The organism is Microlunatus soli, from assembly GCF_900105385.1.
Lineage (GTDB): Bacteria > Actinomycetota > Actinomycetes > Propionibacteriales > Propionibacteriaceae > Microlunatus > Microlunatus soli.
The window spans coordinates 4,705,813-4,762,695 of the sequence record NZ_LT629772.1 but is presented as its reverse complement, the minus strand read 5'-3'; the positions used below and the strand labels follow the sequence as shown (position 1 = coordinate 4,762,695).

General features: G+C 68.4%; 53 protein-coding genes and 1 pseudogene (2 of these 54 cut by a window edge). 17 read left to right on the top strand and 37 right to left on the bottom strand.

What is annotated here, in order from left to right; translation table 11 throughout:
• The 3 genes from BLU38_RS21730 to rhaI form a co-directional block, all read right to left on the bottom strand.
• Nucleotides 1-838 carry the 5' portion of a rhamnulokinase gene (locus BLU38_RS21730; RefSeq protein WP_091527485.1) on the bottom strand. It extends 593 nt beyond the left edge of the window, so only the first 838 of its 1,431 coding nucleotides appear in the window; it begins with the start codon at nucleotides 836-838; the stop codon falls past the left edge of the window.
• Complete coding sequence (locus tag BLU38_RS21725; RefSeq protein ID WP_231919978.1) at nucleotides 835-2,868, bottom strand: bifunctional aldolase/short-chain dehydrogenase; 2,034 nt, start codon at nucleotides 2,866-2,868, stop codon at nucleotides 835-837. Before BLU38_RS21725 ends, BLU38_RS21730 begins: the two co-directional genes overlap by 4 nt.
• Before the next feature lie 98 nt (nucleotides 2,869-2,966).
• Entirely contained in the window at nucleotides 2,967-4,133 is a 1,167-nt protein-coding gene (gene rhaI / locus BLU38_RS21720) for an L-rhamnose isomerase (RefSeq protein ID WP_091532926.1), read from the bottom strand.
• 141 nt (nucleotides 4,134-4,274) lie between these two features.
• Between rhaI and BLU38_RS21715 the strand changes: the two genes are divergently transcribed.
• Entirely contained in the window at nucleotides 4,275-5,303 is a 1,029-nt protein-coding gene (locus BLU38_RS21715; RefSeq protein ID WP_091527483.1) for a LacI family DNA-binding transcriptional regulator, read from the top strand.
• Nucleotide 5,304: 1 nt separating this feature from the next.
• Here the strand turns inward: BLU38_RS21715 and BLU38_RS21710 are convergent, their stop codons facing one another.
• Nucleotides 5,305-6,456, bottom strand: coding sequence for a hypothetical protein (locus BLU38_RS21710; protein WP_091527482.1), 1,152 nt, complete (start codon nucleotides 6,454-6,456; stop codon nucleotides 5,305-5,307).
• A gap of 64 nt (nucleotides 6,457-6,520) precedes the next feature.
• Here BLU38_RS21710 and BLU38_RS21705 point away from each other — a divergent pair, with 64 nt between their 5' ends.
• Nucleotides 6,521-7,171, top strand: a complete 651-nt coding sequence (locus BLU38_RS21705) for a class I SAM-dependent methyltransferase (RefSeq protein ID WP_091527481.1) — start codon at nucleotides 6,521-6,523, stop codon at nucleotides 7,169-7,171.
• Between the two features lie 30 nt (nucleotides 7,172-7,201).
• On the opposite strand, the gene BLU38_RS21700 is transcribed toward BLU38_RS21705, so the two are convergent.
• From BLU38_RS21700 to BLU38_RS21690, 3 genes are all read right to left on the bottom strand, one after another.
• Nucleotides 7,202-9,037, bottom strand: coding sequence for an AMP-dependent synthetase/ligase (locus BLU38_RS21700; RefSeq protein ID WP_091527480.1), 1,836 nt, complete (start codon nucleotides 9,035-9,037; stop codon nucleotides 7,202-7,204).
• A 151-nt stretch (nucleotides 9,038-9,188) separates the two neighbouring features.
• Entirely contained in the window at nucleotides 9,189-10,763 is a 1,575-nt protein-coding gene (locus BLU38_RS21695) for a multicopper oxidase family protein (protein WP_091527479.1), read from the bottom strand.
• A complete protein-coding gene (locus BLU38_RS21690; protein WP_157683607.1) occupies nucleotides 10,760-11,245 on the bottom strand; it encodes a hypothetical protein in 486 nt (161 codons plus the stop codon). The genes BLU38_RS21695 and BLU38_RS21690 overlap by 4 nt, the downstream gene beginning before the upstream one ends.
• A 138-nt stretch (nucleotides 11,246-11,383) precedes the next feature.
• On the opposite strand from BLU38_RS21690, the gene BLU38_RS21685 reads away from it, so the two are divergent.
• The 5 genes from BLU38_RS21685 (at nucleotide 11,384) to BLU38_RS21665 (ending at nucleotide 17,038) form a co-directional block, all read left to right on the top strand.
• Nucleotides 11,384-11,746, top strand: coding sequence for a PadR family transcriptional regulator (locus BLU38_RS21685; protein WP_091527477.1), 363 nt, complete (start codon nucleotides 11,384-11,386; stop codon nucleotides 11,744-11,746).
• 2 nt (nucleotides 11,747-11,748) lie between these two features.
• A complete protein-coding gene (locus tag BLU38_RS21680) occupies nucleotides 11,749-12,435 on the top strand; it encodes a permease prefix domain 1-containing protein (protein ID WP_091527476.1) in 687 nt (228 codons plus the stop codon).
• A 41-nt stretch (nucleotides 12,436-12,476) separates the two neighbouring features.
• Nucleotides 12,477-13,040, top strand: a complete 564-nt coding sequence (locus BLU38_RS21675; protein WP_091527475.1) for a MarR family winged helix-turn-helix transcriptional regulator — start codon at nucleotides 12,477-12,479, stop codon at nucleotides 13,038-13,040.
• A 140-nt stretch (nucleotides 13,041-13,180) separates the two neighbouring features.
• Nucleotides 13,181-16,003, top strand: a complete 2,823-nt coding sequence (locus BLU38_RS21670; protein ID WP_197680260.1) for an FAD-binding and (Fe-S)-binding domain-containing protein — start codon at nucleotides 13,181-13,183, stop codon at nucleotides 16,001-16,003.
• Nucleotides 16,004-16,054: 51 nt separating this feature from the next.
• Nucleotides 16,055-17,038, top strand: a complete 984-nt coding sequence (locus BLU38_RS21665; protein ID WP_091527473.1) for a lipid kinase — start codon at nucleotides 16,055-16,057, stop codon at nucleotides 17,036-17,038.
• Here the strand turns inward: BLU38_RS21665 and BLU38_RS21660 are convergent, their stop codons facing one another.
• Both BLU38_RS21660 and BLU38_RS21655 read right to left on the bottom strand, forming a co-directional pair.
• Nucleotides 17,039-18,040 carry a TerC family protein gene (locus tag BLU38_RS21660; protein ID WP_091527472.1) on the bottom strand — a complete coding sequence of 334 codons (1,002 nt, stop codon included), beginning with the start codon at nucleotides 18,038-18,040 and terminating at the stop codon, nucleotides 17,039-17,041. It lies immediately after the preceding gene.
• 158 nt (nucleotides 18,041-18,198) lie between these two features.
• Nucleotides 18,199-19,026 (bottom strand): helix-turn-helix domain-containing protein, encoded by an 828-nt coding sequence (locus BLU38_RS21655; protein WP_091527471.1) that lies wholly within the window; start codon nucleotides 19,024-19,026, stop codon nucleotides 18,199-18,201.
• Between the two features lie 133 nt (nucleotides 19,027-19,159).
• On the opposite strand from BLU38_RS21655, the gene BLU38_RS21650 reads away from it, so the two are divergent.
• Nucleotides 19,160-19,561, top strand: coding sequence for a nuclear transport factor 2 family protein (locus tag BLU38_RS21650; protein WP_091532925.1), 402 nt, complete (start codon nucleotides 19,160-19,162; stop codon nucleotides 19,559-19,561).
• 104 nt (nucleotides 19,562-19,665) lie between these two features.
• Nucleotides 19,666-20,106, top strand: a complete 441-nt coding sequence (locus tag BLU38_RS21645; protein ID WP_091527470.1) for a YdeI/OmpD-associated family protein — start codon at nucleotides 19,666-19,668, stop codon at nucleotides 20,104-20,106.
• A 9-nt stretch (nucleotides 20,107-20,115) separates the two neighbouring features.
• Here the strand turns inward: BLU38_RS21645 and BLU38_RS21640 are convergent, their stop codons facing one another.
• From BLU38_RS21640 to BLU38_RS21610, 7 genes and pseudogenes are all read right to left on the bottom strand, one after another.
• Nucleotides 20,116-22,980 (bottom strand): DEAD/DEAH box helicase, encoded by a 2,865-nt coding sequence (locus BLU38_RS21640; protein ID WP_407939715.1) that lies wholly within the window; start codon nucleotides 22,978-22,980, stop codon nucleotides 20,116-20,118.
• Between the two features lie 182 nt (nucleotides 22,981-23,162).
• Nucleotides 23,163-24,095, bottom strand: coding sequence for a diacylglycerol/lipid kinase family protein (locus BLU38_RS21635; RefSeq protein ID WP_157683606.1), 933 nt, complete (start codon nucleotides 24,093-24,095; stop codon nucleotides 23,163-23,165).
• Nucleotides 24,082-25,014, bottom strand: a complete 933-nt coding sequence (tatC, locus tag BLU38_RS21630) for a twin-arginine translocase subunit TatC (protein ID WP_157683605.1) — start codon at nucleotides 25,012-25,014, stop codon at nucleotides 24,082-24,084. Before tatC ends, BLU38_RS21635 begins: the two co-directional genes overlap by 14 nt.
• 313 nt (nucleotides 25,015-25,327) lie before the next feature.
• Nucleotides 25,328-25,489, bottom strand: a pseudogene (gene tatA / locus BLU38_RS31845) (twin-arginine translocase TatA/TatE family subunit); the annotation flags it as partial.
• A gap of 84 nt (nucleotides 25,490-25,573) precedes the next feature.
• A complete protein-coding gene (locus tag BLU38_RS21620) occupies nucleotides 25,574-25,816 on the bottom strand; it encodes a hypothetical protein (protein WP_091527465.1) in 243 nt (80 codons plus the stop codon).
• Between the two features lie 89 nt (nucleotides 25,817-25,905).
• Nucleotides 25,906-26,877: a helix-turn-helix transcriptional regulator gene (locus tag BLU38_RS21615; RefSeq protein ID WP_091527464.1), complete on the bottom strand. Its 972-nt coding sequence runs from the start codon at nucleotides 26,875-26,877 to the stop codon at nucleotides 25,906-25,908.
• On the bottom strand, nucleotides 26,874-27,908 hold the full coding sequence (locus BLU38_RS21610; RefSeq protein WP_091527463.1) for a helix-turn-helix transcriptional regulator: 1,035 nt from the start codon (nucleotides 27,906-27,908) through the stop codon (nucleotides 26,874-26,876). The genes BLU38_RS21615 and BLU38_RS21610 overlap by 4 nt, the downstream gene beginning before the upstream one ends.
• 140 nt (nucleotides 27,909-28,048) lie before the next feature.
• Between BLU38_RS21610 and gluQRS the strand changes: the two genes are divergently transcribed.
• The 3 genes from gluQRS to BLU38_RS21595 all read left to right on the top strand — a co-directional run bounded on the left by gluQRS (nucleotide 28,049) and on the right by BLU38_RS21595 (nucleotide 30,804).
• The gene (gene gluQRS, locus BLU38_RS21605; RefSeq protein ID WP_091527462.1) at nucleotides 28,049-28,945 is read left to right on the top strand and encodes a tRNA glutamyl-Q(34) synthetase GluQRS; all 897 of its coding nucleotides are present in this window, start codon (nucleotides 28,049-28,051) and stop codon (nucleotides 28,943-28,945) included.
• An 81-nt stretch (nucleotides 28,946-29,026) separates the two neighbouring features.
• Nucleotides 29,027-30,169, top strand: a complete 1,143-nt coding sequence (locus BLU38_RS21600) for a DUF3866 family protein (RefSeq protein WP_091527461.1) — start codon at nucleotides 29,027-29,029, stop codon at nucleotides 30,167-30,169.
• 38 nt (nucleotides 30,170-30,207) lie between these two features.
• A complete protein-coding gene (locus tag BLU38_RS21595; protein WP_091527460.1) occupies nucleotides 30,208-30,804 on the top strand; it encodes a GNAT family N-acetyltransferase in 597 nt (198 codons plus the stop codon).
• 12 nt (nucleotides 30,805-30,816) lie between these two features.
• Here the strand turns inward: BLU38_RS21595 and BLU38_RS21590 are convergent, their stop codons facing one another.
• Nucleotides 30,817-31,596: a winged helix-turn-helix transcriptional regulator gene (locus BLU38_RS21590; protein ID WP_231919977.1), complete on the bottom strand. Its 780-nt coding sequence runs from the start codon at nucleotides 31,594-31,596 to the stop codon at nucleotides 30,817-30,819.
• Here BLU38_RS21590 and BLU38_RS21585 point away from each other — a divergent pair.
• Nucleotides 31,541-31,957: a DUF1761 domain-containing protein gene (locus BLU38_RS21585; RefSeq protein ID WP_231919976.1), complete on the top strand. Its 417-nt coding sequence runs from the start codon at nucleotides 31,541-31,543 to the stop codon at nucleotides 31,955-31,957. The genes BLU38_RS21590 and BLU38_RS21585 overlap by 56 nt on opposite strands.
• Before the next feature lie 90 nt (nucleotides 31,958-32,047).
• Here BLU38_RS21585 and BLU38_RS21580 read toward each other — a convergent pair whose 3' ends face one another.
• A complete protein-coding gene (locus tag BLU38_RS21580; RefSeq protein ID WP_091527457.1) occupies nucleotides 32,048-32,644 on the bottom strand; it encodes an ArsR/SmtB family transcription factor in 597 nt (198 codons plus the stop codon).
• Between the two features lie 58 nt (nucleotides 32,645-32,702).
• Here BLU38_RS21580 and BLU38_RS21575 point away from each other — a divergent pair, with 58 nt between their 5' ends.
• Nucleotides 32,703-33,287, top strand: a complete 585-nt coding sequence (locus BLU38_RS21575) for a dienelactone hydrolase family protein (RefSeq protein ID WP_091527456.1) — start codon at nucleotides 32,703-32,705, stop codon at nucleotides 33,285-33,287.
• 19 nt (nucleotides 33,288-33,306) lie between these two features.
• On the opposite strand, the gene BLU38_RS21570 is transcribed toward BLU38_RS21575, so the two are convergent.
• The 7 genes from BLU38_RS21570 to BLU38_RS21540 all read right to left on the bottom strand — a co-directional run bounded on the left by BLU38_RS21570 (nucleotide 33,307) and on the right by BLU38_RS21540 (nucleotide 40,150).
• Nucleotides 33,307-34,368: an FKBP-type peptidyl-prolyl cis-trans isomerase gene (locus BLU38_RS21570; RefSeq protein WP_231919974.1), complete on the bottom strand. Its 1,062-nt coding sequence runs from the start codon at nucleotides 34,366-34,368 to the stop codon at nucleotides 33,307-33,309.
• Nucleotides 34,369-34,556: 188 nt separating this feature from the next.
• Nucleotides 34,557-35,927, bottom strand: coding sequence for a Pup--protein ligase (pafA, locus tag BLU38_RS21565; RefSeq protein WP_091527454.1), 1,371 nt, complete (start codon nucleotides 35,925-35,927; stop codon nucleotides 34,557-34,559).
• Nucleotides 35,928-35,940: 13 nt separating this feature from the next.
• Nucleotides 35,941-36,696 (bottom strand): pseudouridine synthase, encoded by a 756-nt coding sequence (locus BLU38_RS21560; RefSeq protein ID WP_091527453.1) that lies wholly within the window; start codon nucleotides 36,694-36,696, stop codon nucleotides 35,941-35,943.
• Complete coding sequence (gene scpB, locus BLU38_RS32195) at nucleotides 36,693-37,754, bottom strand: SMC-Scp complex subunit ScpB (protein ID WP_331715048.1); 1,062 nt, start codon at nucleotides 37,752-37,754, stop codon at nucleotides 36,693-36,695. The genes BLU38_RS21560 and scpB overlap by 4 nt, the downstream gene beginning before the upstream one ends.
• A complete protein-coding gene (locus BLU38_RS21550; protein WP_231919973.1) occupies nucleotides 37,747-38,727 on the bottom strand; it encodes a segregation and condensation protein A in 981 nt (326 codons plus the stop codon). Before BLU38_RS21550 ends, scpB begins: the two co-directional genes overlap by 8 nt.
• Complete coding sequence (locus BLU38_RS32405) at nucleotides 38,724-39,302, bottom strand: hypothetical protein (protein WP_091527451.1); 579 nt, start codon at nucleotides 39,300-39,302, stop codon at nucleotides 38,724-38,726. Before BLU38_RS32405 ends, BLU38_RS21550 begins: the two co-directional genes overlap by 4 nt.
• Complete coding sequence (locus tag BLU38_RS21540) at nucleotides 39,287-40,150, bottom strand: ParA family protein (RefSeq protein ID WP_407939714.1); 864 nt, start codon at nucleotides 40,148-40,150, stop codon at nucleotides 39,287-39,289. Before BLU38_RS21540 ends, BLU38_RS32405 begins: the two co-directional genes overlap by 16 nt.
• A 784-nt stretch (nucleotides 40,151-40,934) precedes the next feature.
• Between BLU38_RS21540 and BLU38_RS21535 the strand changes: the two genes are divergently transcribed.
• From BLU38_RS21535 to BLU38_RS21525, 3 genes are read left to right on the top strand one after another with little or no spacing between them, the layout of a single operon-like run.
• Nucleotides 40,935-41,555 (top strand): dihydrofolate reductase family protein, encoded by a 621-nt coding sequence (locus BLU38_RS21535; protein WP_091527450.1) that lies wholly within the window; start codon nucleotides 40,935-40,937, stop codon nucleotides 41,553-41,555.
• A gap of 50 nt (nucleotides 41,556-41,605) precedes the next feature.
• On the top strand, nucleotides 41,606-42,115 hold the full coding sequence (locus BLU38_RS21530; protein WP_091532921.1) for an RNA polymerase sigma factor: 510 nt from the start codon (nucleotides 41,606-41,608) through the stop codon (nucleotides 42,113-42,115).
• Nucleotides 42,115-42,726, top strand: coding sequence for a methylated-DNA--[protein]-cysteine S-methyltransferase (locus BLU38_RS21525; protein WP_091527449.1), 612 nt, complete (start codon nucleotides 42,115-42,117; stop codon nucleotides 42,724-42,726). Before BLU38_RS21530 ends, BLU38_RS21525 begins: the two co-directional genes overlap by 1 nt.
• On the opposite strand, the gene BLU38_RS21520 is transcribed toward BLU38_RS21525, so the two are convergent.
• The 12 genes from BLU38_RS21520 to BLU38_RS21465 all read right to left on the bottom strand — a co-directional run.
• On the bottom strand, nucleotides 42,727-43,647 hold the full coding sequence (locus tag BLU38_RS21520; protein WP_269458131.1) for a site-specific tyrosine recombinase XerD: 921 nt from the start codon (nucleotides 43,645-43,647) through the stop codon (nucleotides 42,727-42,729). It lies immediately after the preceding gene.
• Nucleotides 43,648-43,682: 35 nt separating this feature from the next.
• Nucleotides 43,683-44,798: an alanine dehydrogenase gene (gene ald / locus BLU38_RS21515; RefSeq protein ID WP_091527448.1), complete on the bottom strand. Its 1,116-nt coding sequence runs from the start codon at nucleotides 44,796-44,798 to the stop codon at nucleotides 43,683-43,685.
• A 204-nt stretch (nucleotides 44,799-45,002) separates the two neighbouring features.
• The gene (locus tag BLU38_RS21510) at nucleotides 45,003-45,689 is read right to left on the bottom strand and encodes an NUDIX domain-containing protein (RefSeq protein ID WP_407939620.1); all 687 of its coding nucleotides are present in this window, start codon (nucleotides 45,687-45,689) and stop codon (nucleotides 45,003-45,005) included.
• Nucleotides 45,686-47,410 (bottom strand): CTP synthase, encoded by a 1,725-nt coding sequence (locus tag BLU38_RS21505; RefSeq protein ID WP_231919972.1) that lies wholly within the window; start codon nucleotides 47,408-47,410, stop codon nucleotides 45,686-45,688. Before BLU38_RS21505 ends, BLU38_RS21510 begins: the two co-directional genes overlap by 4 nt.
• Before the next feature lie 129 nt (nucleotides 47,411-47,539).
• Nucleotides 47,540-49,165, bottom strand: coding sequence for a DUF2029 domain-containing protein (locus BLU38_RS21500; protein WP_157683604.1), 1,626 nt, complete (start codon nucleotides 49,163-49,165; stop codon nucleotides 47,540-47,542).
• Nucleotides 49,166-49,189: 24 nt separating this feature from the next.
• Entirely contained in the window at nucleotides 49,190-50,797 is a 1,608-nt protein-coding gene (murJ, locus tag BLU38_RS21495) for a murein biosynthesis integral membrane protein MurJ (RefSeq protein WP_091527445.1), read from the bottom strand.
• Complete coding sequence (locus BLU38_RS21490) at nucleotides 50,790-51,644, bottom strand: hypothetical protein (RefSeq protein WP_197679808.1); 855 nt, start codon at nucleotides 51,642-51,644, stop codon at nucleotides 50,790-50,792. The genes murJ and BLU38_RS21490 overlap by 8 nt, the downstream gene beginning before the upstream one ends.
• On the bottom strand, nucleotides 51,641-52,558 hold the full coding sequence (locus BLU38_RS21485; RefSeq protein ID WP_091527444.1) for a copper transporter: 918 nt from the start codon (nucleotides 52,556-52,558) through the stop codon (nucleotides 51,641-51,643). Before BLU38_RS21485 ends, BLU38_RS21490 begins: the two co-directional genes overlap by 4 nt.
• Entirely contained in the window at nucleotides 52,555-53,760 is a 1,206-nt protein-coding gene (gene steA, locus BLU38_RS21480) for a putative cytokinetic ring protein SteA (protein ID WP_091527443.1), read from the bottom strand. The genes BLU38_RS21485 and steA overlap by 4 nt, the downstream gene beginning before the upstream one ends.
• Before the next feature lie 95 nt (nucleotides 53,761-53,855).
• Nucleotides 53,856-55,568, bottom strand: a complete 1,713-nt coding sequence (recN, locus tag BLU38_RS21475) for a DNA repair protein RecN (protein WP_091527442.1) — start codon at nucleotides 55,566-55,568, stop codon at nucleotides 53,856-53,858.
• A 6-nt stretch (nucleotides 55,569-55,574) separates the two neighbouring features.
• Nucleotides 55,575-56,525 (bottom strand): NAD kinase, encoded by a 951-nt coding sequence (locus tag BLU38_RS21470; protein ID WP_231919971.1) that lies wholly within the window; start codon nucleotides 56,523-56,525, stop codon nucleotides 55,575-55,577.
• A gap of 37 nt (nucleotides 56,526-56,562) precedes the next feature.
• Nucleotides 56,563-56,883: the 3' portion of a TlyA family RNA methyltransferase gene (locus tag BLU38_RS21465; protein WP_091527441.1), read on the bottom strand. It continues 462 nt past the right edge of the window; the window shows 321 of its 783 coding nt (coding positions 463-783); its start codon lies off the right edge, out of view; the stop codon is at nucleotides 56,563-56,565.

Sequence of the window (56,883 nt, the reverse complement as noted above, 5' to 3'; positions counted from 1 at the left end):
GGCTGTCCTCGGTCAGGATCGGCTCCGGGGTCTCGATCCCGACCAGCGACCAGGTGCCGGAGGAGATGTAGCCGAAGTTCGGCTCGGTGGCGGGGACGGCCGCCACGGCCGAGGCCGTGTCATGGGAGCCGACCGAGGTGAGGACGGTCTCCGCCGGCAGCCCGGTCTGCTTGATCACCTCTGCCGACAGCGGACCCCGGATCGTCCCGGCGGCCTGCACCGCGGGCAGCATTCCCGGGTCGACACCGGCGACCTTCAACAGCTCGGCCGACCAGTCACGGGCGGTCGCGTCCAGCAGCGCGGTGCTGGACGCGTTGGTGACGTCGGTCCCCTGCTCACCGGTCAGCCAGTAGGCCAGCAGGTCGGGCAACATCAGGATCGTCGCGGCGCGTTCCCAGGCCGGGCAGGATTGTTCGGCGACCAGTTGATAGATCGTGTTGAACGGCAGGAACTGCAGCCCGGTGATCGCGTACAGCGCCGCCGGATCGATCCGATCGTGAACGGTGTCCACCGCGGCTTCGGTCCGCGGGTCCCGATAGCAGTGCGGATCCTCGATCAGCTCACCGGCAGCGTCCAGCAGCCCGTAGTCCACCGCCCAGGTGTCGATCCCGATGCTGATCACCCGCGGATAGCACTCGGCCAACCGGCCGAGTCCGGTGATCACCTCGGCGTACAGGCCACGGATGTCCCAGCGCAGACCGTCCGCGGTCTCGCTGGGACCGTTGCCGAAGCGATGCACCACATCGGTGTGGATCGTGCCGTCGTCGATCCAGCCGGCAATCACCCGACCGCCGGATGCACCGATGTCGACGGCGCCGAACACAGGCCCCGGACTCATCGCAGGAAGGCTGCCGCCACCCCGGCGTCGACCGGGATGTGCAGGCCGGTCGTGTGATCGAGTTCGGCCGAGGTGATCACCGCGACCGCGTTGGCGCAGTGTTCGGGAAGCACCTCGCGCTTGAGCAGGGTGCGCTGGGCGTAGAACTTGCCCAGGTCCTCCTCCGGTACGCCGTACACCTTGGCCCGTTGGGCTCCCCAGCCGCCGGCGAAGATGCCGGAACCGCGGACCACACCGTCGGGGTTGATGCCGTTGACCCGGATCCCGTACTCCCCCAGCTCGGCGGCCAACAGCCGGACCTGGTGGGCCTGGTCGGCCTTCACCGCGCTGTAGGCGATGTTGTTCGGCCCGGCGAACACCGAGTTCTTGCTGGAGATGTAGACGATGTCGCCACCAAGGTTCTGGTCGATCATGATCTTCGCAGCCGCCTGGGAGACCAGGAAGGATCCCTTCGCCATCACGTTGTGCTGCAGGTCCCAGTCCTGCTCGCTGGTCTCCAGCAGCGGCTTGGAGATCGAGAGTCCGGCATTGTTCACCACAAGATCAACGCCGCCGAAGGCGAGCACCGCCTGCTCCACCGCAGCGCGTACCTGCTCGGGGTCGGTCACGTCGGCGGCGACGCCGATCGCAACATCGGTGTTGCCCAGTTCTGCGGCTGCTTCGGTCGCCTTGGCCCGATCGAGATCGGCGATCACGACGCAGGCGCCTTCGGCCGCCAGTCGGGTCGCGATCGCCTTGCCGATCCCACTGGCAGCACCGGTGACCAGCGCGATCCGACCGGCGTGGCTGCGCGGCTTGGGCATCCGCTGCAGCTTGGCCTCCTCCAACGCCCAGTACTCGATCCGGAACTTCTCCCGGTCGTCGATCGGGGTGTAGGTCGACACCGACTCCGCGCCACGCATCACGTTGATCGCGTTGACGTAGAACTCACCGGCCACCCGCGCGGTCTGCTTGTTCGCCCCGTAGGAGAACATCCCGACGCCGGGGATCAGGATGATCGCCGGATCGGCACCCCGCATCGCCGGCGAATCCGCAGCGGCGTACTTCTGGTAGTAGCCGGCGTAGTCGGCGCGGTATTGCTCGTGCAACTCGTGCAGTCGGTCGATGCTGTCCTCGACCGATGTGTCGGCCGGCAGGTCGAGCACCAGCGGTTTGATCTTGGTCCGCAGGAAGTGGTCCGGACAGGAGGTGCCGAGCCCGGCCAGTCGCGGATGTTCGGCGTGGGCCAGGAAATCCAACACCGCCGGGTCGTCGGTGAAGTTACCGACCGTCGGCTTGTCCCGGGAGGCGATCGCCCGGATGTGTGGCGCCAGTGCAGCGGCCTTGGCGCGTCGCTCCTCCTCCGGAAGTGCACCATAGCCGGAAAGTTCGGCACCGAACGGATCCGGTTTGCCGTGCGCTGCCAGATACTCCGTTGCGGTCCTGATGATCTTCAGCGAGTTGGCTTCGCATTCCTCGCTGGTCGTGCCCCAGGCGGTGATGCCGTGGCCGCCGAGGATGCAGCCGATGGCCTGCGGATTGGACTGCTTGACCTTGGCGATGTCCAGCCCCAGTTGGAACCCCGGTCGACGCCAGGGCACCCAGACGACCGATCCGCCGAAGATCTCCGCGGTCAAGTTCCGCCCGTCCGCAGCGGTCGCGATCGCGATCCCGGCGTCGGGGTGCAGATGATCGACGTGCGGCGCGTCCACCAGTCCGTGCATCGCGGTGTCGATCGACGGGGCCGCACCACCCTTGCCATGCAGGCAGAAGTCGAAGGCCGCGACCATCTCGTCCTCGCGGTCCAGCCCCGGGTAGACGTCGGGCAGCGCCCGCATCCGGTCCAGTCGCAACACCGCCAGTCCGGGTTCGGTCAACGTACCGAGGTCACCCCCGGATCCCTTCACCCACAGCAGTTCGACATCCTCGCCGGTCACCGGATCGGTCTCTGCGCCCTTGGCCGAGGTGTTCCCTCCGGCGTAGTTGGTGTTGGCCTTGTCGGCCCCCAACCGATTGGACCGCGCCAGCAACTGCTCAACCGTTTTGTTCACGAACCTCATCCTTCCCAACATCACCACGTCGCACTAGCTGCGTCACTTCGCACCACGTACACCTAGTGCGAAGTGACGTAGCTGGTGCGGGTAGGGCTTCAGGCGCCCCAGCCGGCCTGGGTGCCGCCGACCCGGTCGGCGGCGATCTGCTCGGCGTAGCCGCTCGTGGCATACGCCGCCATCGGGTCGGCCGGCAGCCCGCGGCCGGATCGCCAATCAGCGAGATCGCCGCGGACGTCGGTGTAGAAGGCGTCCATCAGGATCTGGTTGGCGGCCAGCACGTCACCAGCATTCTGAGCCTGGCTCAGCGCTTCATGATCAACGAGCAACGCCCGTGCGGTCATCTCGGAAACGTTCAGCACCGAACGGATCTGGCCGGGGATCTTGGCCTCGATGTTGTGGCACTGGTCGAGCATGAAGGCGACCTCGGAGTCCGGTCCGTAGCCGCCACCCTGGATCACCTCGTAGATGATCCGGAAGAGCTGGAACGGATCGGCCGCCCCGACGATCAGGTCGTCGTCGGCGTAGAACCGGGAGTTGAAGTCGAAGGAGCCGAGCTTGCCCAGTCGGAGCAGCTGGGCGACGATGAATTCGATGTTGGTGCCCGGGGCATGGTGGCCGGTGTCCAGACACACCTTCGCCTGCTCGCCGAGCGCGACGCAATGAGCGTACGAGGTGCCCCAGTCGGGCACATCGGTGTGGTAGAACGCCGGCTCGAAGAACTTGTACTCCAAGATCAACCGCTGTTTCGGCCCGAGCTTGTCGTACGTCGCCTGCAGACCTTCGGCGAGCCACTCCTGGCGGCTGCGGATGTCGGCCTGGCCGGGATAGTTGGTGCCGTCGGCCAACCAGATCTTCAGGTCCCGCGACCCGGTCACGTTCATGATCTCGATGCACTCGTGCAGATGCGCGACGGCCTTCTCCCGGATCTTGCGATCATGGTGGGTCAGGCTGCCCAGCATGTAGTCGTCGTCCTGGAACGTGTTGGAGTTGATCGTCCCGAGCGCCACACCATGATCGGCAGCGAACCGGCCGAGCTTGTCGTAGTCGTCGACCTTGTCCCACGGGATGTGCAGCGCGACCGTCGGCGCCAGCCCGGTGAATTCGTGGACCTTCGCAGCGTCGGCGATCTTCTCCTCCGGGTCGCGCGGCACACCGGCCTGGCCGAACACCTTGAAGCGGGTCCCGGAATTCCCGAACGCCCAGGACGGCAACTCGATCGCCTGATGTTCCAGCTGTGGGGCGATCTCGTCGAAGCTCGGCATGATCGTTTTCTCCTCTTCGAGCACGTGTCGGTGACAGCACACGGATGATCAGATCTTGAATCGTTTCATCCTGTGAGGACATTACTGCCCCGGCCAGCCCGGCGTCAACCAGTGGCACCAGTGGTAGGGCAAGATGGGCGCATGGTGGAACGCACGACCGCAGTCAGTATCCGTGACGTCGCCGTGCGCGCGGGGGTGGCGCTGGGAACTGTGTCCAATGTGCTCAATCGCCCACAGAAGGTCGCCGAACCCACCCGGAAGCGGGTGCTGGACGCGATCGACGAGCTCGGCTTCGTCCGCAACGACGCGGCTCGGCAGTTGCGCGCAGGTCTCAGCCGGACCCTCGGGCTGGTGGTCCTGGATGTCGCCAACCCGTTCTTCACCGAGGTTGCTCGCGGTGTCGAGGACCGCGCCGCCGAGGACAGCCTGTCGGTGCTGCTCGGCAACTCCGACGAGAGCGAGGACCGGGAGTCGGCGCATCTCGATCTGTTCGAGCAGCAACGCGTCCGCGGCCTGTTGATCTCCCCGCTCGGTGATCTCTCGGCCCGGTTGGGTCGACTGCGTCGACGCGGTACGCCGATCGTGCTGGTGGACCGGCCGGCCGGGGCGAACCCGTACTCCTCGGTCTCGGTCGACGACGTCGCCGGCGGGCGGATGGCGGTGGAGCATCTGCTGCAGGCCGGCCGTCGTCGGATCGCCTTCGTCGGCGGCCCGACCACCATCCGACAGGTGGCCGACCGGCTGGCCGGTGCCCAGCAGGCGGTCGCGGCAGGTGCCGCGAGTCTGGAGGTCATCGGGGCCGACGGCCTGACCGTCGAGACCGGCCGGCTGGTCGGCCAGGAATTGATCGGCCGCGCCGCGGCCGACCGACCGGACGCGATCTTCGCGGCCAATGACATGGTGGCGATCGGGCTGATGCAGTCGCTGCAGATGCTCGACCATCGGCTGATCCCCGGCGAGATCGCGTTGATCGGTTACGACGACATCGACTTCGCTGCCGCCACCGTGGTGCCGCTGTCCTCGATCCGGCAGCCGTCGGAGCTGATCGGCCGGACCGCCGTCGAGCTGCTGTTGGCCGAGTTGGAGGCCATCGAATCCGGTGCCGAGGTCGATCACGAGCAGGTCGTGTTCCAACCGGAGTTGGTGATCCGGCAGTCGACTGCCGGCTGACTCACCAGCTGACGCCTTCGATCATCACCTCGCCGGGGCTGATCTCCACCAGGTAGCCGTCCTGACCTCCGAGATAGAACGGCGCATCGAGGTTGTCCAGGATCATGGGTCTGACCGTGTCGACGTCGGACCCCAACAGGAACGGGAGGAGATCGACCACGTTCTGGTCGGCGGCGCTCTCGCGGGGAACGCTGCTGAGGTAGTTGTAGGAATCGTCCGCCGCTCGGTAGAAAGACAGAGTGCCCGAGCCGTGCGAGCAGGTCAGGGCAGCGGAGTCGGCCTTGCAGGAGAACCTCAGCCCCTTCAGGTGCTTGATCAGATCCCGGGTCCTGGGCTCGAAGGTGGGCCCTGCGAAGCTCACCGACGTGCCGTCGCGGGTCCCGATCACCTGATAGGCCTTGACGGGCTCGATGTAGGTGACGGTGACCTCACCCCAGCGGGTTGAGACGTCGACGGTCTTGTCGGTCTTCTTGGACTTGGGCATGGCCTTGATGATCTTGCGCTCGTCGTCGCCGCGCAGGCCCGCACGATGGAGTTGCCCGATCCGCCGTTCGAACAGCTCCACATCGTCGCGGGAGTCCGCATTGCCGTAGAAGCGGAAGGCCTTGAACCGGCCATCGTCGACCATCCAGCGCAGCATCGAGAACGACGTCCCCGGCTTGCCGCCGCAGTGGTTGATCACCGGCGCGTCGCTGACCCGGACGCAGGCCAGCCCGGTCTGCTGCAGCCCTCGGCCCAGCTCGTCATCGGCCGGTCGTGACGGGGTCGACGAGCTCGGGCGCGTCGACGGTCGGGCCGAGGAGGGGTGCTGCGGCGCCGGTGCCGGCTTCTCCTCCGGCTGCCGGGTGCGTTGGACCAGCACCGCAACCGTCGCGATGACAGCCAACACGGCGACCGCCGCAATCGTGATCAGGACGATCTTCGACCGGGGACCGCCGCCGTTCGACCGTCCGGGATCGAAGGTCGGCGGCTGGTTCGCGGTGGCGGGTCGTTGCGGCTCCGGAGACGGGAAGTCGGGTGCCGCCGGCTGACCGTACGACGGCGGCTGCCGGTAGGTCGGGGGCGCGAAATCCGGTCCGACGAAGTCGGGACGCTCCGATCCGTCGGCCGCGCCGCCGAAGCCGTCCTGTCCGGAGTTTCCCGCTGAATTCACTGGAGCACTGTAGACCGACGGTGGTCCCCGCCGTCGCCCATCGGGCCGTGAGTAGCGTGAGTCCATGAGCGCAGACCCGACCGGCTGGTTCGAGACGTTGTACGCCGACGCGGCCCGCGGCGAGGCGACCGTGCCGTGGGACCGGGGCACGCCCAACCCGTTGTTGGTCGAATGGCTGGCCAACCATCCGTTGGAGGCCGACGGCAAACGGGCGATCGTGGTCGGATCCGGCTTCGGCGACGATGCCGAACTGATCGCGGCGCGCGGGTTCGCCACCACCGCCTTCGACATCGCGCCGACCGCGGTCGAGCTGGCCCGCAAGCGCTACCCGGAATCGGTGGTCGACTACCGACGGGCCGACCTGCTCGAGTTACCCACCGACTGGCTGCAGGGGTTCGATCTGGTGATCGAGTCGATCACCGTCCAGTCGCTGCCGCCGGAGCTGCATCGGCGGGCGGCGGCAGCGGTCGCCTCGCTGTGCGGCGTCGGCGGCCTGGTGGTGGTGATCACCGCTGCCCGCACCACCGAGGTCGTGCCGGACGGCCCGCCCTGGCCGCTGACCGCCGATGAGCTCGGCCACTACGCGGTCGACGGCGTGCAGCGCGCCGTGGTCGAGACCGTCCCGGTCGGTGCCGGTGAGATCCGCTGGCGGGCAGAGTTCCGGCGGCCCGATCCGGCCAACGACAAGGACCGCACCGAGGCACACTGGCTCTGATCACGCCCCGGGATCAGTCGTCGTACCGGATCAGTCGTCGTACAGCGAGTCCAGCAGCTCGGCGTAGCGGGTCTCGACGGCGCGGCGCTTGACCTTCAGGCTCGGTGTCACCTCGCCGTCCTCGACCGACAACTCCGCCGGCAGGATCTCGAAGCGCTTGATCGTCTCCCAGCGTGCCAGTTGGCCGTTGGCCCGCTCGACGTAGCCCTCGATCAGGGTGCGCACCTGGGGCAGCCGGGACAGCTCGTCCAGCGGCGTGTCGGCAAGATCGTTCTCACCGGCCCAGCGCTTCAAGGCGTCCGGGTCCAGGGTGATCAGTGCGCTGATGTACTTGCGATGTTCGCCGTGCACGACGACCTGGCTGACGTAGGGACAGACCGCCTTGACCGCTCCCTCGACCTTCTGCGGTGCGACGTACTTGCCGCCGGAGGTCTTGATCAGGTCCTTCTTCCGGTCGGTGATCACCAGGCAACCGGAGTCGTCGACATGGCCGATGTCACCGGTCATCAACCAACCGTCGACCAGCGTCTCGGCAGTGGCGTCCGGCAGCTTGTGGTAGCCGCGCATCACCCCTGGCCCGGAGATCATGATCTCGCCGTCCTCGGCGATCTTGACCTCGGTTCCGACCGCCGGCGGACCGACCGTGCCGAAGTGTGGATTGCGCGGGTCGTCGACGAAGGTGGCCGCGCTGGTCTCGGTCATCCCGTAGCCCTCGATGACCAGCATTCCGGCGTCGTAGAACCATTCCTGGACCTCGTCGGCGAGGCCGGCAGACCCGGAGACGAAGAACCGGATCCGGCCGCCCATCCGTTCCTTGATCTTGGAGAAGACCAGCCGATCGGCGAGCTTGGCCTGCAGTTTCAGCAGCCCGGTCGGCTGTTTGCCGGCCAACCGGACCGGAGCGGTCCGACGTCCGACGCCGAAGGCCCAGCCGAAGATCTTGGCCTTCAGACCACTGTTGGCCTGCAGCATGATCGTGGCCCGCACCTTCTCGAAGATCCGCGGCGCCCCGGCCATGAAGGTGGGCCGGACCTGGCCGAGACCGTCGACGATCTTGTCGATCCGGCCGTCGACGGCGGTGGTGAAACCGATCTTGAACTGCACGACGCTGAGCAGCTTGCCGAACGAATGCGCCAGCGGCAGCCACAGATACTGCAGATCGTCGGAGCCGGCGAAGCCGAGCTCGTTCATCGCCGCACCTTCGTAGGTCCAGCTGTCGTGGACCAGCCGAACCCCCTTCGGCTTGCCGGTGGTGCCGGAGGTGTAGATCAGGGTGGCCAGGCTCTCCGGCCCGACCTTCGCCATCGCGACATCGACCACGTCCGGGCGTTCGGCCAGCAGCTCGGCACCCTGTGCGAGCAGCTGTTGCCAGCCGATCACCCGATCGTGTTCGATCCGGCCGTCGATCTGGATGATCTTGGTGACCTCGGGCAGCGCGTCGAGTTGATCAAGGATCTTCCGGGTCTGGCCGTCGTCCTCGGTGAAGATCATCTTCGAACCGGAGTCGCTGAGGATGAACGCGACCTCGGCGGCCTGGGTGTTGGGGTAGACCGTGGTCGTGGCACCGGCCGCGCAGACCACCGCGAGGTCGGCCAGCACCCATTCGATCCGGGTGCCGGAGGCGATGCCCACCCGGTCCTCCGGCTCCAGGCCGAGAGAGATCAGCCCTGCGGCCAGCTTGAACGCGTAGTCCTTGGCCTGGTCCCAGCTGAGCGACACCCATCGGTCCCCCTCGGGATACCGATAGGCCTCGCGCGGCCCGGAAGCGGCCACCTGGGCCAGGAACATCTCCCCGACCGTGCCCGGGCGCGCCTGGACCCGTTCCAGGCTGCCGGCGCTGTAGGGGGACCCGTTGCTGGACGACATTGACGCTCGCTCCCGTGATTCGGACTGATCGCGTGACGGCAGGCACCGTACGCCGATCCCTGGCCTCAACAATAATCGTCGGTTCCGCCGCACTGGCGCAGTACGGTCCAGGACAGGCCCCACATCACGGTCCGGCGGTCGCCTCTGAGGCTCAGACCACCTTGAAGGCCGACATCATCCCCATGTCCTCGTGCTCCAGGTTGTGGCAGTGCATCAGGTAGTGCCCGCGATGGTTCTCGAACCGGATCGCCACGTCGGCGTATTCGGTGGGGCGCAGGTCCAGGGTGTCCTTCCAGCCGGCATCGGTCGGCCCCGGCGGGTGGCCGTTGCGGCTGAGCACCTGGAACGGCGACAGGTGGACGTGCACCGGGTGATGCAGATCGGTGGCGAAGCGCCAGACCTCGGTCCGTCCGAGCCGGGGGTCGGCATCCATCCGCTGCGGGTCGAAGAACTTGCCGTTGATCGCCCACATCGTCATCCCGTGGGTCCGTTTGCGCGCGAACCGCCACTCCCGGTGCACCGCGCCGGCGATGTTCAGCGGCTCGATCTCGGCCAGCTTGGCCGGCACGGTCGAGTCGTCGGCGGCCTGCCGAGCCACCGTGAACCGCATCACCTGCGCCGTCCGGCCCGATCCCAGCGCGTTGCGCAACTCGACCCGGGTGCCCACCGGATAGCCGGAGAAGTCGACGATCGTGTCGTACCGTTCGGCGGCCGCAATCGTCAGGTCGCCATGTTTGACCGGTGCCGCCAGCAGGCCCGCATCCGATCCCACCTGGGTGAACGCCGTACCGCCCGGGGGCGGCGGATCCAACTGCAACTGGTAGCGCCGGGCGTTGGAGGCGTTCAGGATCCGGAAGCGGTAGCGCGCGGCCTCGACCTCCAGCTCGGGCCAGGGAGCGCCGTTGACCAGGATGACGTCGCCGAGCACACCGGACGCGTAGTCCTCGGTGACGCCGGGCTTGTCGACCAGCTGTGGATCCGCCGCCGGGTAGAGCAGGCTGCCGTCCTCGGCGAACGACCGATCGGTGAGCATCAGCGGGATGTCCCGCTCGTCATGCGGCAGCCCGAGCCCGTCCTCGACGTCGTCGTTGATCAGGTGGAAGCCGGCCAACCCACGCCAGACCTGGGCTCCGGTGAAGTCCATCCGATGATCGTGATACCACAGCGTCGCAGCTTGTTGATCATGGTCGTAGTGATAGTCGCGGAACCCGTGCGAGACGTCGCCGTTCATCGCCATCGGGGCGTGCCCGCCACCCATCGACCCGCCACCGTGCTCGAACCTGTCGGCGTCGCGGACCGGCAGCACCAGGTCCACCGGGTAGCCGTCGTCCTCGGCCGCGGTGTTGCCGCCGTGCAGGTGGACCACCGTCGGCACCGGCAGCCGGTTGCGGTGCCGGACCACGACCCGTTCACCGCGACGGGCCCTGATCGTCGGCCCCGGAAAGCTGCCGTCGTAGCCCATGATCGTGGTTCGGGTGCCGGGCAGGATCTCGACGTCGGCAGTGCGTTGGATGATCTCGTAGCGCGTCACGCCGTTCCGGCGAGCGACCGGCTCCTTGATCGCCGGGATCGGTAGCGGCACCTGGTACGGCGCCGGCAGCCGGCCGGTGCTGGGCAACAGTCGCGCGGTCTGGTCGGCCGGACTGTCGGCGCAGCCGGCGAGCCCGCCGACCGCGGCACCGGCGAGCCCGATCCCGGCCGCGGTCAACAGCGTCCGGCGTCTCATCCGATCACCCGCTCCGGGTCCCGGTCGACCTCGTCCGGTGTCTTGATCGGTGGCCGCCGGCGGGCCCGGGAACGACCCGACGCGGGCGTCCAGACCCAGATCGCCAGCAGGATGCCGGCCGCGATGATCGTCACTCCGAGCGGGACGTGGATGCCGAGCTGATGGGCGTACCCCATGCCGACCTGGATCTCGATCAGGAAGCCGGTGACGCCGACCGTGATCGGGACCCAGACCCGCCCACCGACGATGGTGTAGAAGACAGCCGCGCAGGCGGCGAAGAAGGACACGACGATCACGCCGCTGCCCACGGCGGCGTGCATGTCGAGCATGGTGAAGCGGCCCTGCAGATACTGGCCGATGCTGACCGGTTGGGTGAACAGCAGCAGCGCGGTCAGCGTCAGCAGGATCCGCAACAGCCACCGACTCACGCCGAACACGGCGGACGACCGCGGCCCGGTCGTCGGTGTCGATACTGAGGTCATGATCAGACCGTATACGTAGACTGTCTACCTATACATCGGGTTATGCCCTGATCTCAGGTTGGGGTCAGCACCGATCGCACACCGATCAATACCCAGGCAGCCAACCCATCGGCCCCGCAACCGCGTACAGTCGGACGCATGGCAGCTGACAATGTCAAGGGACACCTGGACTCGTTGCTGCTCGCCGTCCTGGAGGACGGCCCGTTGCACGGCTACGCCGTCATCGAGGCACTCCAGCGGCGCAGCGCCGGCGAGCTGGACCTGCCGACCGGCACCGTCTATCCGGCATTACGGCGACTGGAGAACGCCGGCTGGCTGCGCGGCAGCTGGAGCACGGTCGGCGGACGACGGCGACGGACCTACACCCTGACCAGCGCCGGCCGCCGGGCACTGAGCGACCGCCGGTCGGAATGGATGCGCTTCTCCGGGACGATCCAGCGGGTGCTCGGCGGATCGGGACGTGCGCAGTCGGCCATCGGTCGACCGGCGACCTCGGGATGACCATGACGACCACGACACCGGACAGCATCGACCATCTGATCCGCCGGTTGCGACGCGAACTGCCGCGCGGCCGGCGCAGCAGGGAGCTGATCGCCGAGGTCCGCGACGGCCTGACCGACGCGATCGACGCCCATCGAGCCGACGGCCTCGACCGGGCGTCCGCCGAACGTCGAGCGCTCGACGAATTCGGCGACGCCGGCACCGTCGCCGAGCTCTGCCGGGACGAGATCAGCGCCGACTGCACCATCCGGTCGGCGATCCTGGTGGCGATCGCCTATCCGGTGATCCTGGGCTGTTGGACCCTGTTCGGCCACTTCTTCGGGCCGGGCGCGCACACCGCGACCGGACGCTCGGCGATCGAGGCGTTCAGCCTGGTCGGGGTGCTGACCGCCGGCGGAGCGACCGCCGCCGCCTGGCTGACCAGTCATCGTTCTCGCATCGGCCGGCGGCCTCGCCGAGGGATCGCGCTCGGCTTCGGCGCGATGACGGCCCTGTCGATCGGCCTGACCTACCTGCTCGCAACGCTCACCCACGCCGACCCGCACGCGGCGACGACCGAGGCCACGGCCCGAACGATCGTCCAGTTGGTCAGCCTGGCCGTCTCCTGGGTGATGATGGCGGCTGCGGTGAACGCGGTCCGGCACACCCTGACCCCAACGCGACCTCAGTTTTCCAACCGCATTCCCTAACACAAATTTGTTGTGCCCCACAGTCGACATAGATTTACCGGATGGACGACACGCGGTGGCTCAGCGAGGCCGAACAGCGGATCTGGCGCACCTATCTGATGGGCGGTGCCGAGCTGTTGGAGCGGATGGACGTCGCGCTCCGCCCGTTCGACGTGTCCCTGAACGAGTACAGCATCCTGGTCTGCCTGTCGGAGAGTCCCGATCACCGGCTGCGGATGTCGGAACTGGCCGACGCGGTGCATCAGTCGCGGTCCCGGCTCACCCACACGGTCACCCGGATGGAGGCCGCCGGCCGGGTGACCCGGACCAGCTGTGGGGCCGACCGCCGCGGTGTCTGGGCCCTGCTGACCGACGCCGGAGCGGCACTGCTGGAACGGGCAGCGCCGGCCCATGTCGCATCGGTCCGGCGACATTTCGTCGATGCCGCCGGCCCGGAGGACTTCGCCGCGCTCGGTCGGGCTTTCGACGCCGTCCTGGACACTCCGCGTGACGACGGCCGACTGGCGCCGCGCCAACTGCTTCGGGTGGCGCCGTGTCCGACCGACGGTCCCACCGACAGCTCGGAGCAGGAGTTGGACGACTTCGGCACCGCCGCCACCGGCTGATCCGCCGACCCGGTCCGGTGGCTGTGGGCTTAGGCTGAGCGCCGATGACTGAGCTGCGCACGACCGAGCCGCGAACGGGGCAGCGTTCCTCGGCACTGACCGCCCCGGAGCCCAACGGGATCGGCTCTGCCGCCGCCGAGATGCTCGCCGCAGCGCAGCGCCGCGGACTCGACGATGCCGTGCACGCCGACACCCTGACCCGGGCGCTGTATTCCAGCGACGCGTCGCTGTATCGGATCGTGCCCCAGCTGGTCGCCCGGCCGCGGACCGCCGACGAACTGGTCGAGATCGGCCTGTTGGCCGCCGAGCACGGGGTGCCGATCACCAGCCGCGGTGCCGGCACGTCCATCGCCGGCAACGCCGTCGGCGCCGGCATCATCCTGAACACCTCGCGCCATCTGAACAAGATCATCGACATCGACCCCGAAGCCCGGACCGCAACGGTCGAGCCGGGCATCGTGCACGCCGCGCTGCAACGCGAGGCCACCAAGGTCGGACTGCGGTTCGGCCCGGATCCGTCCTCGCACACCCGGTGCACCGTCGGCGGCATGATCGGCAACAACGCCTGCGGCTCCCGAGCGCTGGGCTACGGCCGGACCTCGGACAATCTGGCCGAGCTGGAGGTCGCCACCCTGGACGGCGGCCGGCACACGCTGCGGCCGGACAGCTCCCCCGCAGACTCGCCGCTGTTCGGATCGCTGGAGCGGCTCGTTCATGATCGACTGGCGACGATCCGCACCGAGTTCGGCACCTTCGGCCGTCAGGTCTCCGGTTATGCGATGGAAAATCTGCTGCCCGAACGCGGCTTCGACATCCTGAAGTTCTTCGCCGGCACCGAAGGCACGCTGGGCATGATCACCCGCGCCACCGTCCGGTTGGTGGCCGACGCCCCGAGCAAGATCATGATCGCGCTCGGCTATCCGAGCATGCCCGAGGCGGCCGACGCCGTACCGGCCATCCTGCCCTACCGACCGACAGCCGCCGAAGGCCTGGATTCCCGGATCGTCGACGTGGTACGCCGCCAGCAGGGCGAGGGCTCGGTACCGGCACTGCCGCGCGGAGCCGGCTGGATGCTGGTCGAGCTGACCGGTGAGGACGACCAGGAGGTCCGGTCCCGGGCGCAGCGGGTGCTGGCCGACTCCGGTTGCCTGGACGGCTTCCTGGTCGATGATCCCGCCCAGGCCGCGCGGCTGTGGAAGATCCGTGAGGACGGCGCCGGACTGGCCGCGGTCAGCCTGTCCCGGCCGGCGCACGCCGGCTGGGAGGATACGGCGGTGCCGCCGGAGCACCTCGGTTCCTATCTGCGTCGGTTCGACGAGCTGATGGGCGAACACGGGGTGGAGGGGTTGCCGTACGGGCACTTCGGCGACGGGTGTGTGCACATCCGGATCGACTTCCCGTTGTGGGAGGACGACGGCGCCGCCCGCTATCGGCGCTTCGTGGAAGAGGCCGCCGACCTGGTCGCCGGCTACGGCGGCTCGATGTCCGGCGAGCACGGCGACGGCCGGCACCGTTCGGCGCTGTTGCCGAAGATGTACTCACCGCGGGCGATCGAACTGTTCGGCGCGGTGAAGCAGATCTTCGATCCGAAGAACCTGCTCAACCCCGGTGTGCTGGTCGACCCGGCGCCACTGGACGCCGATCTGCGGATCCCTCAGGTCAGGACCCGGCCGTTGGCGATGTTGGAACCGCACTTCACCGGCGAGGTGCACCGCTGCACCGGTGTCGGCAAGTGCGTGGCCAGCAACCCGGCCGGCAGCGGAACGGGCGGCGTGATGTGTCCCTCCTTCCAGGCCACCGGCGAGGAGAAGGACTCCACCCGGGGCCGGTCCCGGGTGTTGGAGGAGATGATCAACGGCACGTTGATCGACGGCGGCTGGTCGTCGCCACAGGTGCACGACGCGCTCGATCTGTGCCTGTCCTGCAAGGGATGCCGCCGGGACTGCCCGACCGGCATCGACATGGCCGCGTACAAGGCCGAGGTGCTGGACCGGACCTACGACGGCCGGCTGCGGCCGCGGGCGCACTACGCGCTGGGCTGGCTGCCGCGCTGGGGACGGTTGATCACCCGGATCCCGGGCCTGGCCCGGCTGGCCAACCTGTCCCTCGGGCTGCCCGGTGTCGGCCGCTTGCTGAAGATCATCGCCGGCATCGATCCGCGCCGTTCGTTGCCGTCCTTCGAGACCGCCGCCCGGCAGATCAGGTCTCGGGCTGCGGTTGCCGGGCCCGCCAGATCCCTGCAGGGCTTGGGAAGTGTCACCAAGCACGGCCCGGTGATCATCTGGACCGACTCACTGTCCTCGCAGTTCGCCGGTGGACCGATCGCGTCCGCTATCACGGTGCTGCGATCGGCCGGCTACCAGCCGTACCTGTTGGGTCGGGACGCCTGCTGTGGGCTGACCTGGATCACCACCGGTCAGTTGGACGGCGCCCGTCGGCAGTTGCGGCACGCGCTGGACGTGTTGGCACCGTACGCCGAGGCCGGGATTCCGATCGTCGGTCTGGAGCCGTCCTGCCTGGCGGTCTGGCGCAGCGACGCCCCCGAGTTGTTGCCCGATGATCATCGGGTGCCGACAGTGGCGGCCCAGGTCTCCACCCTGGCCGAACTGCTGACCGGCACCGAGGGCTGGCAGCCGCCGGACCTGACCGACGTCGAGCTGGTCGTCCAGCCGCACTGCCACCACAGCTCGGTGATCGGCTGGCAGACCGATGCCGCCCTGCTCGCCCGGACCGGGGCGAAGATCACCACTGTCGGCGGGTGTTGCGGTCTGGCAGGCAACTTCGGTATGGAGCAAGGACATTACGAGGTGAGCCTGAAGGTCGCCGAACACGACCTGCTGCCCGCGGTCCGGCAGGCGGGCCCGGACGCGATCGTGCTGGCCGACGGCTTCTCCTGCCGCACCCAGCTGGCCGAGCTCAGCGACCGGTCGGCGATCAGCCTGGCCGACCTGCTGGCCCGGTAGCCCCGCTCTCCGCCGCGCGGCGGCCCGACAGCAGCCGACTACCCTTGGCACGTGGATCGTACGGGGGCGTCGAACGAAGCGAGCCGGCGGCCGAGCGCGGCGGCCCTGGTGGTCAACACCCGATCCCGTACCGGCGAACGCGATTTCCGGACCGCCCGGCAACTGCTGCTGGATCGCGGACTGCCGTTGACATCGACCTTCGGGATCGACGACCCGGCGAGGATCCCCGAGGTCGTTCAGGAGTTGGTCCGCTCCGGCACCGATCTGGTCGTCCTCGGCGGCGGCGACGGGACGATCAGTGCCGTTGTCGATCACCTGGCCGACCAGCTGCCCGTGCTCGGCATCCTGCCGCTCGGCACCGCCAACGACTTCGCCCGCACCCTGGGGATCCCGACGACGGTCGCTGCCGCCTGCGAGGTGATCGCCCAGCATCACGTCGTCGACGTCGACCTCGGAGTGATGGGCACCAACTATTTCGCCAATGTCGCCTCGGTCGGCCTGTCGGTGACGACGACCGAGGTGCTCACCGATCGGCTCAAGCGACGAGCGGGCCGGCTGGCCTACCCGATCGCCGTCCTCGGCGCGGTCCGGCGGCAGCGCCCGTTCTCGGCCATGTTCACCTTCCCGGACGGCAGCCGGGACCCGATCGAGCTCGACCAGCTGGTCCAGATCGCGGTCGGCAACGGGCGGCACTACGGCGGCGGCAACGTCGTCGCGCCGGACGCCGGCCTGGATGATCATGCGCTCGACGTCTACGCCATCCGCGCCGAACGGCGCCGCGACCTGACCGCCGTACTCCGCAGCTTCCGCAGCGGCGCCTTCGTGCATCGGGACAACGTCACCCATCTGGTGACCCGCTCGGTGACAGTGACGACAGAGCCACCGTTGCCGGTCAACGTCGATGGTGAGCTGGTTGCTCGGACCCCGCAGGAGTTCCACGTTGCGCGCAACGCCCTCCGGGTGCTGGTGCCGGTCGACTCAACCGCCGCGCGACTGGACGCCGGTCAGGATCCGCCGATGCCGAGGATCCGCTGATCACCCGGCGTTGTCGTCGCCCGGGACTGCCGTCGACTGCACCTGCCCCCGGGTACGGGCCAGGCTGGCGACGGTCGCGACCAGGATCGCCGCGGCGATCACCACCAACGACAGCCAGGTCGGGATCTCCGGCGCCCACGCCACCGGTTGACCGCCGTTGACGAACGGCAGCTCGTTCACGTGCAACGCGTGCAAGATCAACTTCACACCGATGAAGCCGAGGATGAACGCCAATCCCTGCGCCAGATAGACCAATCGCTCCAGGACGCCACCCAGCAGGAAGTACAGCTGCCGCAGCCCCATCAGCGCGAAGGCGTTGGCGGTGAAGACGATGTAGGCCTGGTCGGTCAGCCCGTAGATGGCCGGGATCGAGTCGACGGCGAAGATCAGATCGATGAATCCGACAGCGACGACGGTGATGAACAGCGGCGTCACCATCCGGCGACCGTCGACCCGGGTGAGCAGCCGGTCGGCGTGGAAACCGTCGGTGACCGGCAGCACCCGGCGTGCCCACCGGGTGATCAGGTTGTCCCCCGGATCCTTCTCGTCGGTGTGCCGCAACTGCCGCCAGGCAAGGATGAGCAGCAGCGCACCGAAGATGTAGAAGACCCAGGACAGATTGGCGATCAAGGTCGCGCCGACCGCGATGAAGATGCCCCGCATGATCAACGCGATCACGATGCCGATCAACAACACCTTCTGCTGGTAGGCACGCGGCACCGCGAATCCGCTCATCAGCAGCAGGAAGACGAACAGGTTGTCGACCGACAATGCCTTCTCGGTCAGATAGCCGGCGAAGTACTCGCCGCCGTACTCGGGACCGTTGACGATCGAGATGCCGACACCGAACAGCAACGCCAGACCGATGTAGACACCCGACCAGATCGCCGATTCGCGGATCGTCGGCTCATGCGGAGTACGGACGTGGGTGAGGAATTCGAAGACGAAGAAGGCCGCTGTCACGCCGATGGTGACCAGCCAGACCCAGATCGGGACAACCACAAGACCTCCGGGGGCATCGTGAGGTGATCAGGTCTCCCCCAGCCCGACCATTGGGCCCGAGCGTGCCGGGTCACGTGGGTGACCGGATTGACGACACGACGTATCGGGATACTCCCCTGCCCGATCAGGGTAACCGAGGATCGCCGGGATCGGCGAACTCAGTGATCAGTGGCGATCCGCGTCGCCAGCATCGCCAACTGTTCTCGGGTGGCGTCGTCGGCCGGGAAGAAGGTCTCGATGGCGAGCTCGTCCAGCGTCACATCCCGCGGCGCTCCGAAGACGGTGACGGTGTACAGGAACGCGAGCTCACCGTTGTCGGTCAGCATCCGCAAGCCGACGACGAGGTCGTCGTCGGGGCTGCCGTGCTCACCCGGACCGGGCTCCGGTTCCGGATAGGCCGACAGTTCGGCGTACAGCTCGCTGAGGCCCGGGTCGCCGGTGCGGTCGAACTGGCGACGGACCCGGTTCAGCGCGTGCCGCCGCCACTGTCGCGGATTGGCCAGCCGCGGCAGCAGGCCGTCGGGGTGCAGCGTCGAACGCAGCATGTTCACCGGCTCGCGGAGCCGTTCGGGGAGGTCGGCGAGAAAATACTGCATCATCGGGTTCGCGGCGACCAGGTCCCAGTGCACGTCGACCGCTGCGGCAGGGCTCGGCAGATGACCGGTCAGCACCGCGTCGATCGCGGACCGTGCCGAACCGAGGTCCTGCAGCCCACTCTCCCGATGCGGCGGGGCGAGGCCGGCGGCCAGATGCAGCGCATTGCGTTCCCGCAGCGGAACGTCCAGCTCGTCGCAGAGCCGTTCGATCATCATCGGGCTCGGGCGCGACCGGCCGGTCTCGACGAAGCTCAGATGTCGGGTCGACACCTCGGCCGCGATCGCGACATCGAGTTGCGAACGGCGGCGCCGGATCCGCCAGTCGCGGAGCAGATCACCGATCACTGACGAGGCCGGGACCGTTGGGGCAGCCGAGGTCGGAGCGGACATGCAGCCAGCCTCTCGCGAACCGGTGCGGCAGAACAATGACCTGGGAGGTAATCGACTCCGGACGTCGACCGAGCGACGCTGGATCGAGACCGCCACCCGGTGGTCGGCCGATCCGACAGCAGAGGAAACAACCATGTCCACCACCACCGAGCACACAACCGAGAGCACGATCGAGCAGTACCTGCAGTTCTGGAGTGCCGCGACCGAGGTCGACCAGCGCGCCATCGCTGCCGAGGTCTTCGCCGACGACGTCGAGTATCACGCGTTGCCGGGGATCTTCCACGGCGTCGACCAGCTGATCGGCTTCCGTGCCGAGTTCACCGAGCACGTCGGGCCGGTCTCGTACCGGGGCCGGGGCGCCGCCGATCATCATCATGATCGGGCCCGGGTGCCGTGGGAGATCGTGCTGGCCGACGGCACCTCGTTCGCCACCGGCACCGACATCCTGGACCTCACCGACGACGGAAGGATCGCAGCGGTCTCGGCCTTCGTCGACCAGCCACCGGAAGGGTTCGACCAGCACGCCGAGCACTGAGCTGCCGGCGGAGCTGCGGTGAATCGTGACCTCGACTGCGCCGTAGTGTTGGCCCATCCGATCTCGGCGGCCACACCGAGACGGCCCCACCTCGGAGGTGCATCATGCCCACGTTCCGGACCGTGCTCGCGGCGACCGGCGGCAACAACGTCGGGATCGTCGTCCCGGACGACGTCGTGCAGAGCTTCGATCACGGCAGGCGGGTGCCGGTGGTCGTCACCGTCGACGGCGACTACAGCTACCGCAACACCATCTCCTCGATGGGCGGCCGCTTCCTGATCTCGTTCAATGCCGAGACCCGGAAGGCGACCGGACGCGGCGCCGGCGACGAGATCGAGGTGCGTCTCGAACTGGACGATGCACCACGCACCGTCGAGACTCCTGCCGCGCTGGCGGCCGCCCTCGCCGACGACACGGCGGCCGCCGACGCCTGGGCGAAGTTGTCGGTCAGCAAACAACGGCAGCACGCGGAGTCGATCTCCGGTGCCAAGACCGACCAGACCCGCGACCGCCGACTGCAGAAGGTGCTGGAGTCGCTGCGCTGAACCGTCGGCTCAGCGGTCATCGGCGACGTACGGATCAGGGCTGCCGTCCGGCTCGTCGGGGGTGAAGTCGATCACTCCGCGACGCATCGCGGTGACCACCGTGCGGGCGGTCTCCCGCAGTGGGGTCGGTCCGGCGGCGTCGGCGATCTGGCCGGCGAAGTCGATCACCTGCCGGACCCAGCGCACGAAGTCGCCGGCGGTCAGGTCGTTGTCGTCCAGCACGGCGGACAGCGGCCGGTCCGCGGCCCAGGCGTAGGCGGCGCGGGCGAAGCCGATGTCGGGCTCCGGGCCGCGTTCCAACCGGACGTCCCGCTCGGCGAAGGACACCTCGCGCCAGATCCGACGCAGTGCCACCATCGCGTCCTCGCTCTGCCGATCCGGCATCTGCGGACGGAACCGACCATGATCAGTACGCCGTGCCTCGTAGATCAACGTCGACAGCACCGCCGCCAACTGCGGCACGGTGAGACCGTCGAAGACACCGGCACGGATGCATTCGGCGGCCACAAGATCAAGTTCGGCATAGATCCTGGCCAGCATCCGGCCGGCGTCGGTGACCCGGTCGTCGGCCGCGCCGTCGCCGAGGTAGCCGAAGGCGGTGAGGATCTGGCAGATCTTGTCGAACTGGACCGCGATGGTCGACGTCCGCCGATCCATCTGCCGATCTGCTTGATCATTTTCGCGCTGCAGCCGGAAGGCGGCCGCCGCGATCCTGGCGTGGGTCTCCCGTTCGGGGCAGTTGTGGCAGGGATGATTCTCCAGCCGCTCCCGCAACACCGCGACCCGGGCGGTCGCCTCCGGGTCCATCGCCGACGGCTTGTACCGACCAAGATCAAGATCGAGGGTGTGCAGCTTGGCCTCCAGGGCCGCCCGCAGGTTGCGGACGGTCGCCTTGTCCTTCGGGTGGTAGTGCTTGGGCACCTTGATCCGGCCGACCACCGGCGGCGGGGTCGGGAAGTCGACGATGCCGAGGCGGCGGACCTGCCCCTCCTCGGTCTCCACCTGAGGTTGGGGTGCCTGCCGGTGACCCTGGACGCCGGGATCGATCACCACCGCCCAGCCCGTGGACCGTCCGGACGGGATCCGGATGATGTCGCCCCGGCTGAGGTCCTGCAGGGCGGCGATCGCCTCGGACTGCCGGTTGAGCTTGCGATCCCGGGCAGCCTCGGACTCGATCCGGGTGATCTCCTCCCGCATCCCGGCGTACTCGATGAAGTCGCCGCGGTCACAGGCCGCCTCGCCGAACAACCGGTCGATCTCGGTCTTGTTCCGGGCCACCTTGCGGGCCAGTCCGACCACCGAGCGGTCGGACTGGTACTGCGCGAACGACTGTTCCAGCAGCGTACGGGCTCGGTCCCGGCCGACCGCCCCGACCAGGTTGACCGCCATGTTGTAGGTCGGCGCGAAGGATGAGTTCAACGGATAGGTACGCCGTGACGCCAGCCCGGCGACCGCGCGCGGGTCCAGGCCCGGCTGCCAGAGCACCACCGCGTGCCCCTCGACGTCGATGCCGCGGCGGCCGGCGCGACCGGTGAGCTGGGTGTACTCCCCCGGCGTGATGTCGGCATGGGTTTCGCCGTTGAACTTGACCAGCTTCTCCAGCACCACGCTGCGGGCCGGCATGTTGATGCCCAGCGCCAGGGTCTCGGTGGCGAACACCACCTTGACCAGACCCTTCACGAAGGCTTCCTCGACGCATTCCTTGAATGCCGGCAGCAGCCCGGCATGGTGCGCCGCGATCCCGCGGATCAGCCCCTCGATGAAATTGTCGTAGCCGAGCGCCCGTTTGTCGGACCGGCTCAGGCCGGCGGTGTGTCGTTCGGCGATCGCGATCAGTTCGGCCTGCTCGTCGAGGTCGGTCAACCGCAGATGGGAGCCGAGCAGTTGGCGGACCGCGGCGTCGCAGCCGGCCCGGGAGAAGATGAATACGATCGCGGGCAGCAGCCCGTCGCGTTCCAGGGCGTCGACGACGTCGTAGCGGCTGGGCACCGAGAGCGAGCGGGGCCGGCGGCGGTCACCTTTCTCACCGGGGCCGTCCCAGTTCTTGCGGTGTGCGGCGCCACCGTAGCGACCGCTGCCGTAGGAGACCGACCGCTTGCCCTTGCCACTGCGTCCCCGGGGCCGCCGGGAGTCGTCGCGGACGGCGCGGGCCTCGTCCTTGGCGATCCGGGTCAACGCCGGATTGACCTCGGCCTTCTTGCCGCCGCGCTGTTTGCCGTCGGCGGCCGTGATCGCCGTCGGCGCCACCCCCTGGAACAGGTCGTGCAGCTTGCGGCCGACCAGCACGTGCTGGAACAGCGGCACCGGCCGCCGTTCGGAGACCACCACGGCCATGTCGCCGCGGACCTCGGCCAGCCAGTCGCCGAATTCCTCGGCGTTGCTGACCGTCGCCGACAGCGCGACCACCTGGACCGACTCGGCCAGCCCGATGATCACCTCTTCCCAGACCGCACCGCGGAACCGGTCGGCGAGATAGTGCACCTCGTCCATCACCACGTAACCGAGACCGTTCAGGGTCTTGGACCCGGCGTAGATCATGTTCCGCAGCACCTCGGTGGTCATCACCACGACCGGGGCTTCGGAGTTGATCGAGGAGTCGCCGGTCAGCAGACCGACATTGTCGGCGCCGTGCCGGCGGACCAGGTCGGCGTACTTCTGGTTGGACAGGGCCTTGATCGGCGTGGTGTAGAAGGCCTTGCGGCCCTGCTGCAGGGCGAGATAGACCGCGTATTCGCCGACGATGGTCTTGCCGGCCCCGGTCGGTGCGGCGACCAGCACCCCGGATCCGTCCTCCACGTGGTGGCAGGCCTCACGCTGGTAGTCGTCGAAGTCGAAGCCGTAGGCACTGGCGAAGCCGGCGAGCGAAGCGCTCAGTTGGGTGGCGCGGAACTGCGCGTACGCCTCGGATGGGCTGCTCGACCGGGCGGGGGAATCGGAGGGGGACGAATCACCCCGTTGCTCTGCGGACATCGCCGCCCACGGTACTCGGCGCCCATCCACGCTGACCCGTCAGTTTCTCCCCGACACGCCCGGCGTGTCGGGGAGAAACTGACGGGTCAGCGGGTTGGGATCGGGGGTAGGCAGACGCGGAGCGCGGCGGGGACCTGGCTGACCGTCAGCGGGGCGGCGCCGATCATCTCGCCGTCGCCGAACCCGACCAGGCCGGGGCCGTCGATGGTGATGTCCCGCACCCGGAGCAGCTCGACGCAGGGGTCGGAGACGAACTTCCCGGTGTACAGCGACGGCATCAGCCGCAACAGCGTCGGGCGGCCCACCGGATGGATGATGGTCACCTCGAGCAGCCCGTCGGACGGGTCGGCGTCGGGACAGATCCTGATCCCGCCGCCGTAGCTGCGGGTGTTGCCGACGGCGACCAGCATCGCGTCCAGGTCACGCCGTACGCCGTCGATGGTGAGCTGGTACTGCAACGGCTGGAAGGTCCGCAGCACGGCCATCAGGGCCAGCGGATAGCGGGCCGACCCCTTCGGCCAGTTCATGTCGTTGGCCCGCCGATTGACCAGCGCGTCGAAGCCGGTGGCGACGATGGTCCCGATGAACGCCTCACCGACCCGGGCCAGGTCGATCTGTCGCTCGTGGCCGGCCAGGATCACGTCCAGTGCCTTCAGCGGGTCCTCGCCGATGTCCAACCCGCGGCACAGGTCGTTGCCGGTGCCGGCCGGGATCAGGCCCAGCGTCGGTGCCGACGGCCCGGACAGCTGGGCGCGGGCCGCCTCGTTGACGCCCAGATGCAGGATCCCGTCGCCGCCCATCACCGCGACCACGTCGGCGGCGGAGTTGGCCGCCTTGTGGATCAGTTCCCGCGCCTCACCGAAGTCCCGGCTGAGCCAGATGTCCAGAGTGTGGCCGGCGTCGCGGATCCGTCCCGCGATCTCGGGCAGAACTTCCTGGGCACGGCCCTTACCCGCCGACGGGTTGACCACCAGCGCGACCCTGCCGGCCGCCCGTCGGCCAGGCTCAGGAGCGGTCATCGTCCTTGGCCGGGCCGGACGCGTCATCCGGCTTGGTCGTTGCCGGGCCGAGGCCGAGCAGATCGGCCACGGTCTGCTGGGTGGACGGCTCGGTGGCGTCCAGGTCGCGCCCCTCGAGCGCAGCCAGTGCCCGGTCGTTGGCGATGCCGCTGTTGGCGTCGACCCCACCGTCGACCCCACGCCTGGCCAGCGCGCGATCGTGGATGTGAGCGATGATCTCGGCGGCGATGTACAGGATCGTCATCGGAGCGGCCAGCATCAGCATCGAGATCGGGTCGGTCTGCGGCGTTGCCACCGCGCCGAACACGAAACAGGCGAAGATGATGAACGGCCGGGCCTTGGACAACTGCTTGGCCTTGACCACGCCGAGGAAGTTCAGACCGAGCACGAACACCGGCAGTTCGAATCCGGCACCGAACACGATCATGACGCGGATCAGGAAGGTCAGGAAGCCCTGCACGTCGAGCAGGTTGGTGATGGTGCCGGCGTCGGGGTTGAAGCCGATCATCACCGCGATCCCCTTCGGGATCACGAAGTAGGCCAGAGCCACACCGAACAGGAACAGCGGGATCGCCGCGCTCAGGAAGATCAGCGTCCACTTCTTCTCCTTGGCCATCAGGCCAGGGACGATGAACGCCCAGATCTGGTAGATCCAGATCGGTGAGGTGCCGATGATCGCCGCGATCAAGCAGGTCTTCAGCACCAGGGTGAACGAACTGCCGACGCCCTCGACGATGGTCTGCAATTTGATGTCGGGATGCTGTTCCTGGACGACCGCCTGGGCGATCTTGAACGGGTGCATGATCAGGTCGAACAACTGGGCGTTGAAGATGAACGCCACGATCAGTCCGACCGCGATCGCCAACACGATGATGACCAGGCGATATCGCAGTTCGCGCAGATGCTCGAACAGCGTCATGTTGCCGTCCTCCGGCATCGGAGGCGGCTTCAACCAGGCGAGGCTGAACCGGATCGGCCGGCCCCGGATGCTGAGTGCCACTACAGGGTTCGCGAGTGCTGGGCGCTACGCCTCAGGCGTCGCGGCGGGCCTCGGTCGGCTGGGTCGCGCTGCCGTAGGACTGTGTCGACTGCGTCGAGCTGCCACCGGACTGCTGCGCGCTCTGCTGTTGCGGCTCCTGCGGAGCCTGTTGCTGCTGCGCTCCGCCGACTGCCGGCGGATTCTGCTGCTGAGACTGCTGGTTCTGCGGCTCGACCACCTCGGCGTCGACGACGTCCTCGGACTTGTCGCCGCCGAGATTCTTGGTCTCTTCCTTGAACTCCCGGATCGCGCGACCGGTGCTCTTACCGAGCCCGGCCAGCCGGGCGCCGCCGAACAGCACCAGCACGATCACCAGAATGATGATCATCTCGGTGGGGCCGATCGGGAATGCCATCGGAGTCATGAAAGTCCTCATTTCGATCCAGTGCGGCTGCGGTTGGCCCTCCGCATCGGTGCCGAGGCCGCAACAGTGGCCATCCTACGTCGTCGAACGGCGCCGTCTGCGCCGAGCAGGTTGCAATCTGGTCTGCTTCACAGAATCCAAAGCTCCCTCGGGCACCTCGATTCCGGACGTGATCTCGAGGAACTGCTCGGCGCGGGCTCCCAGCACCTTCGCCTCGGCATAGACATCGGAGGCCTTGTGCGCCAGCCAGATCGCGTAGCTGACCACCATGATGAGGCCAACCACGGCGATGCCGCCGAACACGAATACCCAGATCACGACGCCACCCTAACCTCGTACCGATCCGGCACGCCATCGACTCAGTGTGCCGTCGACTCAGTGGGCCGTCGACTCAGTGGGCCGTCGACTCAGTGGGCCAGGGCGGCGTACTGGTCGAGTGCCTCGGTGGCGGCATCGGCGGCCGAGTCGCCGGCTCCCGCCGGCGACAGCACCCGTACGGCGCCGCCGAGCCGGAGCAGCAGGCTGCGCAGCCAGGCCGGATCGCTGATCCTCGTCGTCACCGTCAGCCCGCCGTCGGCCGCCTCGGCGACCTGCTCCATCGGGTAGTACTCCGCCACCCAGGCGGCACTGTGATCCAACGCCAGGGTGACCAGCGGAGCGTCCTTCAGGGCGTCGAACCAACCGCCGGACAGGTCCCGCAGCACCACGTCATGGTCGGCGACGTCGACATCGGTCATCCGTGCCTCGGCGATCCGGTCCAGCCGGAACGACCGCATCCCGTTCGCCGAGTAGCACCAGGCGTCCAGGTAGCCGTAGCCGTCCAGCACGAACACCCGCAGCGGATCGACGAAGCGATGCGTGGTTTCGGCGCGGGAAGCCACGTCGTAGGTCAGTTCCAGCCGCTTGCCTCGCCGGAACGCCTCGTTGACGGTGTCCTGCACCTCGTCGGCGCCGCCGGTGACCCGGACCTCGGCCCGGTCCGGAATCGAGCCGGCCACCGCCTGCAGCTTGTCCAACACCCGGTCGATCGCTGCCCGATCGCCCTGGGCAGCGACCCCGCGCAGCGTCCGCAGGGCCAGGATCAGGGCCAGTGCCTCATCGGCGGACAGCCGCAGCGGCCGGGTCAGATAGTCGGCGTTGGACAGGTGGATGACGCCCTCGCCGTCGACCGCGTCCATGTCGATGTCGATCAGGTCGCCCGGGCTCAGCCCCGGCAGCCCACACATCCACAGCACGCCCAGATCGTCGCGGATCCGCTGCGAGGTGACCCCGAACGCCTCCGCGACGTCGGCGATGGGGATACCGTCGTGTTCCCGCAGGTACGGGATCAGGCTGAGCAGCCGGCGGACCTGGGACTGCGAGGTCTGTGCACTGGTCATGACTGCTGCTCCTGCCGGGGTGCGACGCCGACCACCGGTTCGCGGTAGCGCCGCGGTGTGGAACGGGTACCGGAGACCGCACTCAGCCGCTCGATCACCGCGGCGCGCAGCTCGGCCGGCTCGAGCACCACCACGTCGGCCGCGTAACCGGCCAGTTCCTCACCGATGAACGCCGGGTCGGCGTACCCGACCTCGACCACCTCGAAACCGTTCGGCCACCGGATCTCCAGCGTTGCCAGCCGGTCGGCATCCAACGGACGGCCCCGACGACGGACTCCCGGTGCCTTGCCCGGTCGGACCGCGACCAGGGCCGTCGCATGGGCCTCCTCGGGCGCCAGCGAGCGGGCCAGCCGGCGCAGGTCGAGATCGGCCGGGACCTCGTAGGCGCCGTCACGGGATACCCGCCGCGGCAGCGTGATGATCCGGGACAGCTTGAACATCCGGACCGCGTTGCGATCGGTGTCGTGACCGACCACGTACCAGCGACCCTTGTTTGAGGTCAGGCCCCAGGGCTCCAGGGTCCGGGTGCCGCGGCCGCGGTAGTCGAAGGTCACCCGGGCCCGGTCCAGGACCGCGCTCCAGAGTGGTTCGAACGCCGGCTCATTGGCGGTGACATTGGGCTCCAGGGCGGAAAGTTGCGAGGTGTCCGGCTCGATACCGGCGGCACGGAGTTTGGCCAGCGCGCTGCGGGTGGACTCCGCGACCGACGTATGCCGCCAGGACCGGGCCGCCACACCGACCACCGCCGCCTCCTCGGCGTCCAGTTCGATCGGCGGCAGTTCGAAGTCGGTACGCTCGATCCGGTAGCCCGGCTCGTCGTCGAACATCGCATCGAAGGAGCCGACCTGGAGCGGGATCCCGAGCCGACGCAGCTCCTCCTTGTCCCGCTCGAAGGTGCGCTCGAACGCCTGGTCGGTCAGGTCGTGATAACCCTCGACGATCTCCCGGATCCGGCTTTTGGGCAGGTAGTTCCGCGTGACCAGCAGGCAGATCGTCAGGTTGAGGATCCGCTCGGTCTTCCGCGGTGCCATCAGGGCTCCTCAGGTGGCGGCCGGGTGAGAATTCGCACGCTATCATCACACAGGAGTTCGATTATCGCGACACTCGGAGTCGGCCCGTCGACCGCGACGCGGGCACCCTTCCGGCGACACACACCGGTACGCTCGCCGGTGTGACCCGCGGCCGGTATGCACCCAGCCCGACCGGAGATCTGCATCTGGGCAATCTGCGGACCGCGGTGCTTGCCTGGCTCTTCGCCCACTCCGATCCGGATGGCGAACTGCTGTATCGGATCGAGGATCTGGACGCCTCCCGGGTGCGGCCCGGGCTGGCCGACCGACAACGTGCCGACCTGGAGTCCCTCGGACTCACCTTCGATCCGCCGACCGTCGTCCAGTCCGACCGTTTCACCGCATACGACGAGGCGTTGCGCCGGCTGACCGACCGTACGTTCCCCTGCTTCTGTACCCGCCGGGAGATCGCCGAGGCCGCATCGGCACCCCATGCGACCGCGGGACGCTATCCCGGCACCTGCCGATCCCTGACCGCCACCGAGCAGGCAGTACGCGGCCGCGACCGAACGCCGGCGATCCGATTGCGGGCCGAGTCGGCCCCGGTCACCGTCACCGACCTGCTGCACGGCGAGGTCACCGCCGTGCCCGACGACATCGTGCTGCGCCGCAACGACGGCGTCGCGGCCTACAACCTGGCGGTGGTCGTCGACGACGCCGGGAGCGGGGTCGACCAGGTGGTCCGCGGCGACGACCTGTTGGAATCCGCGGTCAACCAGAGCTATCTCGCCGACCTGCTCGGGTTTCCTGCCCCGACCTACGCCCACGTGCCGCTGGCCCTGAACGCCGACGGTCGCCGACTGGCCAAACGGGACGGCGCGGTCACGCTGGCCGACCTCGCTGTCCGGGGCGTCGACCCGGGCGACGTGCTGACCATGATCGCGGTCTCCCTCGAGCTCGCCGTACCCGGCGAATCGGTCACCCTCGCCGACCTGCGGCAACGCTTCGATCCAGCTGCCCTCCCCCACCGGCCTTGGATCGTGTCCCCCGGCTCCTGAGCCGGCCGGAAGGACGCGATCGCAACCGCGCAGATCCTGTCCTTCGACAAGCTCAGGACTCTTCGCACTAGGCTCGGCCGGGTGATCATCTGGGCTGAAGGAACAGTGGCCACGGTCGGCGACCGCTGGTCCGGTGCGCTGGAGGTCACCGTCGACGCCGACGACGGTCGGAGCTTCCGGTCGCTGGCCTATCTCGATCTGGTGGCCGAACCGCGAGTGGGTGATCGGGCGGTGATCAACATCGCCGCCGTCGAACAGCGCCTCGGCACCGGCGGCTATGCGTTGGTGGTCGCTGTGCTTGATCAACACGGCCGCTTGACCGGACAGCCACCCGCGCCGCGCGGCCACCTGGTCAAGGCGCGGTACACCCCCACCCAGGCGATGATCAACGGCGTCGACGAGCAGGGTGCGCCGTACCATGATCAACTCGACGCCGCCGATGATCTTGACGGGCTGCCGGTGATCGTCGCCGACCTGCATTCGGCACTGACGCCGATCATCGCCGCGCTGCGCTACGACCGGGCCCGAAACGCAGGCCATGATCAACTTCCGCGGGTCGCCTATCTGATGACCGACCAGGCAGCCCTTCCGTTGGCCTTCTCCAAGACCGTCGCCGCGTTGCGGGAGGCCGGCTGGCTGGCCGCGACGATCACCTGCGGGCAGGCCTACGGTGGTGACTTCGAGGCGGTCAACGTGCACTCGGGTCTGCTGGCCGCGAAGATCGCGGCCGCGGCCGATGTGGTGCTGATCACTCAAGGGCCCGGCAATCTCGGCACCGGCACCCGATGGGGCTTCTCCGGCACCGGTGTCGGAGAAGCGATCAATGCTGCGGAGGTGCTCGGCGGCCGGCCGATCGGTTCACTGCGGATCTCCAGCGCCGACCCGCGGCCGCGACACCGCGGGGTCTCCCACCACAGTCTGACCGCCTACGGCAAGGTAGCGCTGCGGCCGGCCGACATCGCCGTGCCCGACTTCTCCGACGTCTCGGCGTTGTCCGGCATTCGCGACCTCTCCACGCTGCCCCGGCTGGCACCGCGGATCGATGAGGCGGTAGCCGGCCTGGGCCAGGTCCATCGGCTGCACCGGGTCCCCCTGGACGGCCTGGACCAGGCTCTCGCCGAGACGCCGGTGCGGCTGTCCAGCATGGGCCGCGACCTGGACGCCGACCCGGCCTACTTCCTGGCCGCCGCGGCGGCGGGCCGGCTGGCCGCCGACCGGTTCTGACGCGGACGGAGCCCCTCGAATCGTTGTACGTTGCCGACATGTCCGACTACACGATCAAGGCACTGACGCCGGAGACGTTCGACGACTTCGCCGCGCTCGTCGAGCGCAACAAGGGCATGTTCGCCAGCTGCTGGTGTACGCACTTCCATCCCGACTGCGCGGAGAAGCGGCAGAGCGCAGAGGGGAATCGGGCGCTCAAGCAACGTCTGGTGGCCGAGGGAATCGCCCACGCCGCCCTGGTCTACGACGGCGACCAGGCGGTCGCCTGGGCAGAGTACGGAACGCCCGATGAGCTGCCCAACATCCATCACCGCAAGGAGTATCTCGCCACCACCGATCAACTTCCCGACTACCGGATCACCTGCATCCTGGTCGAGCGTGATCATCGCGGTCAGGGACTGGCTGCGGCCGCGCTGCGCGGCGCCGTCGAGCTGATCGCCGACGCCGGCGGCGGCCGGGTCGAAGGCTATCCGCACGACACCGGCGGGGTCCGGAAGAAGAACTCCTCCTTCCTCTACAACGCGACCCGGACGATGTACGAGCGCGAGGGCTTCAGCTACGACCGACCCAAGGGTCAGGGCAACTGCGTGATGGTCCGCGAGGTCGCCGGCCGAGGTGCTCGAGATTCGCGGTGAGAACTTCGCCGATCACCCACCCGTTCCTCGCGCGAAGATCGTACGGAGGATGTCGGGCTCGCCGGTGAATTCGCCGCTGTCCACGGCCTGATCGATCGTCATGCCGCCAGCAGCGAGAGCGACAACCACGTCCGAGCTGGCGGTGAGGACCGACTCCGGCTGGTCGCCGGGTCGGATGTGGGCGCTCGGGCCGTCTGCATCGACGCGCAGCACCATCAGGGATCCGTCGGTCTCGATGCCCAGCTCCACCGGTGGGTTCGCCGTCGTCCCCCGCAGCAGGGCGGGCAGCGCGAGCGTCAGCCAGCGTGGCTGAAAGGTGTCGTCGCCGCGGCCGGACGCGAGCAGCGGCGTACCCCACCGCCCGAGCGCCTCCATCGGCTCGCGCAGCTCGGCACCCCAAGACGTGAGACCGTAGACGACACCCGCCCGGTCCAGCTGTCGCTCGACGATCCCGTTGTCTTCCAGCGTCCGCAGTCGTGACGCCAGCAGATTCGTCGCAATCCCCGCCAGCGAGCCCTTCAGGTCGGTGTAGCGCATCGGACCGGGAAGCAGCTCTCGCACGATCAGCAGCGACCACCGCTCGCCCACGACGTCCAAGGCGCGAGCCAGTGCGCAGAACTGCCGGTAGCTGCGTTGACCCTTCGGAGCCAGCTTGACCGGGGTCTGGTTGACGTCTTCCATCATGCTTGATTGTATCAACCACGGTGATTCGGTCGTCGAGCAGAGGAGATCTTCCGTGGCAGGCACCAGCTGGTTGGCCGTCGTGGCCGCGATCGTGGTCGGGATGGCCATCGCCTGGGTCTGGTACAGCGATTGGGGGCTCGTCGGTCCGACCTGGCGGAAGCTGACCGGCGTGACCAAGGAGGACTCGGCGCGAGTCGGCAAACGGCCGTTCGTGGTCCTGGTGGCATCGATCATCGTGACGGCGCTGACAGTCGCCGCCGCCTGCTCGGTCACCTCCGCCCACGTCGGGAGCGACGCGCTCTGGATCGATCTGACCGTCGGGTTCACGCTGTGGCTCGGCTTGTCGCTGTCCACCCTGGCCCAACACAACGGATTCGAGCAGAAGCCGACTCGACTGACCCTGATCAACGGCGCCTACCAACTCGCGCTGTTCCTGGGCATGGCCTTGGTCATCGGACTGGTGCCGTAACCCCGACGCCCGCCGAGTTACTCGAGGTTCGCGTTGGAAATCTCGACGATCTGCCACCCTTTGCTCGAGCAACTCCTCGGAGCGCCGTGCTCAGTCCTTCTTGTCGGGGAGGACCGGGTAGTCGGGGATCGGGTAGAGGCCGACGGTCAGGCCGTACCCGACGTCGCCGGAACGCGGTAGTCGTTCGAAGTCGCTGACCAGGTCGGCGACCCGGGTCCAGAATTCTGCGGCCCGTTCTTGGGGGATCCGGACGTGTCGGGTCAGCGACCGCAGCTGCCCACCCCGGTAGGCGGCCGAGGATTCGGTGGCGGCGGCCTCGAAGTCGTTGATGTCGGCCGGCTGGTCGGGACCGCCGACCCGGCGGCCGAGACCGATGTAGAACATCCGGGCGGTCCGGCCGTAGTAGCGCTCCTCGATCGCCCGCACCCGGCGGGTTCGGACCACCCGGAGCAGGCCGGCGTCGGCCAGCACGCCGACATGGTGGGCAACGGTGCTCTTCGGGCGGCGTACCGCGGTCGCCAGCTCGGTGACCGTGGCCGCCCGCTCATGCAGCAGCCCGAGGATCGTGGTCCGCAGTTCGTCACCGATCGCCCGGACCTGATCGGCGGTGGTCAGCTCGAGCCGGTCGGCCAGCTCGTAGTCGGGCACCTGATCGGATGGCCCGGAGTCGGGAACGTTGACGGTCATAGCCGGATCAGACTAACATCGCAGAACGTTCGAAATATTTGGATCATTGGGGGCGGTCATGGCCGACATCGTTCTGTTTCATCACGCTCAGGGTTTGACGGCGGGGGTGGTTGCCTTCGCCGACACGCTCCGGTCCGCCGGACACACGGTGCATACCCCCGACCTGTACCAGGGGCAGACCTTCGCCGATCTGGACAGCGGTATCGGCTACGCGCGGGAGACCGGCTTCGACGTGATCGGCGAACGTGGCCTCGCTGCCGCCGATGCCGTCGGCGGCGAGTTGGTGTACGCGGGATTCTCGCTCGGCGGGATGCCGGCACAGGAACTGGCCCAGACCCGTCCCGGTGCCCGCGCGGCGTTGCTGTTCCACAGCTGTGTCCCGGTCACCGAGTTCGGCGACCGCTGGCCGGAGGACGTTCCGGTCCAGGTGCACGGGATGGAAGCCGATCCCCTGTTTGCCGAGCCCGGCGGTGATCTTGATGCCGCGCGGGCACTGGTGGCGTCGACGCAGCAGGCGGAGTTGTTCCTCTACCCCGGCGACCGGCACCTGTTTGCCGACTCCTCGCTGGCGGCCTACGACCAGCAGGCCACTCGGCTGCTGACCGACCGGTCGCTGCAGTTCCTGGCCGCGCTCGATCGCTGAGCTCGCTGAAGGGCCGAGATCACTGACCTGCTTGGGAGAACAGGATGTCGACCACCATCACCACGGTGTCGTCGGGACCGATCCCCTGGGTCCTGTCCTCGTACTTGTAGGCGGTCTTCGGCGGGAACACCATCACCACCCGACTGCCGACGGTCTGCCCGACCATCGCCTTCTGCATCGCCTTGTTACGTTCCGGCACGAAGGCGCCGGTACTCGGATCCTGCTGCGGGGCGAACGGCTTGGCCCAGCTGTCGTCGACGACCTTGCCGTTCTTCCACAACACGGTCACCGAACGGGTGGTGACATTGTCGGTGGAGGCGACCTTGGCGCCGGTGCCGGTGATCAGCGGCTCGACCGTGGTCTTGGTCGGCGGATCGCTCTTCGGGATCGTGACGGTCGGTTTGTCGTCCTTCATCGCCACCGTCGGCAGACCGCTCTTCGGCTTGTTCTCCTTGCCTTCGGCGCTCTTCAGCGTGGTCGCCTCGATGTCGACCACGAAGATCAGGCTGTCGCCGACGTTGATCCCGGCCTGCGGGTTGCCGCCCGATGAGTCGTACCCGTCCGGTCCGGTCATCGCGATCAGCACCCGATCACCGACATGCTTGCCGACCAGGCCGGTCTTGAAGCCGGCGATCACACCGTTCATCGGGAACGACACCGGCTTGCCGTTGGCGAACGAGCTGTCGAACGTCTTGCCGGTCCGGCCATCGACGCCGACGTAGTTCACCGTCACCGACCCGGACTCCAGGACCTCTTCGCCGGAACCCTTCTTCAGCACCTTGGACTGGGTCTTGTTGATCGCCCACGGGTGCTTGAAGGAGATCGTCGGCTTGTCGCCGTAGTCGCCCTTGACGGTGATCCCGTCGAGGTTGCTCGACGGCTTGACCGACGCCGACGGGCTGGCGCTGGGCGAGGCTTTGGTTGCGGAGCTGGTCGGCTTGGCCGACGCGCTGGGACTGCCCTTCGGTGCGGGATCGTCCTTGCCACAGGCCCCCAAGACCGTCAGGCTCGCGGCGACCGCGGCGGTGACCAACAGTTTTGCCAGCTGACGCGGTCGGGTCGGGGTTGTCAGCGTTCTCACGCGCTTAGGCCTCACTTCGTAGTTCCTCGGGATCCGGACCAGACCCTACCTGCTCCCCGAGCCCACCTTCACAGCCCTTCGACAAGCTCAGGGCTCCACTCCCCTCCTGCACGAGCGAGCACGCCCGAAGCAACCACGCCCGGGGGCCCAAGGGGGTCGTCCCCCGTGCTCATGACACGCCCCCGTGCTCATGACTTGTGCATGCTGGCGATCAGCCGATCGACGCGTTCGTCGGAGGATGCGAACGGGTCCTTGCAGAGAACGGTCCGCTGCGCCTGATCGTTCAGTTTCAGGTGCACCCAATCGACGGTGTAGTCGTTGCGCCCCTCCTGGGCGCGTCGGATGAAGTCGCCGCGCAGCTTGGCCCGGGTGGTCTGCGGCGGCACCGACTTGGCCCGGAAGATGGCCGGGTCGGTGGTCACCCGGACCGCAGAACCGCGCCGCTCCAGCATGCTGAACACACCCCGCCCGCGGCGGATGTCGTGATAGGCCAGATCCAGCTGCGCGATCCGCGGGTCGGCAAAGCTCAGCCCGTGCTTGGTGGAGTACGCGTCCAGCAGCTTGAGCTTGATCGCCCAGTCGATCTCGGTGTCGATCAAGGACAGCTTGTCCTCCTCGATCGCCCGGATCGCCCGCTCCCACAGATCAAGCACCCGCATCGTGGTGGTGGTTTCCAGACCGCGGGCGGAGACGAATTCCGACACCTTCTCCAGGTAGGCGCGTTGCAGGTCCAGAGCGCTGATCTTGCGGCCGTTGGCCAACGCCACCTGGACCCGGCCGGTCCGGTCCCGGCTGATGTCGCGGATCGCCCGGATCGGGTTCTCACAGGTCAGGTCGCGCATCGGCACGCCGGCCTCGACCAGTCGCAGCACCAGCTCGGTCGCCCCGACCTTGAGCAGGGTGGTGGCCTCGCTCATGTTGGAGTCGCCGACGATCACGTGCAGCCGGCGGTAACGTTCCGGGTCGGCGTGCGGCTCGTCGCGGGTGTTGATGATCGGACGGGACCGGGTGGTGGCGCTGGAGACCGATTCCCAGATGTGCTCGGCCCGCTGGGAGACCGAATACTCCGCTCCCCGTACGGTGGTCAGCACCTTGCCGGCACCGCAGATCAGCTGCCGGGAGACCAGGAACGGCACCAGCACGTCGGTGATCTTGGAGAAGTCGCCGATCCGGCTGATCAGGTAGTTCTCGTGGCAGCCGTAGGAGTTCCCGTGGCTGTCGGTGTTGTTCTTGAACAGGTAGATGTCGCCGGTGATGCCCTCGGCGGCCAGCCGCTGTTCGGCGTCGATGATCAGATCCTCCAGGATCCGTTCGCCGGCCTTGTCATGGGCGATCAGCTCGGTCAGGTTGTCACACTCGGCGGTCGCGTACTCGGGGTGCGAGCCGACGTCGAGGTAGATCCGGGAACCGTTGCGCAGGAAGACATTGCTCGACCGGCCCCAAGTGACCACCCGTCGGAACAGGTAGCGCGCCACCTCGTCGGGGGTCAGCCGCCGGCTCCCGCCGGAGGTGCAGGCGACGCCGTACTCGGTCTCCAGACCGAAGATCCGTCGATCCATCTGGATGTCCCGGTTACCGCTCGATCAGATCGAGCAGCTTGCCCAGCTCGTCGGATTCGAGTTCGCGGAGTTCCCCGGGCCGCAGGTTGCCCAACTTGACCGGGCCGATCGAGACCCGGGACAGCCGTCTGACCGGGTGACCGACGGCATCCAGCATGCGTCGCACGATGCGGTTTCTCCCTTCGTGCAAGGTAATGGTGACCATGCTACGTTCCGCGGTGGCCGATACCAGGCGTACGTCCTCGGCGCGTACCGGTCCGTCTTCCAGGGTCAACGGTTTGCGCAGCTTGCTCAAGGTGGCCCGATCCACGCTGCCGACCACCTCGGCGACATAGGTTTTCGGCACCTCGTAGGACGGATGGGCCAGCCGGTGGGCGAACTCGCCGTCGTTGGTCAGGATCAGCAGGCCCTCGGTGTCGGCATCCAGCCGGCCGACGTGGAAGAGCCGTTCCTTGCGACCCTCCAGATACTGCGCCAGTGTCGGTCGACCCTCCGGATCGTCCATCGTCGACACCACGCCGCGCGGCTTGTTGAAGACCAGGTAGACGTGTCGGCGGGGCGGCGGGATGCGTTTGCCGTCGACCCGGATCGCGTCGGTGTCGGGGTTGACCCGCATCCCCTGGACGGTGACGATCTTGCCGTTCACCTCGACCCGACCCTGCGCGATCAGCTCCTCGCTGCCCCGTCGGGAGGCGATCCCGGCGGCAGCGAGCACCTTCTGCAGCCGGACGCCCTCGGCGTCCCGACCGGCCTCACCGTTGTCGGTCACGCCCGATTCTCCTCGTCCTGATCAACGGCGTCTCCCTGGTCCACGCTGCTCTCCTGGTCCACGCCGTCCTGGTCCACGCCGTCCTGGTCCACGCCGTCCTGGTCCAGGTCATCCGGGGCCAGGTCATCCGGGGCCAGGCCGAGTTCCGGCTCGTCGGGCAGCGCATCGTTGTCCGCCGACGGCTCCGGATCGGGGACCACGGCCAGCTGACCCAACTCCGCCTCCAGCTCGGTGGCTTCCGGCAGGTACGGCGCGATCTCGGGCAGCTCGTCCAGCGACTGCAGGCCCATCCGCTCCAGGAAGTAGTCGGTGGTGGCGAACAGCGTCGCTCCGGAGTCCTCCGACCCGATCTCGGTGATCAGGTCGCGGGTCAGCAGTGTCCGCATCACACCGTCGACGCTGACCCCGCGCACCCCGGAGACCCGGGAACGGGAGACCGGCTGCAGATACGCGATCACGGCCAGCGTCTCCAACGCAGCCTGCGACAGTTTGGCGTGCTGACCTTCCAGCACGTAGCCGCTGAGCAGTTCGGCGTGTTGCTCCCGGGTGTAGTAGCGCCAGCCGCCGGCGACAGCGCGCAGCTCGAACCCGCGACCGGTCTCGTCGTAGAACCGGACCAGCTCGCCCAGCGCTTCGGTGACGTCGGCGGTCGGCGTGTTCAGCGTCGCCGCCAGCGCCGTCTCGCTGATCGGCTCGTCGGCGACCAGCAGCAGGGCTTCCAGCGCGCTCTGCAACTCCTCCGGCGTCCGCGTCGGCTCCGCGGCGATCATCGGTTCCTCGGGCCGGGATGCGTCGTCGGCTTCGGTCCCTTCGTCCGGCGCAGGGTTCTCCGACGCAGGCACGTCGGGCCGCTCAGCGGGAGCTCCGTCGGATCCTTCGGTCGGCGTCTCGACCGACTCCTCGGTGGGCACCCTGTCGGATTCCTCGGTCGGCACCTCGCCCGGTTCCTCGGTCGGCACCTCATCTGGGACCTCGGCAGCGACGTCACCAGGGCCCTGAGCCTGTCGAAGGGCAGGGTCCCGTTCCTCGGTGATGTCCTCGTCGTACTGGTCAGTCATCGCTGCCTTCGTTCTCGGTGGTGCTGTCATCATCGTCCGGTTGCTCAGGTGGCGTGTCGAACTCGTCGGAGATCGTGACCTGTTGATCGGCGCTTCCGGTCCACCGGATGGTCAGCGCATCCAAGGGGGTCGGCTGTTCGAAGCTGATCGCCTTCTCCCGGAACAGTTCCAGCAACGCCAGGAACCGGCAGACGGTGGTGATCCGATCCGGGGAATCCTTGGTCAGCTCGGCGAAGGTGAGCTGCCCGGTGATCTTCAGCCGGTCGACGATGATGCCGCCCTGTTCGCGAACGGTGACCGCCGGGCTGTGCAGGTGGGCCAGCGACACGACATCGGCCTGCTTCGGCGTCATCGCCCGGGCGGCGAGCTCGGCGAACCGTTCGAGGCTGATCTTGATGGTGATCTCGGGCAGCAGCTTGGTCAGCCAGTCCTCCAGGCCGGCGGTGCGTGGCCGCCGCCGGGCCTGGACCTCCAGTTGTTCGCCGAAGCCGGCGGCGATCTGCTTGAAGGCGCGATACTGCAGCAGCCGGGCGAACAGCAGGTCCCGGGCCTCCAGCAGCGCCAGGTCCTCGGGATCGGTGACCTCACCGCTGGGCAGCAGCCGGGCGGCCTTCAGATCCAGCAGCGTGGCTGCGACCACGATGAACTGGCTGGTCTGTTCCAGGTCCCAGTCGTCGCCGGCGGCCTTGATGTGGGCGATGAATTCGTCGGTCACCCGGGACAGGGCCACCTCGGTGATGTCCAGCTTGTGCTTGGAGATCAACTGCAGCAACAGGTCGAACGGGCCCTCGAAGTTGGTCAACCGGACGCTGAAGCCGCCGTCGGTCCGACCGTTGTCGCCCTCATCGATCTCGAGCTGACCCGAAACCTCCTGGCCCGAAACCTCCTGGCCCGAAGCGTTCTGGCCCGCGTCGTTCGGCTGCAGGTCGATCTGGTCGGGGTCGTCCTGCATCGGGCCACTGGAAGCCGTCACGGTTGGGACAACCTTCGGACGAGCTCGGATTCGGGGCCTCGCTCGGCCAGGTCGCCGAGCGCCATCGCCAACGCTGCCCGGACGATCCGACCGCGGTCGACCGCCATCCGGTGCTCCGCCCGCAACGACAGCCGGGCGCGTTCGAGATCCAGCAACTCGTCATTGCTGACGTAGACGGTGATCTTCTCGTCGTGTCGGACCCGTCCACTGCCCGAGCGGCGACCGGTTCGCTGCTCGGGGGTGATCGGCGACCGTGCCGGCGATGTTGCGGGGCCGGACTCGGACGGGGATTCATCGGACGGGGATTCATCGGGCGGGGATTCTGCGGCCGTCGGCCGGGGCTCCGGCTGCTGTCGCCCGCCGGCATCCTGACGGCCCTCGGCCTGCCCCGGGTTCCCGACCTGCACCGAATTCGCGGGCTGACCAGATCGGTCGGCCTCGACCGGTGCGCGTTCGGGCTCGGCGTCGGCGACCCGTTCGTCGACCCGTTCGTCGTCTCGGCGACCGGAACGACGCTCCGCCGGCGTGGTACGGAAGAGTTCGGCCGCCCCGGGAAGGCTTACCCGACGAGGCATCGCGCGAGTACCTCTCGGGCGAGCATCCGGTAGGCGCCGGCACCGGGCGAGTCGGACGCGTAGGTGGTGATCGGTTCACCGGCGACGGTGGTCTCGGGAAATTTGATCGTGCGCCGGATGACCGTGTGGAACACGGTGTCACCGAAGGCCTGCACCACCCGTTCCAACACCTCGCGACTGTGCAGGGTCCGCGGGTCGTACATGGTGCCCAGGATGCCGAGCATGTCCAGGTCGGGGTTGAGCCGCTCCTGCACCTTCTCGATCGTGTCGGTCAACAGCGCGACCCCCCGCAGGGCGAAGAACTCGCACTCCAACGGGACCAGCACCTTGTCCGCCGCGGTCAGGGCGTTGATCGTCAGCAGCCCCAACGACGGCGCGCAGTCGACCAAGATCACGTCGTAGTCGCCGCGGACCTTCTCCAACACCCGCAGCAGGGTCTGCTCGCGAGCGACCTCGGACACCAGTTGCAGCTCGGCAGCGGACAGGTCGATGTTGCTGGGCAGGATGTCCATCCCGTCCACCGAGGTCGGTTCGATCACCTCGTCGGGGGTGACGTCGCGTCCGAGCAACAGGTTGTAGACACTGACCTCGAGATTGTGCGGATTGACCCCGAGCCCGACCGACAACGACCCCTGCGGATCGAAGTCGACCAACAGCACCTTGCGGCCGAGTTCGACCAACGAGGCACCCAGATTGATCGTCGTCGTGGTCTTGCCGACGCCGCCCTTCTGGTTACACATCGCGATGATCATCGCCTTGCCGCCGGTCGGTGGCGGAAAGTCGGTCGGCAGCTCCGGCCAGGGCCGACCCGTCGGTCCCAACTCGGGCTCCGCCGGTTGCGGGAACAAACCGCCGTCGGAGTCACTGCCCGCCGGGTGCTGACCCGGCGGCTGCGGTTCCTCGGCCTGTCGTGCCACCGGATCCTGCTGCTGGGGCGGCTGGGGCTCGCGCGAGCCGGGGTCCTCGGGAGTCCGATCGGTTCCGGTCCCGCTCTGCTGCCCCGGTGGGTTCTGCACGGGTGCACTCGATTCGGATGCATTCGATTCGGGCGCACTCGGCTCAGCTGTGCCGGACGGTTCTGGCGGCACCACGAAAGTGGCACCGGAGTGTCCATCGGTGGCCGGGTCGTACAGCGCCTGCGTGGGGCGGACGAACGGGTTGCCGTCCGGTTGGGCCGACGGCCGATCGGCAGGTCGTCCGTAGGACGAGTCGGGTTGCGGCGGCTGTCCGTCCGGCTGTGTCGGGTGTTCGGTGTCAGCGGATTGGGGTCCCGCGGTTCCTGCCTCGCGTGGATCCTGCGATTCCTGCACCGATCCTCCTGTTCCCCGCCCGGCGGCATGGCTGCGACACACCGCGACCGTTCGATCTCTCTGGCAACGTTCCGGCAGAGCCTAGTACGAGCCCACCTCCCGCTGCAGCCCGCGCCGATCGGCGGCGCTGCCTCCGATCGGCCGACGATCCCACAGATGTCGAGGTTCCGGTGCGTCGGGCGGCCATCGACGAAGGCAAACCTGACACCGTGCTGCGCCCGCATGACGAGATTCCCCATCCGGGCGCTGTCGATCCACTCGATCACGACTCGTGTCAGAGGTGACCGGCCGCACCTGCGGACCCGACCGAACAGGAGCAGACATGCGCACGATCCACGTCACGATGAGCGTCACCCTGGACGGCGTCGTCCAGGGGCCCGGACGAGCCGATGAGGACACCCGCGACCGCTTCCGCCACGGCGGCTGGGGTACCGGCTACACCGACCAGGTGATGGCCGAGGAGATAGCCACCGGTATGAGCCGCCCGGGAGACCTGCTGCTCGGCCGCCGCACCTGGCAGGACTTCAGCACCGCCTGGGGCGGACGGCAGGACGGCAATCCGTTCAGTGCCCACCTGGACAACGCCACCAAATACGTCGTCTCGACCACGCTCGACGATGCCGATGCCTGGCAGAACTCGATCCTGCTCCGCCCCACCCGCCATCGGCCCGACGGGAACGTGACCAGCACGATTGCGGCCCTGAAGGCGGAGCCGGGGCCGGACCTGTCGGTGATCGGCAGCGCTTCGCTGGTCCGCACCCTGCACAGCGCCGGCCTGGTCGACCGTTACACGCTGCTGATCCATCCCCTCGTCCTCGGTGCCGGCAGCCGGCTCTTCGACACCTCGGGCCGGTACGCCGAGCTCAGCCTGACCGACAGCACCGTGACCACGACCGGCGTGATCATCGCCCACTACCGGGTGGCCGGGCACGGCGACGTCTGAGACCCTGACCTCACGTTCGCCGCACCCGGAGCGTCTACCAGGTGATGACCATGACAGAACCGTTCGAGCAGGTGGTGCAACGCCACGGCGCAGCGGTGTTGCGGATCTGCCGCGCCCTGCTCGGCCCGGGCCCCGACGCCGACGACGCGTGGTCGGAGACCTTCCTGGCAGCTCTGCGAGCCTGGCCCGACCTGGACCCGGCGACCAACGTGCAGGCCTGGCTGATCCGGGTCGCCGGACGCAAGGCGATCGACATCACCCGAACCAGAGCCCGACACGCGGTGCCGACCGACGCACCACCGGAACGCGAGTCCCGGCTCGGAAATCCGGACCCGGAGGCCACCGAACTGTGGGCCTTTGTCGGTGCCCTGCCCGAACGTCAACGACTCGCGGTCGCCTACCACTACCTCGGCGGGCTGCCGCACACCGAGACCGCCGAACTGATCGGCGGCACACCGCAAGCCGTTCGCCGCGCCGCCGCGGACGGGATCAGAGCGCTACGCACCAAGTACGGCGACCCGACCCGGACCAGCGGCAAGACACCGAAGAGAGCACCCTGATGAACACAGCAGCAGAACGCAGCACCCTGACCGAACAACTACCGATCGACCCGGCACAGCTGGCCGCATTGCACGAACGACTGGTCGCCCGCGCCGACCATGACAGCCTGATCGCCATCGCCTACCGCACCATCGACACCCCGGTCGGCGGGCTGCTGTTGGCCGCCACCGAGCAGGGCCTGGTCCGGGTGGCCTACCAGCAAGAAGGATTCGACACCGTGCTGGACGCGCTGTCGACCAAGATCAGCCCGCGCATCCTGGCCGCTCCGCAACGGCTCGACGTCGTCGCTCGCGAACTGGACGAGTACTTCGCCGGCGACCGACACAGCTTCGACGTTCCCCTCGACCTGAGCCTGTCGACCGGCTTCCGACAGACCGTGCAGCGCTACCTGCCCAAGATCGACTACGGCCGGACCCAGACCTACCAACAGGTCGCTGAACGGGTCGGCAATCCGAAGGCCGTTCGCGCGGTCGGCACGGCCTGTGCGACCAACCCGCTGCCGGTGGTCGTTCCGTGCCACCGGGTACTGCGCACTGACGGCACCCTGGGTGGCTACATCGGAGGCGAGACGGCGAAATCGACCCTGCTCGACCTCGAGCGGGCGGCATGATCAACGGGCTCGGGGATGCGCGGTCAGGTAGACCTCGCGCAGATGATCAACGGTGACCAGGGTGTAGATCTGGGTCGTGGTCACCGAGGCGTGCCCGAGCAGCTCCTGCACCACCCGGACATCGGCACCGCCGTCCAGCAGATGGGTGGCGAACGAATGCCGCAGGGTGTGCGGAGAGATGTCGATCTTCAGATCGGCCCGCTCGGCGGTCTGCTGCATGATCAACCACGCACCCTGCCGGGACAGTCGACCACCGCGGGCGTTGAGCAACAACCCGGGTGTACCGCGCCCCCGCCGGGCCAGGTCCGGGCGGCCACGGACCAGATAGTCGGTGACAGCCTTCTTGGCGTAGCGGCCGAGCGGCACGAAACGTTCCTTGTTGCCCTTGCCGATCACCCGCAGGCCGCCGACCTCATCCGGTTCGGACAGCAACCCGGAGAGCTCGTCGACATCCAGCCCGACGACCTCGGAGATCCGGCCCCCGGTCCCGTAGAGAAGTTCCAGCAGCGCGGTGTCCCGCAGCGCCAACGGCGTCTCGGTGCCCGGGGCGGCCAACAGGGTCTGGACCGCGTCCAGCGGCAACGCCTTGGGCAGCCGCCGGGCCGGCCGTGGCGGCTTCAGCTGCGCCGCCGGATTCTGCTCGGTAACCCCTTCCTCGGCCGCAAACCTGTGCAGCCCGCGGACCGCCGCCAACGCCCGGGCGGCGCTCGACTGGGCGAGCGCCGGATAACGATCGGGTACCCCCTCGGCCAAGCTCACGGCGTAGCCGGTCAACGTCGACGACTCGATGTCCCGCGGCTCGGTGATTCCTTGATCATCGAGGTAGGCCGCGTACCGGGCAAGATCACGCCGATAGCCGGCGACGGTGTGCTCGGACAGGCCACGTTCGACCGCCAGATGATCAAGGTAGGAGTTGATCAACCGCTCGGTCCTGCTGGTCGGGCGCACGCGGGCCGTCAGCCGAGCAGCTGCTCGATCGGCAGCACCGGCAGCTCGTGCACATCGGCGACCGACGGATAGGTCACCTGACCGTCGTAGGTGTTCAGCCCCTTGGCCAAGGCCGGATCGGCGCGGAGGGCCTCCCGCCATCCCTTGTCCGCAAGGCTGATCGCGTACGGCAGGGTCACGTTCGTCAACGCGAAGGTCGAGGTGTTCGGCACCCCGCCGGGCATGTTCGCCACACAGTAGAACACCGAATCGTGCACCGTGTAGGTCGGTTCGGCATGGGTGGTCGGCCGGGAATCGGCGAAGCAACCACCCTGATCGATCGCGATGTCGACCAGGACACTCCCGGGCTGCATCCTGCTGACCAGCTCGTTGCTGATCAAGGTCGGTGCCTTGGCACCCGGCACCAGGACAGCCCCGATCACCAGATCGGCATCGAGCACCGCTCGTTCGATCTCATAGGCGTTGGAGGCGACGGTCTGCAGATGGCCACGGTAGATCTTGTCGGCCTGCCGGAGTCGTTCGATGTTCTTGTCCAAGATCAACACCTCGGCGTGCATCCCGAGTGCGATCGCGGCCGCGTTCATCCCGGAGACACCGGCCCCGATCACCACCACCTTGGCGGCGTAGACACCCGAGACGCCACCCATCAGCACGCCACGGCCACCGCCGGATCGCATCAGGTGGTAGGCACCGGCCTGCGGCGCCATCCGGCCCGCGACCTCGCTCATCGGTGCCAGCAGCGGCAGCGAACTGTCCGGCAACTGCACCGTCTCGTAGGCGATCCCGGTCACCTTGTGGTCGAGCAAGGCCTGGGTGCACTCCCGGCTGGCGGCCAGGTGCAGATAGGTGAAGAGCACCTGCCCTTCCCGCATCCGGTGGTACTCGTCCTTGATCGGCTCCTTGACCTTCAAGATCAACTCGGAGTCTCCCCAGACGTCGTCGGCACTCTCGACGATCTTGGCACCTGCCTGCGCATACTCCTCGTCGGTGATCGACGAGCCGGCACCGGCACCTGCCTCGACCAGGACGTCATGGCCGTGCGTGGTGAACTCCTGGACGCCGGCCGGAGTGATCGCGACCCGATACTCCTGGCTCTTGATCTCGGTGGGTACGCCAACCTTCATCCCAGTTCCCTCCGCTCGCCATCGACACCCGGTGAGGCGAGCATATCCACCGCACCGGCCGATCCACGAAGGAATCCCCAGTCGCGACCCCGCCGGGACGCGAAATCTGCCGGTCCGCGGCACGGCGCGACCGCAGCACGGCCGAGAGGTTCGAGACCGCGTTGGCCCGGGTGCACCGCAAGACCACCGGCGGATGTGTGTCGGTCAGTAGCGGGTCTGGCGCTGGAACATCTGCTCCCGCGCCGGCCACGGAGCATCGGCTGGGCGCAGGTTCTCGAAACCGCCGCGGGTCTTGGCGGTCCAGGCGGCGAGCACACCGACCACCAGCGTCGGGCTGTGCAGTCGGCCGGCCAGCACGGCATCGACCAGATCCTCCAACGCGGCCCAGACGATGTCCATGTGAGCCTCCTCGCCGTGCTTGACGAAGCCTTCCGGGGCCGGCGCCGGGGACAGACCGCGGGCCAGGTACATCCGCATGCTCTCGCTCAGCCCGCCGGGAGAGGTGAACTCCTCCACCAGCACCCGCCAGTCGTCGGCCGCCAATCCGACCTCCTCGGCCAGCTCACGGGCGGCGCCGGCGCGGTAGTCCTCGCCGTCGACGTCGAGCAGTCCGGCAGGGGGTTCGATCAGCCGGTGGCGTACCGGGTGCCGATACTGCCGGACCAGCGCGACACGTTCGTCGGCGTCCAGGGCGATGATCCCGACCGCTCCCGGATGCAGGGTGAACTGGCGTTCCAGGACGTCCTCGTCGGGGGTCAGCACCTGCTCCTGGACGAAGGTCGACACCGCGCCCGCTGCCAGTACCTCCGCGGAACGGACCGGCCAGGACTCGGCCGTGTCCACCAGTTCGTCGGCGGAGATGATCACCTGGTCGGACGGGACGGCCGTCACGCCTTGTCCCCGTCCACCGGGAGCCTGGTTGCGAGCTTGCGCTCCAGGGCGGCCTCCACCAGGCCGACGAACAGCGGGTGTGGCTCGGTCGGACGGGACTTCAATTCCGGGTGTGCCTGGGTGGCGACGAAGTAGGGGTGCAGTGCCTTGTCCAGCTCGACGAATTCGACCAGCGTCGAGTCCGGCGAGGTGCCGCTGATCGTCAACCCCGCCTCTTCCAACTGCGGACGGTAGCTGTTGTTGACTTCGTAGCGGTGTCGGTGCCGTTCGCTGACCTCGGTGGAGCCGTACAGCTTGGCCACGATGCTGCCGCCGGCCAACTGCGCCGGGTAGGCACCGAGCCGCATCGAACCGCCGAGATCTCCGTCACCGGAAACGATCTTGATCTGCTCGGCCATCGTCGCGATCACCGGATACTCGGTGTCGGGCGTGAACTCGCTGGAATCGGCGCCGGTCAGGCCTGCCAGATTGCGGGCCACCTCGATCACCATGCACTGCAACCCGAGGCAGAGCCCGAGGATCGGGATCCGTTGGGTGCGGGCGAACTCGATCGCACCGACCTTGCCCTCGACACCGCGGATGCCGAAGCCGCCCGGCACACAGATGCCGTCCACGTCGCCCAGCGCGTGGGCCGCACCCTCGGGGGTCTCGCAGTCGTCGGATCGGACCCAGCGGACGTTCACCTTGGCCCGGTTGGCGAAGCCGCCTGCCCGCAGCGCCTCGACCACCGACAGGTACGCGTCGGGCAGGTCGATGTACTTGCCGACCAGCGCGATGGTGACCTCCTCCTTCGGGTTGTGCACCCGGTCCAGCAGGTCGTTCCAGCGGGTCCAGTCGACGTCCCGGAACCGCAGGTCGAGCTGCCGCACCACGTAGGCGTCCAGCCCCTGTCCGTGCAGCACCTTGGGGATGTCGTAGATGCTCGGGGCGTCGATGTTCTCGATCACGCCCTGCTCGTCGACGTCGCACATCAGCGAGATCTTCCGCTTCACCGAGTCCGGGATCTCCCGGTTGGCGCGGCAGACGATCGCGTCGGGCTGGATGCCGGCCTGCCGCAGCGCGGCCACCGAGTGCTGGGTCGGCTTGGTCTTCAGCTCCCCACTCGGACCGATGTACGGCAGCAGCGAGACGTGCAGGAAGAAGACGTTGGTCCGACCGACCAGGTGTCGGACCTGACGCGCCGCTTCCAGGAACGGCTGGGATTCGATGTCGCCGACGGTACCGCCGATCTCGTGGATCACGACGTCGATGTGACCGGAGGAATCGCTCCGATCGGCCGCATCCGGGGTCCGAGGGGTCTGCGCGTGACCATCCCCGGCCATCCGCAGCATCTGATCCATGATCTCGTTGGTGATGTGCGGGATCACCTGGACGGTGTCGCCGAGGTAGTCGCCACGACGTTCCTTGGCGATCACGGTGGAGTAGACCTTGCCGGTGGTGACATTGGCGTCGCCGGACAGGTTGCGGTCCAGAAAGCGTTCGTAGTGGCCGACGTCCAGGTCGGTCTCCGCGCCGTCCTCGGTGACGAACACCTCGCCGTGCTGGAACGGGTTCATCGTGCCGGGGTCGACGTTCAGGTACGGGTCGAGCTTCTGCATCGTGACCCGGAGACCGCGAGCGACCAACAGGCTGCCCAGACTGGACGCCGTCAGGCCCTTGCCCAGAGAGGAGGCGACCCCTCCGGTGACGAAAACGTGCTTGGTCGGCGAAGGAGTATCCACGGAGTTCCAGCCTAAGTCTCGATCGGTCATTTCGGCGAATCAACACGTTTCGCAGCGGATCGGTCGTGCTGGGCTGATTCTGCCATCGACAGCGGCTCCTGACATCGTCCGATCACCGCCGAGCCGGAGTCAGGGGCGCCCGGTCTGCCGGCCGACCCGACGCCGTCGCAGCACGGCAAGCACGACGAGGATCATCAGCGCCCAGCTGACCGCCGGCGCCATCACGTTGCGGGCCACGTCGGTCAGCAGCTGCACCGCCGGCGGGAAGTAGTAGGCCGCGCCGGGGAGATAGCCGATCACCGAAGCGCCGGTCCTGATCACCAGCACCCGGTCGACGAGCCGGGCACCCGACGGATCGGTCGATCGCGCACCGTCGGCCCGCTGGTCGGTCAGGCCGCCGAGCAGCAACGCCACGGGTGCCCAGGCGACGACGTCGTACCACGGCAGGGTGTAGGCCGAGGTGAGCACCCACCCGATGCCGAGGGCGGTGATCACCGGCAGCATCGCCGCCAGCGGGTCGCCGGACTCCTCGACCGCCGCGGTGATCGGACGACCCTCGACGGTCCGGCTGCCCGGTGGCACCAGCAGGCGATAGAACAGCCAGCCGAAGACCAGCATCGACAACCAGCCGACGATCACGATCACCCGGACACCGGGGGCGAGCCCGATCAGGTCGCTGAGCGGATAGAGCGGCCAGCGCCACGGGCTGGCCGAGGCGTATTTGGTGCCGGCCAGCAGCGTCGACCTGATCGCCTCCGGGCCGACGATCAGGTAGCAGATCGCGCCGGTGAGCAGGCCGCTGACGATCACCAGCGCCAGCTTCTTCGGCAACCGTCGCAGCACGATCACCAAAGCCAGCACGTAGATCCCGAAGGTGATCTTGACCGCGCATGCCGCGGCGACCAGGACGCCGGTCAGGATCCAATGCCGGCGAGACAGGGATACCAGCGCAGCCACCGCGAAGACGATCCCCCAGGTGTCGGCGTGACCTGAGTTGACCGCGATGAAGAGCAGGATCGGATTGATCGTCCAGAGCAGCGCCACCCGGGCCTGCCGGAGGTGATCATCGCCGGCCAGCCGGCGCAACAGCACCCCGGTGATCAGATAGGCCACCGCGCCCAGCGCTGTCATCACGAACACCGTGGTGTGCACCGAGCCATTGCCGATCCAGGCCGCCAGGGTCTGCAGCCAGGTCGTGATCGGCCCGTACACCGAGGTGGTGTCGACCCAGCGGATCCCGCCGTTGGCCAACCCGATCGGATCGCCGCTGTTGATCAGCTCACGGACCGTGTCGACGTACGGGCTGCGTCCGGTGGCGGCCAGCCGGCCGTAGCCGGCGTAGATCAGGACGTCGGTCGAACCCATCGGACCGACCAAGATCATCAACACCGTCAGGGCAGTGCCGATCCGGGTCAACCGTCTGACATCGGGCCGCCACCCGCGGTTCAGTGCGCGCAGACCGACCAACAGACCGGCCATCCCGATTGCCATCGCACCGATCAGCAGCAGCGTCACCGCCATCGGCCCGGGGTCGATCCCCAGCCCGTACGGCGGCAACCACACCGGGCCACCCGGCAGCTTCGCCTGGGCGGCGGTCGGTCCGAACGAGCCGACCAGCAGCACCAACACCATCGACAAGGCCGTCAGCAGTAACGCCGGACGCCCCGCCCGGGTGAGGTTCGTCGACGGTCCCGGTGACGTCGACGGTCCCGGTGACGTCGACGGTCCGGGGGCGGCGGACGGCGGAACAGGCATAGCGACGGATCGTACCTGCGCCGGTCAGGCGTGCTCCGCCGACCGGCTGCGCCAGAGTTCGGTGAGACCGGTCAGCGAACGGCGGTCCAGCAGCCAGACGCCGCCGGCGAAGAGCAGCACGCAGCCGACTCCGGCCGCGAGGCAACCGATCAGTGCGCCGACCACCCCGGTGTCGATCAGCGGCCGGCACAGCAGGCAGACGCCGACGCCGGCGACGACGCCGATCGGGATGTCCCGCAGCGCGGGTCGCAGCATCCCCAGCGGGACCGGTTCGGTCCGTGATCGGAGCAGCATCACCCAACCGATCACCGCGCCCACCACCATCCCGAACGAGTTCGCCGCCGCGATCCCGGTGACGATCTGCTCGGCCGGCACGACCAGACCGACGACGACCAACCCGGCGATCACCGAACCCCAGGCGATCGCGGTCGCCGTGCCCGCCTGCCGCGCGCGATGCTCGGCGAACAGCGCCCTGGTCGCCAAGCCCATCAGGGAGAACCCGACCACGGCCGGCGCATAGCCGATGACCGGCCAGCCGACCGCCATCGTCTCCCCCGAACCGGGGCCGAGCACCAGCAGCCGGGCCACCGGGATGCTCTCGGCGATCAGCAGCCCGGCGCCCAGCCCGGCCAGCGTGCAGACCGCCGGTCCGATCCCGGCCAACACCCGAGCGATCGCCCGTTCCCCCTCATTGGCGGCAGCACTGAGCCGCGGAAAGATCATCTGATGCAGCGGATTGATCAACACCGCATACGGCAGCAGATAGACCGCCGCCGCCCAGGTCGCCCGGGTCCAGGCACCGGGGATCTGCGAGCCCCGCGCGGTCAGCATGCCGGCCATCACACTCAACTGCTGCATGATCAGTCCGGCCAGGCTGGCGCCCGCGATCGAGATGATCACTGCCGGCACCCCGGCCGGGAACCGTAGCGTCGGCCGCAGCCGGAGCGGCGACCGCAACAACGGGATCAGCGTGGTCAGGGTGAGTGCCGCGACCCCGGCAGTGGTCCCCCAGCCGAGCACGGCCAGGGCCGACGACTGCAGCTGGGCAGGATCGTCCCGGCCCGCCGGAACCGCAACCACCGCGAAGATCAGATAGGTCGCGATCACCACAACGCTGGAGGCCAGCGGCGCAGCGATCGCGGCCACGAACCGGTTCTGTGCCTGCAGCAGGCCGCCGCTGACGACGGCCAGCCCGTACAGCCAGATCTGCGGGGCGAAGATCACCACCAATGCGGCCGCGGTCTGCCGACCGCCGACGCAGCCCGGCTGGGTGAACGCCTCGGCGTACACCGACGAGAAGATCATCGCCGCGATCGCCACCGGGGTCAGGATCAGCAACGTCCACGCGATCAGGGCCGAAGCGGTCCGGGACGCCTGTTCGTGGTTCGCCCGGTCACCGGCGAGCTGACGGCTGACCACCGGCACGACGACGCTGGCCAGGATGCCACCGGCGGCGATCTCGAAGAGCACGTTGGGCAATTGGTTGGCCGAGTTGTACGCATCCCCCAGGCAGGTGTCCCCCACCGTCTTGGAGAACACCAGCCAGCGCCCGAAGCCGACGATCCGCGATGCCAGCGCGAGCGCACCGACCCCCGCCGCGACCTGTGCGAACCGACGCCCGCCCTCACCCATCGACAACGGGTCCTGAGCCTGTCGAAGGACCTGAGCCGCCGCGGCCCCAGCGGTCGAGGGCGTCCAACACCGGGTTGTCGGCGATCACCGCGGTGAAGCTGACCCGTTCACTGGCCAGATTGAGCCCCACGACACCGGCCAGCGCGGCCAACCGGACCGGCAACGGCAGCCGGGCCGCCGATACCGCCAGTCCCGCACCGAGCGCGTTGGCGCCGCAGTCACCCAGCATCGACCGGCCGGCCAGGTCATCGGTGATCACGCCGGCGGCGGCGCCGGCGATCGGCCAGGCACCGGCCGGCACGCCGAGTCCGATGATCATCTTCGCCGCACGCCCCGGCCGCAGATCGAGCAGGTTGATCAGGTTGGCACTGCCGGCCGTCAAGGTCGTGTTGATGATCACGTCGGCGACCTTGCGGCCGGCCCCCGCCCTGCGGCCCGGCAGGATCACGCCGGCTGCCGAGGCGGCCGCCCCGACGCCGACGATCTTGATCATGCCGCTGGTGATCACACCCTTCCGTAGGGCGCCGAGGTGGCCGCGGAATCCCTTGGCCTGCGTGGATCCCAGCAGATCGTCGTAGGCTCCGACGGCCGCTGCGCCACCGATCGCCACCGTGGCTGCCCAGGCCGTCCGGGATGACCCGGGAGCCCCGTCCAGCAGCTCGGTGATCACCGAACCGGCGACGGCGCCGACGGCGGCGGCCGGCCCTTCGGTCAGGGTCACCGGACGACCGGCATGGTTGTTGCGGCGCCAACGGGCCGGGTCGCCGGCGATTCCGATCCGGGTGCCGACAGCCGAGACGATCGCACCGGCAGCCGCACCGAGCAGGGCGGCAGGCAGTCGCCTCATCGGAGCGGGAGCTCCGGCGCCGGCGCGTCGGCGTTGGCGGCACCGTAGTGGCCCTGGTCCCCGTTCAGCTGCTCCCGGCCGGCCATCACCACCGTACTGACACCGCTCGGCAGGTCCGCGACATCGACACTGCTGAGCTCGGTCCGTGCGTCGGCGTCGGCGCGGGCGGTGGCCACGTCGGTGCCCTCGGTGCCGGTGCTGTTCGGTCCGGCCAGGACCGTGCCACCGGCCCGCTCGGCCACCGCCAGTTCGAGCTGCAGGTGCCGATCCAGCGTCTGGGCTCCGACCGGTGGGTCACTGGTCGGTGCGGTCACCACGATCGCCAGCCGAGCAGTCTGTTCGGAGGACCGATCGAGTTTGATCACCTTGCCGTTCAAGGCGTCGCCGATGTCGGTCGCGGTCTTGTCCGCGACCTCGTCGTTGCGGCCCAGCAGTGCCCGACCCAGTACGCTGCCGACCTTGGTCTGGGTGGAGTCGTCGGGCTGGTAGAACCGGCTGAACGGGGCCACGGCGTCGAGCACGTCGGCATTGCGTTCGGTGTCGAAGACCTCGGCGTTGATGGTCGTCGTCGAGGCGACTGTCCCACCGGCGTCGGTGACGGCCTGTTGGATGTCCCGGACGGTTGCGCGCGGAGCATTCGGCATCGCGATCACGGCGACCGGAGTGCCGCTCAGCATCCCGGCGGTCACCTGCTTGCCGACAGCGGTGGCGTAGGCGTCCCGATAATCATCGAGCTTCTGCTGGCGGGACAGCTGGTCACGGTAGAGCTGGACCTGCCGCCGGTCCTGCTCGGCCTGGGCGGCCAGTCCCTTGTTGGCCTCACCGCTGACCAACGTCACACCGAGGGTGATGCCAACGGCCAGAGCCAGGAACACCGCCATCAGCGAGACGATGTGATACCGGAAGTTGATCAAGTGAACAGTTCCTTCACCCAGTAGAGGACGTCGTTCCAACGGGCCAGCAGCAGGTCACCGACCTGGCGTCCGAAATCGGTGAAGGCCATCGCCGTGACCAACGCCAGCAGGGCCGACAGCACCAACAGCACGATGTGCCAGCCCTTGACCTCACTGCGATAGATCCGGGAGACCCCCTTGGCGTCGACCAGCTTGGGGCCGACCCGTAGCCGGGTCAGGAAGGTCGATGCCATCCCGGACCGGCCCTTGTCCAGGAATTCCACCAGCGAGGCGTGGGTACCGACCGCGACCAGCAGCTGCGCACCCTTGGAATCGGCCAGCAACATGGCGGCGTCCTCACTGGTGCCGCCGACCGGGAACGCGATCGCCTCCAGACCGAGTTTCTCGGTCCGTTCCAGACCGGGGGCCCGACCGTCGCGGTAGGCGTGCACGATCAGTTCGGCCCCGCAGTGCAGCGCCTCGTCGCTGCAGGAGTCCATGTCACCGAGGATGATGTCGGGTACGTAGCCGTTCTCCAGCAGTGCGTCGGCTCCGCCGTCGACGCCGATCAGCAGCGGACGTTTCTCGCTGATGTAGGAGCGCAGGGTGGCCAGATCCTCGCGGTAGTCGTAGCCGCGGACCACGATCAGCACCTGCCGACCCTCGAACCGGGTCTTCACCTCGGGCACGCCGACGCCCTCCAGCAGCAGATCCTTCTCCTCCCGCAGGTAGCTCATCGTGTTCTCGGTGAAGGCGACGATCTGGTCACTGAGCCCGGCCTGGGCCTGCGCCAGTTGGGCGTCCAGCGAGTCCTGGTCCAGCAGTTCACCCTTGCCGACGGTGCGCCGGTGGTCGTCCAGCACCGCGCCGTCCTCGATGATCACCCGGTCGCCCTCGGTCAGCACCGCGAACAGATCGCTGCCGGCGCCCGCCCGATCGCCGTCCGGCACCGCCCGGTCGATCAGCGGGATGCCGGCGTCCAGCAGGATCTGCGGACCGAAGTTCGGATATCGGCCGGTCACCGACGTGGCGACGTTGACGACCGCGCTCACCTGACTGTCGACCAGCGCCTCCGCGCTGACCCGGTCCAGGTCGGCGTGGTCGATGACGGCGATCTCGCCGGCCTTCAGCCGCTTGGTCAGATCCTTGGTCCGGCGATCCAGACGCACCACACCCCCGAGATCGGCGGACTGCGCACGACGGCGCAGCAGGGGCATCCTCATCAGTCCATCCTCCCATGGCGGCACAGTGCCCGGCCGAAGCCGACACGGGGCGCTCTCAGGCGGCGGTGACGGCTGGTGTGTCGAGCGGCTCGGGCTCAGCCGGCGCGGTGCGAGGCGGCCAGCGCCAACAGTTCCTCGGCATGCGCGATCGAGGTCTCGGTCTCGTCCAGCCCGGCCATCATCCGGGCCAGCTCGGCGGACCGCTGGCCGTCGACGACGTGGGTCACACCGCTGGTGGTGACCTGGCCGTCGCTGGCCTTGGCGACCACGTAGTGCCGATCGGCGAAGGCGGCGACCTGTGCCAGGTGGGTGACCACGATCACCTGGGCGTGCTCGGCCAGGGTGGCCAGCCGGCGGCCGATCTCGACGGCCACCTTGCCGCCGACCCCGGCGTCCACCTCGTCGAACACGAAGGCGCTGGTGTCTGCCCCGCCCCGCGCGTCCTGGCCGGCCAGCACGACTTCCAGGGCCAGCCGGACCCGGGACAGTTCACCGCCGGAGGCGGTCCGGGCCAGCGGGCGCGGCTCGGTGCCCGGGTTGGCGCTGAACAGCAGGTCGACCTGGTCGGCGCCGTAGGGTCCGCGGTCGGCCGGCTGGACGGCGAATTCGAGCCGGGCATGCGGCATCGCCAGCGCCGACAGTTCGGTGAGCACGGCGGTGGCCAGCTTCTTGGCCGCTGCCCTGCGCTGCTTGCTGATCCTGCCCGCCTGATCGGTGAGCCGAGCGTCCAACGTCGCGATCTCGGCCGTCAGGTCCTCGATCCGGTCGTCACCGGTCTCCAGCTCGGACAGTTGCCGGGCGGCATCGGCTCCCCAGGCCAGCACCTGATCCACGGTGTCGCCGTACTTGCGGGTCAGCCCGGCGAGTTCGGAACGCCGGGCGGCGATCTGTTCGAGCCGTCCGGGCTCGACCTCCAGGCCGTCCAGGTAGCGGCTCAGGTCAGCGGCCACATCGCTGAGCAGGAAGTCGACCTCGTTCACCCGGCCGGACAATTCCCGCGCGTCGGCGTCCAGTCCGGCCAGCTGTTCGGCGGCCTTGCGGGCCACTCCGAGCGCGGACAGCGCACCGGCGGCACCGGTCGGATCGTCGTCGTCCCCGGCGATCGCCACCATCGCCGACGTCGCGGTCAGCCGCAGGTCGTCGGCGGCCTGCAGCCGGGTGGCCTCCGATGCCAGGGCATCGTCCTCCCCCGGCTGCGGGTCGACCGCGGAGATCTCGTCCAGCCCGAACCGCAGCAGGTCGATCTCCCGGGCCCGTTGCTGGGCGTTGCTGCGCAGCTCCTGCAGTTCGGCGGTGGCCCGCCGGTGCTCGGCGTAGTCGGCGCCGTACGAGGTCAGCAGCTTGGCCAGTTTCGGCCCGGCGAACCGGTCCAGGATCTCCCGCTGCCGATCGGCCCGACTCAGCCGGACCTGCTCGGACTGGCCGTGGACGGCGACCAGCTCGCCGGTCAGCTCACCGCACAACGCCGCGGTCACCTGGGCCCCGCCCAGATAGGCACGGCTGCGCCCGGCCGCGGTGATGTGCCGGGCAACAAGCAGGTCGCCGTCCTCGATGCTGCCACCGGCCTCGGTGACCTGCTCGGCCAGAGCATCGTCGGCGATCCGGAAGACGCCCTCCACCCGGGCCCGGTCGGCACCGTTGCGGACCACCCCGGCATCGGTCTTGCCGCCGAGCAGCAGACCGATGCTGCTGACGATCATGGTCTTCCCGGCACCGGTCTCACCGGTCACGACGGTCAGTCCGGCATCGAGGTCGAGGGTCGCTTCGTTGATCACGCCCAGATCGGTGATCCGCAACTCCGACAGCATGAGTGTCTAGTCCTCTCTCTTGCCCCGCCACCCCTCGACCCGGAGTCCGAACTTGTGCACCAGCCGGTCGGTGAAGGGGGCCTCGGACAGTCTGGCCAACCGCAGTCGATGTCGACCCTGCACCACTTCGACCCGCATTCCGCGTTGCAACACGGTCGATCGCCGGCCGTCGCACCAGACGACCGCCTCGGGGGCCATCCCGTCCAGCATCTCGATCATCACCCGGGACTTCGGGCTGAGCACCATCGGTCGGGCGAAGAGGGCATGGGCGCTCAACGGCACCACCTGCATCGCATCCACGCCGGGCCAGATCACCGGCCCGCCGGCGGAGAATGCGTACGCCGTCGAACCGGTCGGGGTGGACACCAGGACGCCGTCGCAGGACCAGCGGGACAGCGGCCGGCCGTCGATCTCGACCATCAGTTCGAGCATCCGCTCCCGGGCTGCCTTCTCGATGGTCACCTCGTTGATCGCGAACGAGGACCACAGCGGGTCGCCGCCCTCGTCGCCGGGCGGCAGGATCCGGACGTCGATCGTCGACCGTTCCTCCACCCGGAAGGTGCGGTTGACGATGGTGTCCACGATCAGGTCGATCTCGCTGGACTCCGCCTCGGCCAGGAATCCGACGTGTCCGAGATTGACGCCGAGCAGCGGGACGTCGGAGGCCAACACCCATTCCGCGGCCCGCAGGATCGTGCCGTCACCGCCGAGCACCACGATCAACTCGATCTCCGGCACGTCCGGGGTGTCCAGGCCGATGATCGGATCGGCCTCGGGCAGCACCTCGATCAACGCGTCACCGGTCGACAATCGCAACTGGGCGATGTCGGCCTGGGGCAGCACGCAGACGATTCCGGCGGCGCCGAGACCGGAGATCAGTCGACTGGCCGCCTTGATCGCCTCGTCCCGCCCGGTATGGGTGAGGACGGCGATCCGTCGTTCTGCTTGGCCCAACACGGGGACAGCATAGGCGCCAGTCGGCCGGCACCGACGATCAACAGCCGGCGAACAAGGCTGCGAGCACGTCGACTTCGGTTCGGTCGGTGCCGAACAGTACGAAGTATTCGATATTGCCGGCGGGCCCCGGGAGCCTGCTCCGCGCGGCAGTCTGCGGGTGCCAACCGAGTTCCGCGGCGCGGTCGACGACGGCTGCGACACCGGCCCGTCGGGAGGCGTCGGAGCGAACCACCCCACCCTTACCGAGCAGTTCCCGGCCGACCTCGAACTGCGGTTTGATCATGGTCAGCAGACTGCCGTCCGGGCCCAGCACTGCGATCAGCCGATCGAGCAGCAGGGTGAGCGAGATGAAGGACAC

What these genes read in the sequence shown, in the direction of transcription:
- BLU38_RS21695 (WP_091527479.1), bottom strand. Translation starts at nt 10,763, where the DNA reads ATGAGACGCCGGACGCTGTTGACCGCGGCCGGGATCGGGCTCGCCGGT.
- BLU38_RS21670 (WP_197680260.1), top strand. Translation starts at nt 13,181, where the DNA reads ATGCTCGCCGCAGCGCAGCGCCGCGGACTCGACGATGCCGTGCACGCC.
- BLU38_RS21610 (WP_091527463.1), bottom strand. Translation starts at nt 27,908, where the DNA reads ATGGCACCGCGGAAGACCGAGCGGATCCTCAACCTGACGATCTGCCTG.
- BLU38_RS21490 (WP_197679808.1), bottom strand. Translation starts at nt 51,644, where the DNA reads ATGAGGCGACTGCCTGCCGCCCTGCTCGGTGCGGCTGCCGGTGCGATC.
- ald (WP_091527448.1), bottom strand. Translation starts at nt 44,798, where the DNA reads ATGAAGGTTGGCGTACCCACCGAGATCAAGAGCCAGGAGTATCGGGTC.
- BLU38_RS32405 (WP_091527451.1), bottom strand. Translation starts at nt 39,302, where the DNA reads ATGCCTCGTCGGGTAAGCCTTCCCGGGGCGGCCGAACTCTTCCGTACC.
- BLU38_RS21590 (WP_231919977.1), bottom strand. Translation starts at nt 31,596, where the DNA reads ATGGCCATCCCGACCACGATCGCGGCCACGACGGCCAACCAGCTGGTG.
- BLU38_RS21500 (WP_157683604.1), bottom strand. Translation starts at nt 49,165, where the DNA reads ATGCCTGTTCCGCCGTCCGCCGCCCCCGGACCGTCGACGTCACCGGGA.
- BLU38_RS21705 (WP_091527481.1), top strand. Translation starts at nt 6,521, where the DNA reads ATGAGCGCAGACCCGACCGGCTGGTTCGAGACGTTGTACGCCGACGCG.
- BLU38_RS21650 (WP_091532925.1), top strand. Translation starts at nt 19,160, where the DNA reads ATGTCCACCACCACCGAGCACACAACCGAGAGCACGATCGAGCAGTAC.
- BLU38_RS21655 (WP_091527471.1), bottom strand. Translation starts at nt 19,026, where the DNA reads ATGTCCGCTCCGACCTCGGCTGCCCCAACGGTCCCGGCCTCGTCAGTG.
- pafA (WP_091527454.1), bottom strand. Translation starts at nt 35,927, where the DNA reads ATGGATCGACGGATCTTCGGTCTGGAGACCGAGTACGGCGTCGCCTGC.
- BLU38_RS21635 (WP_157683606.1), bottom strand. Translation starts at nt 24,095, where the DNA reads ATGACCGCTCCTGAGCCTGGCCGACGGGCGGCCGGCAGGGTCGCGCTG.
- murJ (WP_091527445.1), bottom strand. Translation starts at nt 50,797, where the DNA reads ATGGGTGAGGGCGGGCGTCGGTTCGCACAGGTCGCGGCGGGGGTCGGT.
- BLU38_RS21525 (WP_091527449.1), top strand. Translation starts at nt 42,115, where the DNA reads ATGAACACAGCAGCAGAACGCAGCACCCTGACCGAACAACTACCGATC.
- recN (WP_091527442.1), bottom strand. Translation starts at nt 55,568, where the DNA reads ATGCTGTCGGAGTTGCGGATCACCGATCTGGGCGTGATCAACGAAGCG.
- BLU38_RS21535 (WP_091527450.1), top strand. Translation starts at nt 40,935, where the DNA reads ATGCGCACGATCCACGTCACGATGAGCGTCACCCTGGACGGCGTCGTC.
- rhaI (WP_091532926.1), bottom strand. Translation starts at nt 4,133, where the DNA reads ATGCCGAGCTTCGACGAGATCGCCCCACAGCTGGAACATCAGGCGATC.
- BLU38_RS21690 (WP_157683607.1), bottom strand. Translation starts at nt 11,245, where the DNA reads ATGACCTCAGTATCGACACCGACGACCGGGCCGCGGTCGTCCGCCGTG.
- BLU38_RS21715 (WP_091527483.1), top strand. Translation starts at nt 4,275, where the DNA reads ATGGTGGAACGCACGACCGCAGTCAGTATCCGTGACGTCGCCGTGCGC.
- steA (WP_091527443.1), bottom strand. Translation starts at nt 53,760, where the DNA reads ATGAGGATGCCCCTGCTGCGCCGTCGTGCGCAGTCCGCCGATCTCGGG.
- BLU38_RS21575 (WP_091527456.1), top strand. Translation starts at nt 32,703, where the DNA reads ATGGCCGACATCGTTCTGTTTCATCACGCTCAGGGTTTGACGGCGGGG.
- tatC (WP_157683605.1), bottom strand. Translation starts at nt 25,014, where the DNA reads ATGACGCTGTTCGAGCATCTGCGCGAACTGCGATATCGCCTGGTCATC.
- BLU38_RS21685 (WP_091527477.1), top strand. Translation starts at nt 11,384, where the DNA reads ATGGCAGCTGACAATGTCAAGGGACACCTGGACTCGTTGCTGCTCGCC.
- BLU38_RS21675 (WP_091527475.1), top strand. Translation starts at nt 12,477, where the DNA reads ATGGACGACACGCGGTGGCTCAGCGAGGCCGAACAGCGGATCTGGCGC.
- scpB (WP_331715048.1), bottom strand. Translation starts at nt 37,754, where the DNA reads ATGACTGACCAGTACGACGAGGACATCACCGAGGAACGGGACCCTGCC.
- BLU38_RS21595 (WP_091527460.1), top strand. Translation starts at nt 30,208, where the DNA reads ATGTCCGACTACACGATCAAGGCACTGACGCCGGAGACGTTCGACGAC.
- BLU38_RS21645 (WP_091527470.1), top strand. Translation starts at nt 19,666, where the DNA reads ATGCCCACGTTCCGGACCGTGCTCGCGGCGACCGGCGGCAACAACGTC.
- BLU38_RS21530 (WP_091532921.1), top strand. Translation starts at nt 41,606, where the DNA reads ATGACAGAACCGTTCGAGCAGGTGGTGCAACGCCACGGCGCAGCGGTG.
- BLU38_RS21680 (WP_091527476.1), top strand. Translation starts at nt 11,749, where the DNA reads ATGACGACCACGACACCGGACAGCATCGACCATCTGATCCGCCGGTTG.
- BLU38_RS21700 (WP_091527480.1), bottom strand. Translation starts at nt 9,037, where the DNA reads ATGTCGTCCAGCAACGGGTCCCCCTACAGCGCCGGCAGCCTGGAACGG.
- BLU38_RS21615 (WP_091527464.1), bottom strand. Translation starts at nt 26,877, where the DNA reads ATGACCAGTGCACAGACCTCGCAGTCCCAGGTCCGCCGGCTGCTCAGC.
- BLU38_RS21580 (WP_091527457.1), bottom strand. Translation starts at nt 32,644, where the DNA reads ATGACCGTCAACGTTCCCGACTCCGGGCCATCCGATCAGGTGCCCGAC.